The following is a 55416-nucleotide window of genomic DNA, read 5'->3' as shown; positions in this document are numbered from 1 at the left end:
GTCGTATTCATAGATCATCTCGGTCATGGGGAACCTCTCTCAGGCGAACAGGGACAGCTGTTCCATCTCCGGCTGGGGCAGGGAGGACCGCTCCGCGGCGATGAGTCCCCGCAGCAGACTGTCCGGCGTGAAGCGCAGGCCCTCAGCCATTTTGCCGGAGGCGGTGAGGAAGTACTGAGCCCGCTTCATCACCACGCCCAGCCGTTTCAGGTCCTCCACCCGCAGCCGCCGGACCCGCCGGGAGGCCAGGATCCGCTTGGCGGAGACCACGCCAACGCCGGGGATCCGCAGCAGCGTCTCATAGTCGGCGGTGTTGACCTCCACCGGGAAGAAGTCCAGATGGCTCAGGGCCCAGGAGCACTTGGGGTCCACCAGGGGGTTGAAATCCGGGTGGGCGTCGTCCAGCAGCTCCTCCGCCCGGAAGCCGTAAAACCGCAGCAGCCAGTCGGCCTGGTAGAGCCGGTGCTCCCGCAGCAGGGGCGGCTTGGTGTCCCTGGAGGGGAGGAGGGTGTGCTCCACCACCGGCACGTAGGCGGAGTAGAACACCCGTTTGAGCCGGTACCGGTCGTACAGCCCCTGGGTCAGCCGCAGGATGTGGAGGTCGGAGTCCGCCGTGGCGCCCACGATCAGCTGGGTGCTCTGGCCCGCCGGGGCGAAGCGGGGGGCGTGGCGGTATTTCACCAGCTCCTCCCGGCTCTGCTGGCCCCGGGTCCGGATCTGGTCCATGGGGGCCAGGATGGCCTGCTTGGTCTTGTCCGGAGCCAGGGCCCGGAGGCCCGCCTCCGAGGGCAGTTCGATGTTCACGCTGAGCCGGTCCGCCAGGAACCCCAGCTGCTCCACCAGCTCCGGCGATGTGCCGGGGATGGCCTTGGCGTGGATGTAGCCGTTGAAGCGGTATGTTTCCCGCAGCAGATGCAGGCAGCGGATCATCAGCTCCGTGGTGTAGTCGGGGCTGCGCAGCACACCGGAGGAGAGGAAGAGCCCCTCGATGTAGTTCCGGCGGTAGAACTGGATGGTCAGGTCTGCCAGCTCCTCCGGGGTGAAGGCGGCCCGGCGGGTATCGTTGCTGCGGCGGTTGACGCAGTACTTGCAGTCATACACACAGCAGTTGGTCATCAGGACCTTCAAAAGGCTCACGCACCGCCCGTCGGCGGAGAAGGAGTGGCAGCAGCCCGCCACGGAGGCGGAGGTATTGCCGATATAGCCCTTCCGGGAGCCCCGGTCCCCGCCGCTGGAGGTGCAGGCGGCGTCGTACTTGGCGGCGTCCGTCAGGATCTCCAGCTTGTCCAGGACATCCATGTCACCGGACGGCGGCCCGGCGGTGAGAGTGCCGGGCAGGGCGCTCGATGGCGTCGATGACGCGGAAGAGCTGGGCAGTCAGATAGGTCACGCCCACCAGAATGAAAAACAACGTCCAACCGGTCATGGATGACTCCTCCTTTTAGTAGAACTCTTGTTCGAGCATCAGTATAACTCGAACAGACGTTCTTGTCAAGGAGAAATCGAACAAAAATTCGATTGTAGAAAAAACAGCCGCCGCCCTGTGTGGGCGGCGGCCTTCGGTTACGTTTCCAGATCTTCCGCGTACTGTGGCTCCAGGGGATAGGTGCTGTAGCTCTGGCTCTCCAGATCGTTCAGGATACCCACGATGGGCTGCTCCGGCAGCGGCGCGTAGGGGTACAGGTTCCGCAGCGCCTGGGTCTGGTAGAAGAGGATGGTGACGCCATAGATCCAATCGCCGGGGAAGACAGCGGAATAGACGTACCAGCCCTGGCGTTCCGTGGTGAAAAGAGGGTAGCTGAACAGCGCCGTATCGATCTCTTTATCCCCGAAGAAAGACGTGCGGACACTCTTTTCCAGAGGAAGCTCCGCCGCAAAGGCAGTTCCGTCTTTCTCCCAGAGGATCTGTCCCGCCGCATCTGAAACGTGGGCGTAGCTGCTGTGAGACAGGGAGATTTGGTTCTGAAGCACAGACCGCGGGGTATCCACCGTGAAAAAGTGGTAGCAGCGGAAGGTGCGCCAGCCCGTCTGCACCTGAATGTCCGTATAGCGGACGCCGTTGTCGGTGGAATCCCCCCAGGCGTCCGGGTTCACATAGCAGCCTGACGCGCCGGAGAGCTTGGCGATCTCATTCTCCGGCAGCAGATCCAGCCACTCCTCCGGGAAGCCCAGGGCAGTGAGATCGGCCCGGATGGCGGCGGTCTCAGCGGATTCGAAAGTTTGTTCGACCGGGCGTGCCTCCACCGGCAGGTGATTGGAGGCCAGGCTGAGGACCGCCGTCAGGACCGCCAGGGACAGCAGGTACGCCGCCGCCAGCTTTCCGCCGCCGATCTTCACCGGCGCGGCCCGGACGGCGTAGCCCCAGCCGTCCAGGGCGGCGGAGAGCCGCAGCAGGGAATGGACGATGCAGACAAAGGCGGCAAGCATGGCCAGACCCACTGCCCAGCCGGGCTGGGGCCATAGGACGCCCAGCAGAGCCACCACCGCATACCATCCAAGGGCCCACAGGGCCGGAGCGGCCGCCCGCCGGGGCTGCCCCACCTCGTCGGCGGCCCGGACCAGACCACGCCAGAGACACAGGAACAGCACCGCCGCCTTAGCCAGGAACGCCAGACCTCGGAGCCACAGGGGGAGCCAGTCCGGATCCAGGCTGAAGGGCGTAGCTGCCAGGGCAGTATTGCCGTAAAGGTAAATCACTTGATAGATGCTGATAAACCAGCAGAATCGGAACCAGATGTTGTTGCGGCGCAGGCTGCGCAAGCCCAGGACCAGCAACATGGTGCCCAGAGCCGGCAGCAGGTAGGAAAGATACCAGAAATTCAGCGTAACGGAAGTCAGGCACAGGCCCCACACCACCCTGCCCATGGCGGCGCGGAAGGGGGTCACGGCCCGGACGGTCTCCTCCGGCGGCGGCAGCGCCGACAGGGAGGTAGCCAGGGCACAGTCGAAGTCGTCCCAGCGGTCGGTCACGGCGCGTCACCTCCCAACTCCCGGCGCAGACGCAGTCGCAGGCGGTAGAGCCTGCCCTCTGCGGCGCGCTCCGTCATACCCATCTCCGCAGCGATCTGGGCTACGGGCTGCAAATAGTAGTAGCGGCGGTAGAAGAGTTTCCGGTCTGTCTCGCTGAGGCGGGCGATGGCCCCCTGCAGCCGCTCCGCCTGCTCTTGGCGGAGCAATGCGTCCTCGGGGGTGTCGCCGTGGACCGTCTCCGCCTCCGGCTCCGCCAGATGCCGCTGGCGGCGGAGCTTGGCCTTCAGGTGGTTCAGCGCGGTGTTCCGGGCCAGGGCGGTGAGCCAGGCGGTGAGGCTGCCCCGGGCCGGGTCGTAGTCTCCCAGGCGCCGCCAGAGGAGCTCCGTCACGGCGGAACAGCAGTCCTCGGCGTCCTGGGGATCCCGGAGGACGCCGCCCACCACGTACCGCAGCAGGGGACCGTAGCGGACAAGCAGGGCCTCCATGGCGGCATTCGGGTCCCGGTCCAGCAGGTCCAGCAGCGCGCGGTCGTCCATGGGCAGCCCTCCTCTCCGTAAAATCGCTTCTATGATACCATACAACGGGACAGGGGGAAAACCCACGAAAAAATCCCGGAGGAGCGGAAAAAAGCCGCTCCTCCGGGAAGCCGGTCCGGCAGAGGACCGGTCAGTTCTCGCTCAGGATCTCGCCCAGGTCCGCCAGCAGCTGCTCCACCGCCTCCGGGGGCGTGGCCCAGCTGGTGACGAAGCGGACGCAGGTGTGCTCCTCATCCACGGCGTGGTCCACCTCGAATCCGTAGCCTTTGGCCTCCAGGGCCGCCACGGCGCCGTTGGGCAGCACCGGGAACTGCTGGTTGGAGGGGGAGGGCACCGGGAAGGGAACCCCCAGAGCCGCCATGCCGTCCCGCAGGCGGACGGCCAGGGCGTTGGCATGCCGGCCCAGGTCGAAGTAGAGGCCGTCTTTGAGCAGCGCCTCGAACTGGATGCCCAGCAGCCGCCCCTTAGCCAGGACCGCGCCCCGCTGCTTCATGTGCCAGCGGAAGTGGTCGTGGGGCCGGGCGAGGATCAGGGCCTCGCCGAAGAGGGCGCCGTTCTTGGTGCCGCCGATGGTGAAGGCGTCGGTCAGGGCCGCCAGATCCGGCAGCGTCAGGTCATTGCCCTCCGCCGTCAGCGCCGAGCCCAGCCGGGCGCCGTCCAGATAGAGGAAGAGGCCGTGGTCGTCGCAGCAGCGGCGCAGGGCCGCCAGCTCCGCCCTGGTGTAGATGGTGCCGATCTCCGTGGTGTCGGAGATGTAGACCAGCTTGGGCGCGACCATGTGCTCCGTGCCGTTGTGCTGCGCCAGAACGGACTCCACCAGTTCCGGCGTCAGCTTGCCGTCGGGGGCGTAGGCGGTGCAGACCTTGTGGCCGGTGGCCTCGATGGCGCCGGTCTCGTGGACGTTGACGTGGCCGGTGTGGGCGGCGATCACCGCCTCGTAGGGCGCAAGATGCGCGGCGATGGTGATGAGGTTCACCTGGGTGCCGCCCACCAGGAAGTGGACGTCGGCCTCCGGCGCGGCGGTGAGGCGGCGGATGGTGTCCGCCGCAGCGGCGCAGTGGGGGTCCAGACCGTAGCCCACGGTCTGGGTCAGGTTGGTTTCGGTCAGGGCTTCCAGGATGGCGGGATGGGCCCCCTCGCTGTAATCGTTGCGAAAGCTGTGCATGTTTCGTTCCTCGCTCTCCGGGGCGGAGGCCCCGCGTGTGTGGGCGGCCCGGCGGGCCGCCTCGTCTATCGTACCGCCGGGCGGAGGCAAAAGCAAGAGCGGAGGCGGCTGAAAAACCGTTAAAAGAAAAAATTTTGGAAATACTGTTGGGAAGAGGGGAACCTTTTAGGGCGCCCCTGCGTCTGCATATCCGGAAAACAACAAGAGCGCCTGACGGCGCGGAAGGAGATCAAGATGATGAAAAGAATGACCCTGTTCCTGCTGTCCCTGTCCATGACGGTGGGCCTGCTGGCCGCCTGCGGCAGCAAGACCGACGAGTCCGGCGCCGCCGGCACCGACGTGGACCTGGAGGCCCTTTACAATGGCTGGGCCGAGACGTACAATTGGACTGAGGACGCCCAGAGCGGCGGGGAGAACACTCTGCTGCTGATGAACGTGGAGGGGGATTCCCTGGAGGGCTTCTATCCCGGCCTGTCCGAGCTGGCCACAAAGCAGCTGGTGGCCAAGGCGCCCATGATCAGCACCGTGGTCAATGAGATCGTGCTGGTCCAGTGCGAGACCGAGGCCGACGCCGCCAAGGCCGCCGCCATCCTCCAGGAGCGATCTGACGCCCAGGCCGAGGGCGGCGCCTTCTACCCCGAGTCCCTGGAGGCCTGGGGCCGGGCCACCGTGCTTCAGCAGGGCACCTATGTGGCCCTGATCGCCTCCTCCGAGCACCAGGAGGACCTGGAGACCTCCTTCAACGAGCAGTTCGCCTGATCCCATCACAACGACACGACTCCGCCGGGGGCCGCGGCCTGCGCCGCGGCCCCTGTGACGGAGCGGAAGGAGGACCGGAATGGTTTTCAGCAGTCTGACCTTTTTATTCGCCTACCTGCCGCTGACGCTGCTGGTGTACTTCGCGGCGCCGCTGCGGTGGCGCAACCTGGTGCTGCTGGTGGTCAGCCTGATCTTCTACGGCTGGGGAGAGCCGGTGTACATCACCATCATGGTCCTCTCCATCCTCATCGACTACTCCCACGGCCTGCTGGTGGAGAAGTACCGCCACAACGACAAAAAAGCCCGGTGGTTCGTGGCCCAGTCGGTGATCTTCAACCTGTTGCTGCTGGGCTTTTTCAAGTACGGGACCTTCCTGGCGGAGAACCTGTACCTGCTCACCGGCATCCAGATCCCCCAGAGCGTCACCTTGGCGGGGCTGACGGTCCCGCTTCTCGGCATCCCGCTGCCCATCGGCATCTCCTTTTACACCTTCCAGACCATGAGCTACACCATCGACGTCTACCGCCGCGACGCCCCGGTGCAGCGGAACATGGTGGATTTCGGTGCCTTCGTCACCATGTTCCCCCAGCTGATCGCAGGCCCCATCGTCCGCTACAAGACCGTGGCGGCGGAGCTCAACCGCAGGACCCACGCCTCGGAGCAGTTCGCCCTGGGGGCCAGGCGCTTTTGCGTGGGCCTTGCCAAGAAGGTGCTGCTGGCCAACGCCGTGGGCAAGCTCTGGGACGAGTGCCTGGCGGCCCAGGGGGCCGGGACGCTGACCGCGGCGGCGGGCTGGCTGGGCCTCGTGGCCTTCGGCTTTCAGATCTACTTCGACTTCTCCGGCTACTCCGACATGGCCATCGGCCTGGGGCGGATGTTCGGCTTCACCTTCTGCGAGAACTTCGACCACCCCTACTGCGCTGCCTCCGTGACGGAGTTCTGGCGGCGGTGGCACATGTCCCTGACCACCTGGTTCCGGGAGTATCTGTATATCCCCCTGGGGGGCAACCGGTGCGGCACGGCCAGGACGCTGCGGAACATCCTGATCGTGTGGCTTTGCACCGGCTTCTGGCACGGGGCCAGCTGGAACTTCGTGCTGTGGGGCCTGTACTTTGCCGCCTGGCTGATTTTGGAGAAATACGTGTTCCGCTCCCTGCTGGAGCGGACCCCGGCGGCGGTGCGGCATCTCTACACGCTGCTGGTGGTGCTGGTGGGCTGGGGCCTCTTCGCCATGGAGGACCTGAGCGTCTGCGGCGGATACCTTGCCGCCTGCTTCGGCGCCGGGGACCTCTGGAGCGCCGCCGACGGCTTCCGCCTGCGGAGCTACGGCCTGACCTTGTTCGTCCTGGCCCTGGCGTCCACGCCCCTGGGCGGGCGCCTGTGGGCCAGGCTGCCGGAAAAGGCCGACCGGGTGCTGACGCCGGTATTGATGCTGGCGGCCCTGGTGCTCTCCACCGCGTATCTGGTGGACGGCAGCTACAATCCCTTCCTGTATTTCCGGTTCTAAAGAGGAGGCAGAGACCATGACAAAAGCATACAGCCGCGCCGTCACGGCGCTGTTCTGCCTCTTTCTGGGGGGGCTTCTGGTGTGGCACGTGCTGCTGCCGGACCGGGACCGCTCCGAGGTGGAGAACCGGACCCTGGCCCAAAAGCCGGAGTTTTCCTGGGCGGCGCTGAAGGACGGCAGCTACACCGCCGCCGTGGAGGCGTACTTCGCCGACCAGTTCCCCCTGCGGGACGAGTGGACAGGCCTGAAGGCCCGGGCGGAGCAGCTGATCGGAAAGCACCTGTTCAACGGCGTCTACCTCTGCGGCGACACCCTGATCTCCAAGGTGGAGGCCCCCTCCGACGGCCTGGACGAGAAGAACCTGGGGTATGTGGCCCAGCTGGCGGACAAGACCGAGGCCCCGGTGTACCTGGGCCTCATCCCCTCTGCGGCGGAAGTCTGGTCCGATTTACTGCCGGAGGGCGCTGAGAACTTCGACCAGGCGGCGTACCTGGACCGGGCGGCGGAGCTGGGCCTTCCCATGGTGGACTTCCTGGGCGCTCTGGAGACCCACGCCGGTGAGCCCGTTTTCTACCGCACCGACCACCACTGGACCACCCTGGGGGCCTTCTACGGCGCCAACGCCCTTTTGGAGGCGATGGGGAAGGAGCCCCTCTCCCAAGGGGACTTCGCCCCGGAGACCGTGACGGAGGACTTCAACGGCACCCTTTACTCCACCTCCGGCGTCCACTGGCTGACGCCGGACACCATGGAGTTCTGGGTGGAGGACGCGGGTCTGGAGATCACCTCCTGGCGCACCGGCGCGCCGGAGCCCGGCGTCCTCTACGACCGCAGCTACCTGGAGCAGAAGGACAAGTACTCCGCCTTTCTGGGGGGCAACCAGCCCCTGTGCGTCATCCGCAACGAGGCGGCGGCAGGGCAGGGGAAGCTCCTGCTGATCCGGGACTCCTACTCCGACGCCCTGGCGCCCTTCCTGGTCCAGCGGTTCGAGGAGGTCCACCTGCTGGACGCCCGGTACTACCGGGCCCCGGCCTCGGCGTACGCCGCCGACAACGGCATCGACGCCGTGGCGGTGGTGTACAGCGTCCCCAACTTCATCACCGACCGGAATCTGGTCCTGCTGGGCCAGTGACCGCAATGACAACGCCGCTCGCGCTTTTGGCGCGGGCGGCGTTTGCTGTGTGTGCGGCGCGGACAAAGCCTGTCCGTTGGGGCGTCCTCAGTCGGTGACGGTCTCCCCGTCCCAGGCCAGGATGCCGCCGGCAAGGTCCGTGATGTCCTCGTAGCCCAGCTCCGAGAGGATCTGGGCTGCCTCGGCGCTGCGGTGGCCGGTGCGGCAGTAGACCACCAGCGGCGCGTGCTTGTCCGGCAGCAGGACGGTCAGGTCCCCGTCCGTCAGGGTCTCCACCGGCAGGCACACGGCCCCGGCCAGATGGCCCTGGTCGAACTCCTCCTGGGTCCGCACGTCCAGGATCACGGCGTTTTCCGCCGCCAGCAGGGGAGCGGCCTCCTGGATGGGGACGGTGCGCCAGGGCTCCCGGTTTTTCGCCGGGGCGGCGTCCCGGTGCTCGGCGGTGCGGAAGCGGTTTCCGGCAAATTTCAAAACGGCCGCGCCGAAGCAGATCACGGCGGCCAGCAGCAACAGCTGTTCCATAAAAAAACCTCCTGTTTCGGGTATGTCTGACAGTATACCCGAAACAGGAGGAAAAGGGAAGTCCCTTTCAAATGTTCAGCTCTCCAGCACCGTCAGGGAGACGGTCCGGGCGGCCAGGTCCACCTCATAGCAGTAGGTGCCCGCCAGGTGGAGCAGGGTCTGGCCCTCGTTGGTCACCGCCAGGTCGGAGAAGGTGACGGTGTAGACGAAGGTCCCGCCGGTGAACTCCATGGTGTCCGGCTTGGCAATGTTCACCTCGTTGGACCGGGGCAGGGGCAGATCCGCCATGGTCCCGTCGGGAAAGCGCAGGCACAGGCTGTACTGGTCCACGTGGGGCGTGCCCACCCACTGGCCCAGGGCGGCCAGGCAGTTCTGGCCCTCCAGATACCGCCCGGTGGAGACGAAGGCCGTGCCCTGGGGGATCCCGGTGTCCGCCGCCCAGGCCAGCCGCTCGTCGTAGGTCATCTCGTCGGCATAGGTCTCCAGGGCCTGCCCGGAAAACTCCACGTCCGAGGGCTGGAAGGCCGCGGCGGGCACGGAGCCGGTGAGGGCGGTGAAATGCTTCACGGCGTCTTGCCGGCACTGCTCCATCAGCTCGTCCGCGATGGCCGTCACGGTGTCGGCGTCCAGCTCCTGCTCGGCGGCCTCCGGGGGGAACTTCTCCCGCAGGTCCCGGCCATAGGACGCCCCGTCGCCGGGGGTCCAGTACTCCGTCAGCCGCCAGGCCCCACCGTCCCAGGTGAAGGTCAGGGCGGTGGGGATGCGGTCGCCGCCGGACATGTCATACCGGCCGTCGGTCAAGGTAAAGGTGGCGCGCCAGGCCGTGAGATACACGGTGCAGGTCTCGCTGCTCTCCTCCCGGGCCAGGACCCGGTGGGCCTCGGTCTGGTAGACCAGAGAGTCCTCCGTCTCCTGGGCCGGATTGACCCGGGCGTAGTCCGCCAGCAGCGCCGCGCGGATGGCGCCGTCCGTCAGCTCCTCCGCGGGAGCGGCGGGATCCGCCTCCTCCACGGGCTTCTCCGGGGTGACGATCAGGGCGCCGGTGTAGCGGTAGCAGCCGTCGGCGTCAGGGCAGAGGGGATTGGGGGCGATGTCATTGCGGACCAGGAAGTCCTCCAGCACCTGCTGGGACTGGGCTTTCAGCGTGGCGTAGGACACGCAGCTGTTCAGATCCTCCTCCAGGAACTGCACGTCCGTGGGGGTGGAGAGCAGGTACAGATACGCCTCGTCGGAACCGATGAGATAGCTGGAGGCCCCCAGGACCCCGGAGCCGTCGGCACCGGGCCAGTTGTATTCAAAGGACTCCCGGGTAAAGGCCGACAGGTTCCACACCAGCCCCATGCCCGGGCTCTGCCCGTGGGCCGTCCGCTCATAGAGGGAGAACACCTGGACCGGCGTATCGGAGGAACCGCCGGAGTAGACCTCCGCCAGCTCCTCCCAGCCGGCGGGCGCCTGAAGGGAGAGGCCCAGCCGGGAGTTGGTCAGGATACTGCCGCCGGACGCCATCCAGCTGTCCACAGCAGTGCAGAGAGCCGCCCACGCTCTTTGCGCCTGTGCCGACAGCGTCTCCGCCTCCATCTCCGAGGCGCAGGTCTCAAACTGTTCCCGGGCCGACGCGGCGGCCTGTGCCAGGGCGGCGATGGCCTGAGCCTGTTCCCACACGGCATGCTGGCCCAGCCGCTCCAGGAAGGCGGCGCGCTGGACCTCCAGCATCTCCAGCAGGGTCTGACCCGGCAGATACGCCAGGGACAAAATGCCCAGATCCGAGAGGGTGTTGATGAGGTCGGAGCGGAACAGCTCCGTGCCGGGGGTCCCCACCGGCCGGGACTCGTGGAACAGATAGGTCAATCCGCCGTGCTCCTCCACCCCGAAGTAGAAGTAGTCGCTGTCGGGATACCCGGCGCTGACCCAGCCGTCCTCGGTCATGTAGCGGCTGCCCGCCAGCACCACCGCGTCCGGCGTGGTGGTGTGGAGCTGGCAGTTCAGCCGCCAGATCTCCACCAGCAGCCCCGCCGTCTCCTCATAGTAAGGGCCGTCCACGGACAGGATGCGCCAGTCGTCGTACACCACCGGCGCGGGTTCGAACTCGCCGTCCACCAGCAAAAAGCCCTCCTCCGGCGTCTCGTAGAGGCCCCTGACATAGATTTTGCACCGCTCCAGCACCTCCGCCGGAATGTCCACGTCCTCGGCCACATGGTCCGTATAGGTCCGCTCGTCCCGGTAGACCAGGAAGCGGTCCCCGTCAAAGAACAGCCAGCGGAAGGCAGTGCCGCTGCGGCTGTCCGCGCCGGGAATGGGTACGTCGGCCCAAAGGGGCAGGAACCGCCCGGCGGCATCCCAGCTGTCAAAGGCCAGCTGCTCCGCCTCGGGCCAGGCCTCGCCCAGCAGGGCCGTCAGATCCGCCTGATACAGCCTGCCGCCGCGGCGGAAGAACACCTGGGCCGTGGAGCCGGAGGAGGCGCACAGCTCCATCTGGCCGTCGCCGTCCAGATCGATGTAGGAGGCGGTGCCGTAGACCCGCGCCAGCAGAGCGGGCCCACCGCCGGAGAAGAGGCCGTCGTCAAAGATATAGTAATCGCTGACGGTGACGGCCTCGCTGCTCCCCGGCAGCTGGTCGGGGTAGGAGATCACCACGCCGTCGTAGCCCAGCACGTCCCGGAAACCGCCCAGGGTGATGCCCTCCTCACCCGGGAAGGTGAAGAAGCAGCGCTTTTCCCCGTCGTACACCGCGTCCAGCAGGGAGGAGACGGGGGCATAGGAAGCGAGGACGCTGCCGTCGGTGGCGCGGTAGATCTCCACCGTCACCTGGTCCCACAGGTAGAAGTCCAGCCCCTCGTCCAGGTCCCCGGTGCGTACGCTCACTGCGGCCGCCTGGGGCTCATAGGCCGTGAGGTCCGACACCGGCAGTGTCAGCGCCGGGTCCCAGGCCGGGTAGGCCGTGGGGATGGCGGGCATATCGCACAGCCGGTGGGAGACGAAGTGATAGCTGCCGTCGGCCTGCTCCTCCAGGGTGACGCAGGCCCAGCTGTCCACCAGCTGATCGCCCAGGAAGGACCCGTAGGCGTCGTAGTAGAGGCGGACGGTGTCGCCCCGCCGCTCTCCGGCGGAGAAGGTCACCGTCAGGGCGTTGGTGTCGCCGTGAAAATCGTAGTAGGCGTCGGTGCTCTCCAGATAGGCAAACTGGTCCAGCCCCACCTCCCGGGTCCGGGAGAGGGTCAGCCCGGCGTACTGCTCCAGCACCGCGTCGGCCCCGTCTGCGGAGACCTTGATGAGGTCCGTGCCGAGATCACCGCCGGCGGCCTCCGCCGCCATCTGCCGCTCCGCCTCGTCCACACCCTCGGTCTCGCCGGTGCCGTTGTAGAACAGCTGGTAGAGGTCGATCTCCTCCGGGGCGTCGTACAGGGAAGTGAGGAATTGATTGGGAAGGCAAAGGGCCTCGTCCTGATTGAACCACTCCTGGTTAAACCAGTCCAGCTCCTGGCTGGTCAGGGACCGGAACCCCGCGCTGCTGTCGGCGCCGGTGAAGGTCACGGCGCAGATGCCCGCCGCCAGGGCCAGCACAGCCAGCACGGCCGCCGAGCGGGTCTGGCGGTCCTCCGCGATCCGGGCCACCCGGTCCCGCAGCTGCCGCTTTCCCGCCGTCATGGTGGTGGCGGAGAGCAGCGGTGCGCCGGGCCCCCGGCGCACCGGGATCAATGCCAGCAGGGTCTGACCGTAGGACACCCGCTCCCCGGGGCCCAGAGCCGCCAGGGCCGCCTCGTCGCAGGCCAGCTCCCCGTCGGTCTTGGAGACCGCCGCCGCCAGCCACACCAGCGGGTCGAACCAGTACACGCTCAGGCACACTCCCCGCAGAAGGGCCCACAGGGGGTCCAGATGCCGGGCGTGGGCGCTCTCGTGGGCGATCACGTGGCGCAGCCGCTCCGGCGCGGCCGCGGCGGGGGTGAGATAGATGGCCGGCCGCAGCAGGCCGAACAGGCAAGGGGAAGCCAGGCCCGTCTCCACCAGGTACACGGGGTATTTACAGCCCTCAACACTGTAAGGCGTTCTTGCTTTACGAAGTTTGCGGCTGAAGCGCAGGTTGACAGCCAACAGCCAAACCGCCATGACCGCCATGCCGCCGTACCACACCCAGCGCAGCAAGTCGGCAAGGTCCACCTGCCGCGCGTATTCCACCTCGTGGATGACGTCGCTGCCGTCTGTGAACACATGGGTGTTGTCCGGGGAGGACTGACCGACAGCCAGAGGGGCGTTGGGCGCGGGGGTGCTGTTCAGGATCTCGCCCCCCTCGGGCCCGATCACGGTCTCCCGAACAGGGGAGAGATAAAGCGCGCGCTCCACCTCCAACTGCTGCACCACCGGCTCCGCCGCGGCCAGCAGGGAGAACTCCGCCTCCGGCAGGCTGGCGGGGATCAACAGCCGCGCCAGCACCAGCAGCCACAGGGCGTACTGGACCCGGCGGGAGATCCGGTTCCGGAAGAGCAGCCGCAGCACCAGCAGCGCCAGGATCAGCGCAGAGGAGGCCAGCAAAATCTCCTTCATCTTCCGTCACCTCCCGCACGCTCCAAAATGGCGGCCAGCTCCGCGATGTCCGCCGCAGTCAGGGCCCTCGTCTCCACCAGGTTGGACACCATCAGTCCCAGGGATCCGCCGTAGACCTTGGAGAGGAAGCTCTCCGTCTCCGCCCGGGCGGCGGCGCCGCGGTCCACGGCGGGAAAATACTGCCGGGCCCGGCCGCCCTCCTGGTGGCGGACGGCTCCCTTGGCCTCCAGCCGGCCCAGCATGGTGATGACGGTATTCTTGCTCCAGCCGGTCTCGTCCTTCACCGCCGCGGTCAGCTCCGTGATGGTCCGGGGCGCGGACTGCCACAGCCGGTTCATCAGCTTCCACTCGCTGTCCGAGAGATTGACGGACATGCGATCGCCTCCTTCTTGGTATACGATTGTCTACCTTATACTCCCACCATACCAGAGAGGTAGACATTTGTCAACCGCAAAATGGTTACAAAAAAGAGACGATGGCGGCCCTGCGGCATCGTCTCACGGCGAAAAAAACGCTCCCCCCGGACCGGAGCGGGCCGGGGGGAGCGCGGGCGATCACTGGGCGTCCAGATAGGCCCGGCGCAGGTTGCGGAGGGTGTGCTTTCCGATCTCCACATAGTCCCGGCCCTGGAAGCCTTTGAAGAAGTAGAATGTCTCGGCGAAGATCCAGCCCTGAAAGCCGATGTCGTGGATGGCGTCCACGGCCTCGGCGAAGTGGGAGTCGCCCTCGCCCAGCACCGTCACCAGCTCCTCCTTCCGGGTGAGGACGCCGAACTCGTTGGCCCGGCTCTCCTTCATGTGGAAGTGGTCGATGCGGTCCCTTCCAAGGGCGCGGATCATGTCGGGGGAGTACCCCGTGCCGTAGAAGATGGGGTTGTTGGTGTCGAAGCAGGCCTTGAGACCGTGACCCACCTCGTCCAGGAAGGGGATCAGCTGCTCCACGGTCATGTCGTTTTCGATGGTGAGGCGGACGCCGTGCTGGGCGCAGATCTTCACGTACTCCTTGAAGTTCTCCTTGATGTTGTTGCGCTCGTTGGCGTCGCGGATCACCGTGGTGCCGATCATGATGCGGGGGATGCCCATGGCCTCGCAGGCCTCGGCGGCCCTGCGGACGGCGGTGCGGCCCTTTTCAGCCTCCCGGCTGTCGGGGTCGAAGTGGTCGTAGCGGCCGCGCAGGTTGCTCATGCTGAACAGCTGAAAGACTTCCAGGGAGACGTTGTACTTTCTGGACGCCTCCAGATACTGCTGCTGAATACACTTCTGGTTCAGCGGATAATTTTTCTCGCACCCGTAGAGATCGCCGATGCAGATCCCGTCAAACCCCGCCTCGCCGGCCAGCCGGATGGCCGGCGGGCCGGGGAAGGGGTAGCAGAAATCGAAGGTGCCAAACTTGTACTGCAATTTACTCATATCGGTCGTGCTCCTCTTTGGGGAAGTTCCGGGGCCGGATAGTCCAGCGGCCCGCGGCGGCGCCGTGCCCTTCACCGCCGCGGCGAAGGCAGGGGACTGCCTCCGGAGAACGGTCAGCTGAGATAGGCCCTGCGCAGCGCGGCCACGTCGCTCTTGCCCAGGGCGATGTAGTCCTGTCCCGCGAAGCCGTCCAGATACACCACGCTCTTGGCGAAGATCCAGCCGTCGTAGCCGATGTCCCGAACGGCCCGGGCGGCCTCCTCCAGCCTGGAGTCCCCCTGGCCCAGAGGTGCGGCCAGGTCGCTCCGGGCGGTGATGTAGCCGTAGCGGTTCATGCGGCTGTCCTTCATCTGGATCAGGCCGATCCGCTCCCGGCCCAGGGAGGTGATGACCTGGGCCGGATCACCGGTGCCGTAGCGCAGGATGTCGCTGGTGTCCACGCAGGCCCTGAGGCCGTGGCCCACGCTGTCGAGAAAATCGCACAGCCGCGTCAGGGTCATATCCGTCTCGATCAGCAGCCGGACTCCGGCCTCCTCACAGATGCGGGCGTAGGCCTTGTAGTTTTCCAGGACGTTGCGCTTGTCGTCGCCGTCGAACATCCCCGTGGTCTCGATCTTGACGAAGGGGATCCTCATGGCCGCGCAGATCTCCGCGGCCCTGGAAACGCTCAGCCGGCCCAGCTCGCCCTCCGGGGAGCCGGGGCTGAAATGCTCATAGCGCTGCTTGGGGTGGTTCATCTGGAGCAGCTGGTAGCCCTGGATCGTCACGCCGTACTGCTGGGCCGCCTCCAGGTACATCTCCTGGATCCGCTTTTGCAGAAGGGGGAAGTTGCGCTTGGCGCCGCCCAGGTCGCAGATGCAGACGCCGTCGTATCCGGCGGCGCCGGCCAGCTCAAAGGCGGCCGGTCCGATCACCGGATAGCAAAAATCGTATGTGCCGAATTTATATCCGCTCATTTCCGCTTCCTTTCTCGGTTCGTATCAGGCTGTGTGCCGGAAGGGGCGTTCAGTCCTCGCCGAAGGCGGCTTTCAGCGTCTCCACGTCCCGCTTGGCGGAGGAGACGTAGTCCATGCCGTTTTCGTTCATGTTGCGGCGGTTGTAGAAGGTCTCGGAGATGATCCAGCCCTCGTAGCCGATGTCCTTGATGGCCTGGACGGACTCCTTGAAGAACGTCCCGCCCTGGCCCAGCAGCACGATGGGAGCCGTCTCCTTGGTGACGAAGCCCTCGGCGTCGGGCTGGGACTCCTTCATGTGGAAGTGGTCGATGCGGTCCTTGCCCAGGGCCCGGATCATGTCGGGGGGATAGCCGGTGCCGTACATGACGGGGTTGTGGGTGTCGAAGCACAGCTTCAGCTTCCCGTCGAACTGATCCAGGAACTTGAAGTGGTTTTCCAGGGTGACGTCCGTCTCCATGGCGATCTGGACGCCGTAGTCCCCGGCCACCTTCACGGCGTACTTGTACATATCCAGCACGTGCTGGTGCTGGGCGGCGCCGTACATGCGCATGCCCTCGATCATGACGGTGGGAATGTGCATCTCGGAGGCGGCGATGATGCCGTTTTTGATGCTCTCCATGCACTCCTGCCCCTCCGGGGAGCTCTGGCTGTACCGGATGAAGTTCTGGCGGACCAGGGTGTAGAGGTGGATGGACTGGAGCTGGATGCCATATTTGGCGGAGGCCTCCAGATAGCAGTCCTGGACCCGCTTGTTGTTCAGGGGATAGGCGTTGGTGGAGCCGCCGGCGTCCGCCAGCTGCATCCCCGTATAGCCCGCCTCGTGGGCCATCTGCAAGGCCAGGGGACCCCAGCAGGGGAAGCTGAACTCACAGACGCCGAATTGAAATCTGCCCATGGTATTTCCTCCTTGTCAAATCAGCGCTCACAATTCCGGCGTGACCACCGCGCGGATGACCTTGCGGTCGGCCACCATCTGCATGCCCTCCTCCAGCTGGTCCAGGGTGTAGGTGCCGGTGGAGAACTCGTCGAAGGGGTACTTGTGCTGGAACTTGTCCAGGAACAGCAGGGACTTATGCAGATACTCCGGCAGATATCGGGCCACGCCGGTGACCGTCAGGCTCTTGCGGGTGATATAGCCGGGGGAGAGGGTGGCCTTGGCGGAGAAGACGTTGGTGCCGATGATGACGTACCGGCCCATGGGGGCCAGGTGGTGGAAGCCCTCCTCCACGGCGGCGGCCACGCCGGTGACCTCCACGGCCACGTCCGCGCCGCGGCCGCCGGTCAGCTCCCGCACGGCTCTCTCCCGGTCGGCCAGCTCCGGCAGGTCCGTCATGTTGATGACGTGGTCCGCGCCGAAGCGCTTGGCCATCTCCAGCCGGTCGGCCACGCTGTCGATGACGATGGTGGTGGCGCCAGCCTCCCTGGCGATGGCGGCGGCGTAAAGGCCCATGCTGCCGGCGCCCTGGATCAGCAGCGTCTCTCCGGCGGCCAGACCCACGTGCTCCAGACCGTAGTAGATCTGGGAGAACCGGCAGTTGGCGCCGGCGGCCAGGGAGTCGGGCAGGGTGTCGGGCACCTTGTAGAAGTGCTGCTTGGGATGGATGTAGTAGTGGGTGGCGAAGGTGCCGGAGAAGTAGGGGAAGTCCTCCGGGGACTGGCCCAGGTGGATGTAGGCGTTCTCACACTGGTCATACCGGCCCATCTTGCAGGCCCGGCACTCGCCGCAGGTGATGTAGTAGGCCGCCACGATCCGGTCGCCCACCTGGATGGGCTGTCCGGCGTAGTCGGTGGTCACGCCCTCGCCCAGCCGCTCGATGCGGCCCACGAACTCATGGCCCTGGCAGGTCTTTTCCCCGCCCACACCCAGGGACACGCCGCTTTTCCAGTTCTTCACATCGGAGCCGCAGATGTTGCTGCTCAGCACCCGGGCCAAAAGAGCGCCGGGACCCGGCTCAGGGAGCTCGTGGCTCACGAAGCCCACCTTGCCGTCTTTTCCGAAATACGCGATCTTTCCAGTCATATTTTCGCTCCTCCCGTGGTCATTTGCGCTGCATGGAGGCCGTCTGGGCCGCCTGCATGGCGCGGGTGCCGCTGTATCCGCCGTCCACGGAGAGTACCTGAGCGGTGATCTGGCTGGCGCCGTCGGACACCAGGAACAGACAGGCGTTGGCGATGTCCTGGGCCACGGTGATGCGCTGGGTGGGGGTGATGGCCAGGAAGTTCTCGTCGATGGAGGCGGGGACGTGGCCGTTGTTGTTGGTGCGGGTGAAGCCCGGAGCCACGCAGTTGACGTTGATGCCGTAGGGCCCCATCTCCAGGGCCAGGGCCCGGGTGAAGGCCATGATGCCGGCCTTGGTGGCGGAGTAGATGGTGGAGTTGCGCTCACCCTGGAGAGCGGCGGTGGAGGAGATGTTGACGATGCGTCCGCCGGCGCCCTGGGCCACCATCTGGGCTGCCACGGCCTGGGTCATGAAATAGGTGCCCTTCAGGTTGAGGTTGATGGAGCGGTCAAAGCCCTCCATGGTGGTCTCCAGGAAGGACGTCTTGCAGCCCCAGCCGGCGTTGTTGATGAGAATGTCCACCTTGGAATAGGCGTTCAGCGTCTCCCGCAGGACCGCCGTCCGGCCCTCCTCCGTGGTCAGATCCGCCGCCACCGGCAAAACGGTGCCGCCCTGGGCGGCGATCTCCGCCGCGGCCTTCTCGGCCGCGGTGCGGTCCGTGCCCACCATCACCACGCGGGCGCCCTGGGCGGCCAGCGTGCTGGAGATGGCGTATCCGATGCCCTTGGTGCCGCCGGAGACGATGGCGACCTTGCCTTCAAGTTGTTTCATGGTATCCTCCTTCTGTATCCTGCGGCGGTCAACGCCGCCGTCTTGTTTGTCGGACGGGGACCGGCGCTCAGACGGGCTTTCCGCCCCGGTCCCTGTAATAGGCCTCCGCCATAGGGCCCACCACCATCTCGCCGACCTCCGCGATGAAGCCGAACTGGCTGCGCAGGTCATAGAACGAGTAGCCCTTGTCCCGCATCTTGGCGCTGTGGAGCACCGGGACGCCCAGCTGCTCCATGTTCTCCACCAGACGCTCCCGGTTTTCAAACTTCACGTTGATGTGGTGGATGCCCTCGCCGTGCTCCAGCAGCCAGTCGGAGAAGGGGTCCCCGCCGGCCTGATTGAGGGGCTCGATGTACTCGAAGTCGATCCCGCCGAAGCTCAGGCGGATGGTCTTGATGTAGAACTCCGCGGGCTTGCCCAGGTACTGGTTGTCGTGGAAGATCCCCTGCTCCGTCATGGTGCGGGTGTCCTTGGCCACGATGCTGTCCTCGTCGAAGTCAAACCACTGTTTCAGGGCCCGGACCTTCTCCTCCGCGTCCCGGACCACCATACCTACCTGAAAGACCACTTCCGGTTTTGCTTTTTCCATGATCTCCGTCCTTTCCGTCTGTTCAAGCGCCCTGCGGGCGCCGCATTTTCTTACTTGGAATTATAGCCCCAACCGTGGGAATTTGTATAATAGCTCTCGCTTTGCCGCCGCCATTCCCGCCGGTTATACCTCCGGCCCGGCGGCGGAGAAAAGGACCGGGCCCGGCGCCGATGGGGCGTCAGACCCGGTCTTTTGGAAGGGAACGTCCTGATGGACCGGACCTCAGTTGAACAGGCTGGGCATCCAGGTGGACAGCCCGGGGATGAAGCACATCAGCAGCAGCACGATGATGCAGCAGAAGAGATACGGCCAGATGTAGTGGATCACGTCCACGAACTTGACGTTTTTCAGCTTGGTGGTCACGAACACGTTGATGCAGAACGGGGGAGAGATGGCACCCACGCACAGGTTCACCAGGATGATGCCGGCCAGCTGCACCTGGTCGATGCCGTAGGCATCGGCGATGGGGGTCAGCAGCGGGACGAACAGCAAAATGGCGGCGTTGCTGTCGATGAACATGCCGCAGATCAGGAAGATCACGTTCACGATCAGCATGAACACGATGGGGGACTCGATGTGGGTGGTCATCCAGGTGACCAGCTCCTGGGACACGCCGGAGAAGGCGATGGCCTTGCAGGCGATGTTGGCGGTGGTCATGATGAAGAGGATGATGCCCGTGAGGCTGATGGTGAACTTCATCATGTCCTTGACGTTGCCGCTGACGGCCTCGGGCCGGACCCGCTTGCGGATCACATAGTACACAAGGCCGTACAGCGCGGAGATGGCGCCGGCCTCGGTGGCGGTGAATACGCCGCTGTAAATGCCGCCGAAGATGACGACCGGCATCATCAGCGCCCAGAAGGCGTTCTTGGTGCTCACGCCGATGTTTTTGACGTAGGCGCCGGCGTGGAAGGGCTCGGTGACCTTCGGCTCCACCTTGCGGCGGTGGAAGAAGTTCACCACAGAGTACATAATGGCGATGAGGATGCCCGGCAGCAGGGTGGACATCCAGGCGTCGGCGATGCTGATGTTGGAGGCGGTGGCATAGACGATGCCCGTCATGCTGGGGGGGATCAGCACGCCCAGGAACCCGGCGGAGGCCATCAGCGCGGCCTGGTAGGCGGGCTCATAGCCCCGCTTGTCCATCTCCGGGAACACGATCTTGCTGATGGAGGCGATGGTGGCCTGGGTGGAGCCGGTCAGGGCGCCGAAGGCGGCGCAGGCGAACACGGCCACGGTGCCGGTGCTGGCCCGGAAGCGGCCCACAAAGGAGTCCACGAAGGCGAAAATGCTCCGGGAGATGCCGGAGTACTCCATCACCGCGCCGGCGAACAGGAAGAAGGGGATGGCCAGCAGGGAGAAGTTGTTGGTGCCGTAGAAGGCGGACTGGGCCATGGAGGTGGTGGAGAAGCCGTAGATCAGGAAGGCGCCCACGCCGCCCAGGCCGATGGAAAAGCCCACGGGCATCCGGAACAGGAGGGAGGTGCCAAGGAAAATCACCAGAAATACAAGCAAGACTTCCATTAGTTCTCCTCCTTTTTAGCGGTGTCCTCCTGCTGCTGCCCCTCCCAGTACTTCTTGGGCAGGATGGCATAGCAGAGGCTGTGGACCAAGATCAGGACGCCGCCGATCAGCACCAGGCTCATGGGGACCCACATGTCGCAGGGCAGGGTGGAAGAGGGCGTGCCCGTCTCATACATTTTAATGACAAAAATGGTGTAGAAATACAGAAATACCAGCAAAAACGCCAGGGACAAAATCTGGGAGATCCGGTCGGCCACCGCCAGGATCTTCTCCGGATTTTTGGACCGCTTCTGGACCACGGTGCTGATGATATCGATGTTGAGGTGATCGTTGTGGGAGGAGGCAAAGGCTGCGCCCATCCAGCCCAGCAGGATCAGAAAATACCGCGCCAGCTCATCGGCCCAGGGGGTGGGGATGTGGAAGATGAAGCGTGCGGAGATGAACACGACGCACACAATGATCAGCAGCCACAGGGTGATGATGGAGAGGATCTCCTCGATCTTTCCGAACACCCGGTTGAGTTTATAGACAAACTCATACAGCTTGTTGTCAAATTTCATTTGATTCACAGGGAACCTGCCTTTCTCTCAAGGGGGGGTGCTGACGGAAAGCGGCTCCATCAGCACCCCGGTCAGATTGCTCAGTCCGCAGGATAGAACTCCTCGAAGATCCGCTCCATAGCCACGGGATCGAACTTGTCGCGGTACTCCTCCCAGATCTGATAGCCGATCTCCTGCATCTCGGCCTTCATCTCATCGCTGATGTCGATGACCTCGATGTCGGGATTGTTTCTGCACTCCTCGACCCAGGTGTCGTTGACCTCGCGGTAGGTGTCGCGGATGTACTGGGCGGCCTCCTCGGCGGCGGTGTAGATGATCTCACGCTGGGCGTCGGACAGGGAGGCGGTGAAATCGCCGTTGGCGACCCAGAAGTTGTTGCCGTACATATCCCAGGTCAGGGTGATCCAGTCGATGACCTCCTCCAGCTTGAACAGCTCGGAGGCGGGGATGTTGTTCTGGACGGCGTCCATGGTGCCCTGCTGCAGGCCGGTGTACATGTCGATGCCGCTGACGGGCATGGCGCCCAGGGCCTCGATGTAGTCGTGGTGGAACTGCACGTCGGGGATCCGGATGATCTTGCCCGCGAAGTCGTCCATGGTGCGGATGGGTTCGCCGGTGCCCATGTAGACCTTCAGGCCGAACTCACCCGGGCAGATCAGGTCCACACCGTGCTCGGCGGCGACTTCCTTGTGGCGCTCGAACATCCAGCCGTTGTTGTAGTACTCGTCCACTTCCTCATAGGAGGTCAGAAGACCCGGCAGGCAGATCCAGGACATGCCCACGTCGGGGACCAGCCAGTCCAGACCGTCGATGGAGAACACGCCCATGTCGATGTCGCCCATCAGCAGCAGCTGGGTGGCCTCGCGCTCGGCGCCCAGGGTGCCGGCGGGAGTGATGTTGCAGGTGATCTTGCCGCCGGACAGCTCGGACACCTTGTCGGCAAAGATGGTGTAGGAGGTGTCGGTGACCTCGCCGGCCACGGGGTTATAGAGGTTGATGGTCAGTTCTTCCACCTCGGCGGCAGCGCCGTCGTCCGTGGTCTCGGCGGCGGCGCCGTCGTCGGTCTGCTCGGTTTCGCCGCTGTCGGAAGATCCGCAGGCAGCCAGGGACAGTGCCATTGCAAGGGCCAGGATCAACGCATACAATCTTTTCATAAGTTCCTCCTAAAATCGCATATTTTGCACATTTGCATTGTGTTCCAGACGTCTTGGCATAGTCAAATTGTAGCAAATATTCGCGTAATTTCAAATTTCAAAAAGTTATTGCGGCACATTCCAAAAAATCATGTATTTTTCCATCAACATTATCGAGGCATTTAGAGACACACATCTGGTTCAGTGAACTTTCGACAAAAAATTAACAGAGTTAACAGCTTCTTGACGCCGCCCTTTCAGCAGATCCGATCCGCTTTCACAGCGCAGGCGGCGGCGCTGCCGGCGGCTTATGCTTTTCTGGAATACAGCGGTATAAAAGCTGTGTATTTGAAAAAACCAAAAACTTGGCATACCATGAAATCCAAAGGGACGCACAGGGTCTCTCCGCATTTGTGCGGCCCTGTGTGCTTGATGCGTGCGTCTGCGGCGGGAACGACCCCGCAGGCGGAACGGAGAAGGAGGTATGGATGCCGATGGAAGAATTCGGCACAGCGCTGCAGCTGAAATTTTATGAGAATATGTACAAAAGCCGCCGCTTCGACGAGCGGCTGTGGGATGCGTACACCAGCGGAAAACCCCTGGGCATGACGCATCTGGGCATCGGGGAGGAGGCCTGCGGCACGGGGTCCATGATGGCCTTCCGGCCGGGGGACATCGTCTGTCCCCACCATCGGTCCCACGCCCATCAGATCTCCCGGGGCTGCGATCTCAAGACGCTTTTGTCTGAGACTCTGCTCAAATCCACCGGCACCTGCAAGGGCAAGGCCGGCGAGCCCCACTTTGTCGATGTGTCCAAGAATCTCTACGTGCTGGGCGGCACCCTGGGCCCCTGCTACACCGTGCCCGTGGGCTTTGCCTATCACCTCAAGCACGAGGGCAAGGGCAACATCGCCGTGGCCTATACCGGCGACGGCTCCGCCTGCGAGGGCGCCTTCCACGAGGGACTGAACATGGCGGCGGCCTTCAAGCTGCCCATGCTGGTCATCATCCAGAACAACTTCTTCGCCATCTCCGAGGACTTCCGGAAGATGACGGGCCTGGACCATCTCAGCACCCGGGCCAAGGGCTACGGCATCCCCGGCGTCACCGTGGAAAACGGCAACGACGTGGAGGCGGTCTATTCCGCCACCATGGAGGCGGCGGAATACGTCCGCAGCGGGAAGGGACCCATGATCCTGGAGCTGATGACCTGGCGCCAGATGGGCCACGCCCCCAACGAATCCGGCGTGAAGTACAAGGACCCGGCGGAGCAGGCCTTCTGGATGGCCCGGGATCCCCTGAAGGTCTATCCGGAGAAGCTCCGGACGGAATACGGGATCCGGGACGAACAGCTCAAAGAGATCCAGGACGCCGTGGAGCGGGAGCTGGACGAGGCCTGGGCCTTCGCGGAAGCGGCGCCTTACTCCGAACCCGAGGTCGCCCTTCAGGGAATCTACGCGGGCTGCTGAAGTGGAGGAGAGCAAGATGGAACAGACCAAGAAAATGACGTATATGCAGGCCATCCGCCTGGCGCTGGACGAGGAGATGGCCCGGGACGAGAAAGTGGTCATGATGGGCCAGGACATCGGCATCCTGGGCGGCGCCTACGGTGTGACCGGCGACCTCTATAAGAAGTACGGTCCCGACCGGGTGATCGACGCGCCGCTGTCGGAGAACGCCATCGTGGGCTGGGGCCTGGGCGCCGCCATGTACGGCTGGCGGCCCATCATGGACATCATGAAGATGGACTTCAGCATGGTGGCCCTGGACATCATCTGCAACCACCTGGCCAAGTACCGGTACATGTCCGGCGGCCAGATCAAGCAGATCCCCGGCGTGGTGCGCACCGCCATCGGCGGCGGCACCCGCAGCGGCCCCCATCACAGCCAGTCCATCTACCACCTGTTCGCCGGCTTCCCGGGACTGAAGGTGGTCTGCGCCTCCTGTCCGGAGGACGCCAAGGGCCTTCTCAAGGCGGCCATCCGGGACAACGACCCCGTGTTTTTCTGTGAGGAGACCGCCGCTTACCGCCTCAAGGGCGAGGTCCCTCTGGACCCCGACTACCTGGTGCCCATCGGCAAGAGCCGCAAGGTCTGCGAGGGCGACGCCATCACGGTGGTGGGCTTCGGCACCGCCATTTTGAAGGCCACCAGGGCCGCCGAGCTGCTGCGGGAAGAGGGGATCCACATCGATCTGATCGACCTGCGGTCCCTGCGGCCCCTGGATCTGGACCCGGTGGTGGAGTCCGTGAAGCGGACCGGCCGGCTGCTGATCGTGGACGAGTTCACGGAGACCTTCGGCATCACCGGCGAGATCGCCTTCCAGGTCACCCAGAAGGCCTTCTCCTATCTGAAGGAGCCCGCCCAGCGCTACACGCTGCCGGACACCATCATCCCCGCCGCCCCCACCATGGAGGACTTCGTCATGCTCTCTCCCGAGAAGATCGCGGAGCGGGTAAAGGCGTGCATCCACGCCTGAGCGGCGCGGCGGAGGCCCCTGATACATCTGACAATTCACAAAACAAAAAGAAAAGGAGATTTTCATTATGGCAAGAGTCGTTGTAATGCCCAAGATGGGCGAGGCTATGGAAGAGGGTCAGGTGACCCAGTGGCTGTTCAAGGAGGGCGACAAGGTGGAGAAGAACCAGCCCCTGTTTGAGCTGATGACCGACAAGACCACCATGGAGTTCCCCTGCCCGGAGGACGGCACGCTGCTGAAGATCCTGGTGGAGTGCGACGAGGACTATCCCTGCGGCACCCCCATCGCCATCATCGGCCAGCCCGGCGAGGACATCTCCGGCCTGGTCTGAGGCGGGAGGCTGAGCGATGCTGCAAGTATCTGAGGAGATCGCCTACAAGGGCGTGCGCAAGATGATCGGCAAGCGGATGGAGATCAGCGGCGCGTATCCCATGACCTATCAGGGCATGTACGTGGACGTGACGGATCTGCTGGCCTTCCGCAAGCAGCTCAACGCAGAAAAGGGCTGCGGCCTGACGGTGAACGACTTCATCATCAAGGCCGTCAGCATCGCCCTTCAGCGCACCCCCATCATGAACTCGGCCTTCAACGAGGACATGACCAAGATCAACGTTTACAGCTCCTGCAATATCAGCGTCATGACCGCCTCCGACCACGGTCTGGTGGCCCCGGTCATCAAGGACGCCCAGTCCAAGGACCTCTACCAGATCTCCGCGGAGATGAAGCAGATGGTGGAGAAGGCCAACGCCGGCAAGCTGATGCCCGACGACTACTCCGAGGGCACCTTCGGCATCACCAACCTGGGCAAGCTGAACTCCTTTGACTCCGTGCCCCTGCCGCAGCCGCCCCAGCCCGCCATCATGGCCGCCTGCACCGCCAAGAAGATGCCGGTGGTCATCGAGCGGGACGGGGAGGACGTGATCGCCGTGCGGATGATGATGAAGCTGGTCATCGGCGGCGACCACCGGATCCTGGACGGCGTGCCCCTGGCCGCCTTCCTCAACGACATGAAGCTGCTGCTGGAAGATCCGAAAGCGCTGGCCTGAACAGGCCCAAGGTCCCCGGAAACTGTGGTTTTCGGGGACCTTTTGAAACCACGAAAGGGGGAGAACCCATGAAGCTCTATGTGCTGGACCTGGGGAAAATTGTCATGAAGGGGGCCAATCCCGTTCTGGATGAGCCGGACGCGGAGGCCGCCATCCCCATCCACTCCTTTTTGCTGGATACGCCGGAGGGCTGTATCCTCTTTGACGCCGGCTGCCACCCCAAGGCCATGGAGGGCGCCTGGCCGCCGGAGCTGTGTGGCAACCCGTATGTGACCGGCCCCGGCGAGAACCTGCCGGACCAGCTGGCCCGGATCGGAGTGGACCCCGGCCGGATAACCAAGGTTGTGCTTTCCCACCTGCATCTGGACCACGCCGGCGGCGTCCACCTGTTCCCCCAGGCCGACGTTTACGTCCACCAGCGGGAGCTGGAGCAGGTGATGTCCGACGCCGCGGCGGGCACGCTGGACCTGTTCCACGTCCAGTGCGACGTGGACAGCTGGAAGGCCGCCGGGACCCGCTGGGTGCCGGTGTCCGCGGACGCGGGGGAGACGCCCCTGTGTCCCGGCGTGACCATTCTGAACCTGGGCCCGGGCCATTCCTTCGGAATGCTGGGATTGTCCGTGGAACTGGACTGCGGCACCTTTTTGCTGGTGGCCGACGCCGCCTACTGCCGGGAACACTTCGGCCCGCCGGCAAAGCTCTCCGGCGCGGTGGTGGACCAGGAGGGCTACTTTGCCGCCATGGAGTACCTGCGCCGGTACGCCGCAGAACACCATGCCCAGATCCTCTTCGGCCACGACATGGAGCAGTTCCGCACGCTGAAAAAGCCGCCGGAATATTACGCCTGATCCAGCGTAAAATCAAGTTTCCCGCTGGAAATACTTGACTTTGGCGGCAGAAAAATGAGAGCCGGCGTCGGCCGGCTCTCATTGCGTTACCGGGGGGAGTCACACGGTAAAGGGGTGATCGCCCATCTGCTCCATAACAAAGCTGATGAAGCAGTTGACGCTGCGGGAGATGTAGCTGTCGTGCTTGGTGACGAGGCCCAGCTCCGTGGAGCTCATGGGATCCTTCACCTCCAGCAGGCGGATGTCCGGGAAGGAGAACCGCCGGAACACGGACAGCGGAAGGAAGGCGATGCCGAAATTCCGCCGCACCATCTGGACCACGAAGTCCCACTGGGAGGACAGCAGCACGATGTTGGGCTCAAAGCCCGCCTGATGGCAGGCGGAGATGATGTCGTGATGGGTGGCGAAGTCCCGGCCCAGCAGGACGAAGGACTCGTCCTTCAGCTCCGCCAGGGAGACGATCTTCCGGTCGGCCAGGGGGTGGTTCTCGCTGACCGCCAGGCAGGAGGTGTCCCGGATGAAGGGCACATAGTCGAAATTCTGGGTCTGGACCGGTCCCACCACGCAGCCCACATCCAGCGTTCCGGCCTCCACGCCCGCCAGGATCCGGTTGGCGCCCCGCTCCTCGATGTGGAGCTTGATGCCGGGGTATTCCTTGGCAAATTTGGCGATCAGATCGCAGAAATAGCACGTCCCGGCCACCGGGGGGAAGCCGAAGAACACCTGTCCCTTGTAGATGGCCTTGCCCGGAGGCGCGGTCTCCATCAGGCCCTCGTACTCGCTGACCACCCGGACGGCCTTTTCATAAAAGGCCATGCCCAGATCCGTCAGATTCTGGCGCTTTTGGAAGGTGTAGAAAAACTCGAAGCCCATCTCCTCCTCCAGCTTGTGGATGACCTTGCTGAGGGCGGGCTGGGAGATATACAGTTTTCTGGCGGCCACGGAGTAATTTCCGTCCTTTGCCACCTGGATGAAATATTTCAGCTCCCGAATATCCATTGTCTCTCTGCTCCCTGAAATCCCTGCTTCTGACAAGCGGCGTCACGCCGCTGTTTCTATTATCATCAACCCCGCGGAGATTGTCAAGCAAAAAACAAACTTTTTGCCGCATTGCCGGAACTTGCAAAAAACTGGAAAATCCTTGGAAATTCGCAAGGTTTTATGAGAATTCTACGCGCAAAAAAACAGGAAAAACAAAACGGAGGACCCCCCCCCCCGGGGCCCTCCGTTTTCTGCTTCTGCGCGCTTGCCAAACCTGCTGCGCCAGTCTCACACCGCCCGCCACAGCAGGCGGTTGTCATCAAATTCCGCCGCCGCGGCGCCCCGGTCCAGCAGGTAGGCCAGGTACGAGCGCACGGTGCTGCCCACCAGCACGTACTGGTTGAAGTCCATGGTCAGCTGATAGCGGGCGAACACGCCCTGCAAGATCTCCTCGAACATCTTCGGCTCCCGGCACAGCTCCAGGATCACCCCGGCGATCTCCAGCACCTTGGCCCGGTTCAGCTCCGCCAGGGGGCGGATGTCCTCCGCCGCCTCGGCGTGGGCGGGGACGAAGAGGCGGCCCTCCAGCTGGCACACCCTGTCCAGGGTCTCCAGATACGCCGCCACGTCGTAGATGAAGTTCACGTGGTACTTTTCCACGATGTTGGCCCCGGAGAGGCAGTCCGCCAGAAACCACACCCCGTCCGCCGTGCCGAAGCCGCACATGTCGAAGAAGTGGCCCGGCAGGGCCAGCTGTGTCAATCCCTGGGGGAGGTTCTCCGCCGTCAGTGGTTCGCACCGGCTGGGCTGGGAGAGGAGGAACTTGTTGCGCAGGGGCTTGGGGGGATAGCCGCCGTAGAGGAAGGCGGGCTCCAGGATGGGATACGTGGTGACGGCGGCGTCGATGCCCGGGGCGTAGGCCGGGGCATGGAGGCGCTGCTGGAGCAGGGCGTTGCCGCCGTTGTGGTCGGCGTTGGCGTGGGTGTTGAGGATGCAGGAGAGGGTCCAGCCCTGGGCCTCCAGGGTCTTTTGCACCTTGCGGCCCGCGTCCTTGTCGCCGCCGCTGTCGATCAGCACCGCCGACTTCCCGTCCGGCACCCACAGGCCCATCTTGGCGGGACACTGGATGTAATAGGTGTGTTCCGCCGCCTGGATCAGTTCGTACATAAGCGCGCCTCCCATCATTTTTTCCCAGCGTAGCACAGCCGCCGCCAAATTACAACGGCCCGGGGCGAAAAATCCCAGGCATAAGCGGGGACAACCTCTCATACAGTGGACTAACCAAAGAAAGGGGGGTCACCCTTGCAGAAGGACAAGAACATTCTGCGCTATGAAGAGGCGGCCCAGTTCCTGCCGGCCCGGCTGCGCAAGGCCGCCCTGGCGCTGCCGGAGCAGCGCAGGGCCGAGGCGGAGGAGTTCCGGCTCCGGGCCGGGCGGCCCATGTCGGTGCTGCTGCCGGCGGGGGAGCTGGCGCTGGACGAGGCCGTGGAGCCGGAGGATCTGGAGACGCTGTGCGACCTGGCAACAGAGTTTTCCCGCTACGCCGCGGCGGAGACCATCCGGGACGGCTACCTGCCCGTCCGGGGCGGGTTCCGGGTGGGCCTTTGCGGCACGGCGGTGATAAAGGGCGGCGTGAACACGAACCTGCGGGAGCTCTCATCGGCGGTGATCCGCATTGCCCGGGAGAAGCGGGGCATTGCAGAGCCCCTGGCCCCCCGGCTGTTCCGGGAGGGCGTGTTTTGCAGCACGCTGCTGCTCTCGCCTCCGGGCGGGGGCAAGACCACCTTGCTGCGGGATCTGGTGCGGTGCCTCTCCGCCGGGGTCGGGGGCGTGCCGCCCCAGCGGGTGTCATTGATCGACGAGCGGGGCGAGGTGGGCGTCTGCTGGCGGGGCGCGCCCCAGATGGACCTGGGCCCCCGGACCGACGTGCTGGACGCGTGCCCCAAGGCCGTGGGCATCCCCATGGTGCTGCGGGCCATGAACCCCCAGGTCATCGCCCTGGACGAGATCACGGTCCGGGCGGACCTGGAGGCGGCGGCCATGGCCGCCGGGTGCGGCGTGGGGCTGCTGGCCACCATCCACGCCGGGAGTATGGAGGAGCTGCGGGAAAAGCCCCTGTACGCCCGGCTCCTGGCGGACCGGGTGTTCCGCCTGGCGGTGTGGATCCGCCGGGAGGGGGCCGTCCGGCGCTACGAGGTGGAGGAGCTGCCATGGTGAGGATACTGGGCGGGCTGCTGGTGGCCGGGGCCGCCCTGGGAGGCTGGCTGCGGCAGCGGGCGGAGCGCCGCCGGAGGATGGACACGCTGTGGGCGCTCTCGTCGGGCCTTTCCCGCATGGCGGAGGCCGTCCGCCTGGAGCGGACGCCTCTGCCCCGCCTTTTGGAGCGGCTGGGCCGGGAGAGCGATTTTTTCCGCCGTCTGGGGCGGGCCCTGGCGGCGGGGGAGGGGGCGGAGGCGGCCTGGCGGCGTCTTGCGCAGGACCTGCCCCTGCCGCCGGAGGACCGGGAGGCCCTGGCGGAGGCCGCCTCCGGCCTCTCCGGTGACGAGGCGCAGGTCTGCCGGACCCTGACGGCGGCGGCGGAGCGGCTGGAGCGGAGCCTGGAGGCGGAGCGGGCGGCCAGCATGGAGCGGGAGAAGCGGTCGGCTGCGCTGTGGCTCTCCGCCGGGGCGCTGCTGGTGATCTTACTGATTTGAGGGCTGAGAACATGGATGTGGATTTGATTTTCAAGATCGCCGCCATCGGGATCCTGGTGGCGGTGCTCAACCAGCTGCTGATCCGCTCCGGGCGGGAGGAACAGGGGCTGATGGTGGTGCTGGCGGGTCTGGTGGTGGTGCTGATGATGATGGTCCGGGAGATCAGCGACCTGTTCGACCTCATCAAGACCCTGTTCGACTTTTAGCCATGGAGACGGCGGTGCAGGCGGCGGGGCTGTGCGTGATCGGGGCGGTGCTGGCCCTGGTGGTCCGCCGGGGCAGTCCGGAGACGGCGCTGCTGCTGGCCCTGGCGGCCACGGCGGCGGTGATCGCCCTGGTGGTGCCGGCCCTGGGGGAGCTGTGGGCGTTCCTGCGGCAGCTGGAGGCGTACAGCGGGGTGTCCACGGAGCTGTTCGCCCCGCTGTACAAGACGGCGGCCATCGCCCTGGTGGTCCGGGCGGGGGGCGGCCTCTGCCGGGACGCCGGGGAGTCGGCCCTGGCGGCGGTGCTGGAGACGGCGGGCACCGTGTGCGCGCTGCTGGCGGCGCTGCCGCTGATGAGAGCGGTGCTGGATTTGTTGGTGGAGCTGATGCGATGAAAACCGTACTGATGTGTCTGGCGGCGGTGGTGGTGCTGACGGTGTCCGCCCGGGCCGCGGAGGTGCCGGAGGACCTGGTCCGCTCCGCCCCGGAGGCGGCGGAGGAGCTGCTCTCGGACGCGGACCTGACCGCGGGCGGCCTCACCGGCGCCCTGGCCTCGCTGGTCCAGTCCCTGGGAGACCAGGCGGGGGCCGTGGTGCGCCAGCGCCTGCGGGGCGCGGCGGCCATTTTGCTGGTGGTGGTGCTGTGCGGCGCGGCGGAGGGGTTCTTCCTGGGCAGCGGCATGAAGGCACCCCTCTTTCTTCCCATGGCGGGGGCGCTGTCTGTGACAGTGGCGGCGGCGGGAAGCCTGGATACCCTCATGGGCCTGGGGGCGGCCACCATCGACGACCTCTCGGCCTTCTCCCAGACCCTGCTGCCCACCCTGGCCGCCGCGGCCGCCGCCAGCGGCGCCGTCACCACCGCCACGGTCCAGCAGGTGGCCACGGTGTTCTTCGTGGACCTGCTGATCCGGCTGATCGACCGGGTGTGCCTGCCGCTGGTGTATCTCTACATCGGCGTGGTGACGGCAGCGGCCTGCCTGCCGGAAAACCGGCTGGGGGCCCTGGCGGAGGGGGTGAAGAAGGTGGTGACGTGGCTGCTGACCGGAGCGGTCCTGGCCTTCACGGCGTATCTGTCCGTGGTCCGGGTCATCACCGGCTCCGCCGACGCGGTGACGGTGAAGATGGCCAAGGCCGCCATCTCCGGCGTGGTGCCGGTGGTGGGCGGCATCATCTCCGACGCCTCGGAGACGGTGCTGGCCGGGGCGGGGATGCTGAAAAACACCATCGGCATCTTCGGCACCCTGGCGATCCTGGCCGCCTGCGCCTATCCCTTTTTGCAGCTGGGGGTCCAGTACCTCCTCTACAAGCTCACGGCCTTTCTGGCCGGGGCGGTGGGCGCCCCGGGCCTTTGCAAGCTGATCGACGGCCTGGGCGGCGCCTTCGGACTGATTTTGGGCATGACCGGCAGCTGCGCCCTTTTGCTGCTGGTGTCGGTCCTGGCCACGGTGGGGGCGGTGACGCCATGATGGAGGCACTGGGACGGTGGCTGCTGGCGGTGTCCGCCGCGGCGCTGCTGGTGTCGGTGGTGCAGGCCCTGATCCCGGAGGGAGGACTGCGGCGGACGGCCACCTTCATCGGGGGGCTGCTGCTCCTGGCGGTGCTGCTGCGGCCGGCGGCGGAACTGGACCTGAGCGGCCTCTCCGCCGGCCTTTCGGACTGGACGGAGCAGGTGGAGCAGCGTCAATCGGAGCTGGAGGCCGCCCAGTCCGACGCCCTGGCGGCGGGCATAGCGGAGCGGACCGCGGCATATATATCGGACAAAGGGGCCGCCCTGGGGCTGGCGGTGACGGCGCGGGTAGAGACGGAGAACAGCCCGGACGGCATCCCCGTCCCCTCCGCCGTGGAACTGACGGGCCCCCGGTCGGCGGAGCTCTCGGCGTACATCGCGGAGGAACTGGGTATCCCGCCGGAGCGGCAGATTTGGAAGGAACAGGACGATGAAACTTGAAGGAGCGAAAAAACTATGGGACAAGTACAAATTCGTGGCGCTGGTGGCCCTGGCGGGGGCGGTGCTGCTGCTGTGGCCGGAGGGCGGCGGCTCCTCCGCCGGGGCGGAAAGCGCCTCCGGCCAGCCGTGCCTGGAGACCCGGGACCTGGAGGGGGAGATGGAGGACATCCTCTCCAAGATCAGCGGCGTGGGCCGGGTGCAGGTGCTGCTGACGGCGGAGAGCGACGGCGGGCGGCTTCTGGCGGAGGACGTGGAGGAGTCCTGGCAGGACTCCGCGCTCACCTCCCGTTCCGGCGAGACGGTGGTGGTGGACGACGGCCAGGGCCAGACGCCGATCGTGAAGCAGACCTGGTATCCCACCTACCGGGGCGCCCTGGTGGTGTGCCAGGGCGGGGACCAGGCGGCGGTGCGCCTGGCGGTGACGGAGGCGGTGACGGCGCTGACGGGTCTTTCCGCGGACCGCGTCACCGTGGCAAAATGGCAGTGATCATCTGGAGGAGGAGAGGACCCATGAGAGGAAACTGGAAACGAAACGCAGTGCTTTTGACCATGGCGGTGCTGGTGTGCGCCGCCGCGGCGCTGAACTGGAAGTATTCCGCCCAGGAGGGGGCCGACGCGGCGGAGAGCGCCGAGGCCGGCACCAAGATCCTGGGGGAGGCGGCGCTGGTCTCCGGCGGCGAGGGGGCCGAGGGGACCGGGGACGAGACGGCGGTCTACACCGGCGGGGACTACTTCGCCTCCGCCCGGCTCACCCGCCAGCAGGCCCGGGACAACGCCATCTCCCTTTTGCAGGAGGCGGCGGCCCAGGAGGGGGCCGCTGAGACCGCGGCCACCGAGGCCTCCGAGGGCATCCAGGTCCTGGCCTCCTACACCCTGACCGAGGCCCAGATCGAAAACCTGGTCACCGCCAAGGGCTACGCCGACTGCGTTGCCTTCATGGGGGAGGACGGCATCAGCGTGGTGGTGTCCACGGACACCGGGGAGCTGACCGAGGCGGACGTTGCCAAGGTGGTGGACATCGCCGTCAGTGAGAGCGGCTATCCCGCCAGCGCCGTGAAAGTCATGGCAGCAAATTAGCAGTTGTAATTTTGCCGGAGGCATGGTAGAATATTGATTCGGAAAACATCCCTCTTACAAAGGATACCAAAGGGTAAGGAGAATCATACGATGGGCGAGAGCAGAGAGTATATGACGCTGCCGGAGGAGAACGGGAGCATCAACATTTCCGAGGAGGTCATCGCCGCCATCGCCGTGGGCGCCGTCCGGGACGTGGAGGGCGTGTCCGGCATGATGACCAATCTGGGCGGCAGCGTCACCGACCTGGTGAACAACAAGCGCAACGCCCAGAAGGGCGCCAAGGGCGTGAAGATCGACATGACCGGCACGGCCCTGACGCTGGACGTGTACCTCACCGTCCAGTACGGCCATCCCATTCCCGAGGTGGCGGAGAACGCCCAGAAGGCCGTCATCAACGCCGTGGAGGCCATGACCGGCTGCTCCGTGGGCGCCGTCAACGTCCATGTGGGCGCCGTGACCCTGGCCTGAGAGCCCCCTTTTCACCAAACGACACAGAGAAACGAGAGTAAGATTTATGGTACGGAACACCGCGCGGGAGATCGCCGTTCATCTTTCCTATGAGCTCAGCTTCACCGACAAGACGGTGGAGGATCTGCTGGACCAGCGCCTGACGGCAGAGGCCTTCGAGACCCTCTCCGCCGAGGACGCCCTCTACCAGGAGATGCCCAACGCCAAGCAGGCGGACTATATCCGCCGCCTGGTCCGGGGCGTGGCGGAGCACGGGCCGGAGCTGGACGGCTATATCGCCAAATACGCCAAGGGCTGGAACTTCGCCCGGATCCCCCTGGTGGCCTCCGCCATCATGCGGGTGGCCATGTACGAGATCCTCTACATGCCGGAGATCCCCAACGGCGCCGCCATCAACGAGGCCGTGGAGATCGCCAAGAAGTACGAGACGCCGGAGACGGTGAAGTTCATCAACGGCATCCTGGGCACCTTCGTGCGGCAGGAGATCACGGAATAACACCATGCACGGCAGAGCGGGAGCGGTAGCAGCCGCCGCCCGCTCTGCGCTTTTTTTCAGTGCGGAAGGAGGGAAGCGGTGGAACAGCACGTATTTTCCGTCTCGGAGCTCAACCATCTGGTCAAGGGCCTGCTGGACGCGGCGCCGCCCCTGCGGGAGGTGTTCGTCCGGGGGGAGCTGTCCAACTACAAGATCTATCCCTCCGGCCACCACTACTTCACGCTGAAGGACCCGGAGGGGGCCCTGCGGTGCGTCATGTTCAAGGGGTCCGCCCTGCGATTGCGGTTCCGGCCGGAGAACGGCATGCAGGTCATCGCCCGGGGCCGGGTCAGCGTGTTCCCCCGGGACGGGGCCTACCAGCTCTACTGCGACGCCCTGACGGCCGAGGGAGCCGGGGACCTGGCGGTGGCCTTCGAGCAGCTCAAGGCCCGGCTCTACGCCGAGGGCCTGTTCGACCCCGCCCACAAAAAGCCCCTGCCGCCCTATCCGGAGCGCATCGCCGTCGTCACCTCCGCCGCCGGCGCGGCGGTCCACGACATGATCCGCATTCTGCGGCGGCGGTATCCCATCGCCAAGGTCATCCTGCTGCCGGTCCGGGTCCAGGGGGCCGAGGCCCCGCCGGAGATCGCCGGGGCCATCCGGTACGCCGATAAGTGGAAGATCGGCGACGTCATCATCACCGGCCGTGGCGGCGGGTCCATGGAGGACCTGTGGGCCTTCAACGACGAGCGGGTGGCCCGGGCCATCTACGCCTGCGAGACCCCGGTCATCTCCGCCGTGGGCCACGAGCCGGACGTGACCATCGCCGACTTCGTGGCGGACGCCCGGGCCTCCACCCCCTCCAACGCGGCGGAGATCGCCGTGCCGGACCAGGGGGAGCTGCTGCGGTGGCTCCGGGGCGCCGGGGACCGCATGGCCCAGGCGGAGGGCGCCCGGCTGACGGCGGCGCGCCGGCATCTGGAGGACCTGGCATCCAAGCGGGTCCTCCGGGACCAGAGCGCCTACGTCCAGGACAAGCGCATGGAGCTCCTCCACCTCCAGCAGCGGCTGGGGGACCTGGCGTCGGCGCAGATCGCCCGCAAGCGCCAGCGCTTCGCCGCCCTGGCGGCGGCCCTGGACGCCATGAGCCCCCTGGCGGTGCTGGGCCGGGGCTACGCCGTGGCCCGGGGCGCCGAGGGAACGATCCTGCGCTCCTGCCGGGACGTGTCGGCGGGGGACCGGGTGGACATCACACTGGGAGAGGGCGGCTTCACCGCCGTGGTGGACAGGCCCTATGAGAAGGAGGAACGGCCATGAGCGCCAAGAAGCAGACCTTTGAGCAGCAGATCGCCCGGCTGGAGGAGATCGTGGCTGCCCTGGAGAAGGGGGACGCCCAGCTGGCGGACTCCCTGGCCCTCTTTGCCGAGGGCACGAAACTGATCGCCGCCTGCACCCAGGAGCTGGACAAGGCGGAGCAGCAGGTGGTCAAGCTCATGAAGGGCGCCGACGGCGCCCCCGTGGAGCTGCCCTTTGAAGAGGAGGCGTAACGATGATGGACAAGCAGGCATTTCAGGCGCAGTTCGACGAATACCGCCGGGAGGTGGAGGGCGCGCTCAAGGCCCTCTTTACGGACAAGGACCCCTGGGGGGACCTCTATGAGTCCATGCGGTACAGCCTCCTGGCCGGGGGCAAGCGCATCCGGCCGGTGATGGTGCTGGCCTTCGCCCGGGCGGCGGGGCTGGCGGACTGGCGCAGGGCCCTGCCCGCCGCCTGCGCCGTGGAGCTGGTCCACACCTACTCCCTGATCCACGACGACCTGCCCTGCATGGACGACGACGACCTGCGCCGGGGCAAGCCCACCAACCACAAGGTCTACGGCGGGACCCTGGCCGTCCTGGCGGGAGATGCCCTCCAGCCGGAGGCCTTCCGCCTGCTGCTGACCGCCCCGGACCTGGACGCGGAGCGCCGCTGCGCCTGCGCCCTGTCCCTGGCCCAGGCTGCCGGCGCCGCCGGCATGGTGGCCGGGCAGGTGCTGGACACTCTCCATGCTCCCCGGACCCGGGAGGAGATCACCCAGGTCCACAACCTCAAGACCGGCGCCATGATCGCCGGGGCCTGCCGCATCGGCGTCCAGGCTGCCGGGGGAGACGGGGACCTGCTGGCCGCGGCGGAGGTCTACGGACGGGAGCTGGGCCTGGCCTTCCAGATCCGGGACGATCTGCTGGACGTGGTGGGCAACGAGATGGACTTCGGCAAGCCCATTGGCTCTGACGCCGAGGAGGGCAAGGTCACCTTCGCCAACCTTCTGACGCCGAAAGGCTGCCAGAAGGAGGTGGCTGCCTGCACGGAGCGGGCGGTGGCCGCCGTGGCGCCCTGGGACGGCGACGGGTTTTTGACTGCCCTGGCGGAGGCCCTGGCGGGGCGGGAGCGCTGACATCGGGGCCCGCCCCGGCGGGCGGAGGCGGGAGGTCCCGTGGGGATCCGCCCTCCGGGGGCGCGGGGGTCCTGCGGGGATCCGCCCCCCCCATTTTCTCTTTTTGCCAAAAAGAGAACCCTCCAGAGGGGCTTCTCTTGCCCCTTCGGGGCAATTCACCTTCCGGGCCGCGGCCGGTCCAAAAGAGAAAAACGCTATAACGAAAGGGCGGCCCATCCGGGTCGCCCTTTCGTGAGTGCGGGGTCGCGCGAAGCGGTCTGGCGGGCGTCGATGGCCCCGTCGTCCCTGCGCCGGACCGATCCCGCGAAGAGCCCGGTCTCCGCATAACGACTGCGGTGGGGAGACGGGGCGGGAAACGAATGGACCAGCGCCGCTTTCCGCTGCCGCTCACCTGGCGTTTGATGGAGGCTGGCAGCACGCTGCGGCAGGTCATGGGTTCCGCCTGCCGATACCGGTGCCTCGCAGCTGACCGCCCCATTTTGCCGTAGGGGCGGATTTCTATATCCGCCCGCCGCTCAGGCTCTCGCCTGACTCCAGGCCAGCGGCAGCGGGAAGAGGAGCAGACCAAGTCGGCAAGCACCCTCATCCCTCCGCCGCACGCTCCACACGGCAGCAAAAACCTTCGACCGTCAGGGAAAGAGCAAGGCCGGCGGGACCGCCGGGCCAGCGCGTAGCAAAGCGGAACGCGCGGAAAGAGGAGCAGAGGCAAGTGCGATTTTTCACCCCGTCCCTCCGCCGCAGTCGTTATGCGGGGACCAGGCTCTTCGCCCGCCAGGGTAAGGCGCAGGGTCGACGGGGCCATCGACGCCCGCCGGACCGCTTCGCACGACCCCCGTATTCCGACAAAACGCCCCAGCCGGGGCGTTTTGCCGCCCCGGCGGTTTTCTTTTGACTGGCGCAGCGTGAAGAAAACTTGCCGGGGGCAAGTTTTTAGCGCAGCCCCGGCCGAACTTATTTCGGCCGGGGGGAACCACGCTGGTGCTGTAAATGGGGGCGGGTCCTCTGCGGGTATCCCGCGGCCTCCCGCCGGGCAATGGCAGCGCTCACGATACGCCACCGCCCCCGGCCCCCTCATCCACCCCAGCGTGCGCGCCGTCCACCTTCCTCCAAGGGGAGGAAGGCTCTCCTGTGAGGGCCTAAAGAGACATTTCCGTCAGAGGAGAAGGCTGATCCCGGTCTGTCCGGCAGGGAGGGCCAAGAAGCAAGAGACCGCCCCCCGGCGGCACCGCAAAAAAATCGCTCTTCCGGAAAACAAATGCCGCCGCCCGCGGCTCTAATGGGTACAAAGAGCAAGAAAGGAGGATCGCCCATGGATCAGATGGAATTCGCCGCCCGGGTGGAGGCCCTGCGGCAGCGGCTTTACCGCACCGCCTATCTGTATCTGGGCGGCGAGGCCGACGCCCTGGAGGCCGTGGACGAGGCGGTGTACCAGGCTCTGCGGGCCCTGAAAAAGCTCCGGGAGCCGGAGCATTTCGACACCTGGCTCACCCGCATCCTCATCAACACCTGCCACCGGGAGCTGCGCCGCCGCACTCGCCTGGCCGGAGAGGAGGCCCTGCCGGACACCGCCGGGCCCGACGATTACGATGCACTGCCTCTGAAGGAGGCCGTGGGCCGTCTGCCGGAGCAGCTGCGGACCGTGGTGATCCTTCGCTACTTCAGCGGATACACACAGGCCGAGACGGCAGCCGCCCTGGGCATCCCTCAGGGGACCGTGGCCACCCGGCAGCGCCGGGCCCTGGCGCTGCTGCGGCTGGAACTGGGAGAGGAGGACAGACCATGAACCGAAACGCGGAGTACACGGCCCTGCTGGCGGAGCTGGAGCAGATCCCTCCAGCCCTGGAATATACGGTGCAGAGGGCACTGGCAAGGAATCAAACTTCACAGAGAAAGCGGCGGCTCCTGGGGATTCCGCTGGGCAGTCTGGCGGTCTGTTTCACAGCGTTTGTGCTGCTGGTCAATCTGTTCCCACCCTTTGCGGCCGCCTGCGGGCGCATCCCGCTGCTGCGGGACCTGGCCCAGGCGGTGTCCTGGTCGCCCAGTCTGTCTGCCGCTGTGGAGAACGAGTACGTCCAGCCCATCGGCCTCTCCCGGACCGAAAACGGCATCACCGCCACCGTTCAGCACGTCATCGTGGACCAGAAGCAGGTGAACATCTTCTTCACCCTGGAGGGAGAGGGATACGAGAGCCTCTCCGCCGAGATGCCTGAGTTCTTCCCTGTCCAGAAGTGCGGCATCCTGGGGTCCGACTTCCGCCGGGCGCCGGGGACGCTGCTGCGCTTCTCCCTGGACTACGTGGACGGGGATGTGCCGGATGGGTTCACCATAACCTTCGCCGTTACCGGCGAGCGGGCGGAAGGGGAGGAGACCCCCGCCGCACCGGACCGGGCCTACGAGGACGAGCTGCTCTCTCCGGCCCCGGAGGGGGAGGCGGAGATCCTGGCGGAATTCACCTTCGACCTGACTTTCGATCCCCAGTTCACCGCCAAGGGGGAGCGGATCCCCGTGGACCGGGCCTTTGAGCTGGACGGCCAGACCTTCACCCTGACGGAGGCGGAGGTATATCCCACCCACGTCCGGATCAACGTGGTGGGGGACGAGGCCAACACCGCCTGGCTCAAGGGGCTGGACTTCTACCTGGAAAACGAGGACGGGGAGCGGTTCGACGCGGTCTCCAGCGGCATCACCGCCAGCGGCGACACAGACAGCCCCGCCATGGTGTCCTACCGCCTGGAGAGCAGCTGGTTCAGCGGCAGCGACCACCTGACGGTCCATATCACCGGCGCCAGATGGCTGGACAAGGACCGCCAGCGGGTATACGTGGACCTGGCGCAGGGAACGGCGCTCTGGCTGCCGGAGGGGGTGGAGCTGACCTCTGCCCAGCTGCGGCCGGACGGCTGGCTGCTGGACTTCCGGCTGGACGGCGCCCTGATGAGCAGCCCCTTTGCCATGACCTTCTATGACGCGGAGGGAACGGCATGGGAGATGGGGCAGATGGGCATGACGGTCTCCGACGATGATCAGGACGGCTTTTTGACGCTGCCTCTGCCCGGCTACCGGGAAGATGAGGTCTGGCTGGAAGCCTATTACTCTCACGCCTCAGCGCTGGAGGCCCCGGTGAGCATCCTCATCAAGTGAGCCTGCATGCAAAGGAGCCGCCTCCCCATTGGGGAGGCGGCTCCTCTTTGCCTATGATAAAGTCATTCCAGCGGCTCATAAAAGCTGAAGCCGTCCTTTCCGGCGTTCTTGCTCCTGTACAGAGCAATATCCGCCTCCTTGATACAGCGGGTGTAGCGGAAGTTTTCCGACCGGACGAGGGTGATCCCCACGCTGCTGTACAGCGGCAGTTCCTTGTCGCTGCGCAGGGTCCTGAGCAGCAGCTCCACCCGGCGGGAGATGCTGTCATAGTCGCACAGGCCTTTGGCAAATACCAGAAACTCATCGCCGCCCAGACGGCCGATGATGTCTTCGTGACGGAAGGTGGCGGTGAGGATGCCTGCCATCCGCTGCAGGGCCTTGTCGCCCTCCAGATGTCCCAGCTGGTCGTTGGTCTGCTTGAAGTTGTCGATATCCAGCATCAGCAGCGCGCCGCAGGGGGAGGTGTCCGCAGACTGCACGTATTGGCACAGCTCCCGCTCAAAGGCAGCCCGGTTGTAAAGGCCGGTCAGAGGATCCCGGCTGGCGGCCATCTCCTGAGAGACTTCCTTTTCCTTTTCGCTGTTGATATCCCGCAGGTAGATCAGCGCGTAGACGTTCTGGGTCACATCCTCCCGGAAAATGTGGATCACCAGCTCTACCCAGCGCATCTGCTGGCCCACAGGGCGGCGGTAGGAGAAGGCGCGGCTGGATACCTGCTTTTCAAACAGCTCCTCGCAGTATCGCTTGTTCCGATAGAGGCGGAATTCCTCCATGTCCTTTTCAGTCAGATAGTGCGCAAGCCGCTGCTCCAGTACCGAGAAGAAATGCCGGGTATTGCGGCGGTAGTCCTGCTCGTAGCCGCTCCACAGGCCGCCGATGGATTTGAGCTGTCCGCTCTCCAGGTCCACCTCCGCATAGGCGATGGCCTCCGACAGCAGCACCTGATAGAACCGGCGGACCCGCATATTTTCCAGCTCCCGGACCCGCTCCATCCCGGTGGGTTCCACCACCGCCACCACGGTATCCCGGTCCTGCTGATCCTGTCCCAGATGCCGAAGCGTCAGACGGAACCACTCATAGGTACCGCTCTTGGATTTGAGCAGGACCTCCGGCAGCTCCGAGTCCGCTTTCAGCCGCACACGGGAAAAGGTGTTGCGGAAGGTCTCGACAAAGTGGGGGTGGACGAGCTCCTGGTCCAGCCAGCACTGGGGGAAGCCGGATTCATGAATATTTTCACCATACAGCAAGGACCGGTCCGTATGGAAGAAGATGGTCCGGTTCAGATCGTTGTACTCGAAGATCTCCCGGTTATGCACATCCGGCAGGAACTGGGTCTGCTGGATGCCGCTGAGAATGCGGTGATAACCCTCCAGACAGATCTTCCCGTTGCGGTCGGCGGTGCGGATGCCGGTGCAGCGGACCACCACCTCGCCCAGCTGGGGATGGTTCCAGGTGTATTCCAGCTGGACCACCCGGTGACTTTTGATCATGCTGTCCAGGGATTGGTTGACGTAGTGATAATAGCCGTCATTGATGCGGCTGTACCAGAACTGATAGCACTCCTCCGGTGAGAGGGGCTCCGTCTGGCCCAGGATCTGGCGCATGGTATCGTCCACCAGCATCTGTCCGGATTCGGTACCTTCCTCCAGCAGAAGGATCCACAGACCAACGCCGACGTTGCCCAGGATATTCCGGTAGTCCGAACGCAGCAGCATGCGCAGGCGGGTCTCGTTCCAGTCCTGACGGATACGGTTGACCAGGAAATAGGAGAGGACCCGGATCTGGGAGTCGTCATGAATGGAGTAGCGGGGGTTGTCCACCCCCAGAAAGCCGATGATCCGGTCATCCATGCGCAGGGGAACCGCGATCAGGCGGGTGATGTCCTGCTGGCTCAGATCGGACCACTCCTGGCGGTTGGACTCCCGCAGGGTGTCCAAATTGTAGATCCTGACAGAACGGTTCACGCGGAAGTGGTCCATCCAGCGGGCAAGAGACGTCGGCGGGACCATCTGGAGGTTCTGGGCCTGGGGCTCCACTCCTTCCCGGCACCACTCAAAGGTGTTGTTCCAGTACCCCTCGTTCTGCTTGTCCGGCTCGAAGAGATAGGCCCGGTCCGCCTGATAAAACTCACCCACGGAGGCCAGCACATGATTCACCGCCTGGCTGTAATCAGGATAGCGGGAAAGAATGGCGGTATAATCCACCACCTTTTCCGCAAAACGCAGCCGCTGGCGCAGATTCTCGCTGATGATCTCATGCTTGGTGACATCCAGCATCACCTCCAGCCGCATCTGCTTGCCGCGGAAGGTGAGGATCTTATCCTTGAGGATGAAGCGGCGTCCGCAGTATTCGTTCTCCTGCTCCCAGATGAAGAAGTCGTCGGGCTTCAAGACCTTGTTGGTGCAGAAGGGGCAGGGTTCGTCCCGCCCGTGGAGGACCTTGTAGCACTTTTTGCCCCGGTAGTCCCGGGTGCCGAAGAGCTTTTGCCCGGCGGGGTTGAGATAGTACAGTTCACAGGTCTCCAGGTCGCTGATGTAGAAGATGTCGTTCTCCGCGGCCAGGATGGACTTGACCAGCTCGTCCTCCTGGAATTCGTCGGCGCAGGTCTCCGCCACGGCCAGAGGCTGCCGCAGGGACTGCTCCCGGATCTGACGCTGACGGCAGGCGTCGCTGTCCGGCCGGAAATACAGCTCCTCGAACTGCTCCGGCGGCAGGGGGCGGGAGAACAAAAACCCCTGAAGCAGCCGGGGATGGAGCTCCTCCAGCGCCGCCAGTTCCTCCGGCGTCTCCACGCCCTCGCAGCACACCCGGATGGAGCTGGCGTCCGCCAGTTCGATCATGTTGCCCAGCAGACGGTAGTTGTACACGCTGCGCTGAATGCCGCTGACGAAGCTGCGGTCGATCTTGACCTCGTCCACATCCATGGCCTGGAGACGGCCCAGGCTGGAGTAGCCGGTGCCGAAATCGTCCACAGAGATCTGGATGCCGGAGAGCTTCCACAAGCGGAAGATCTCGTTGAGGGCAGGGTAGTCCAGAAGCTGCTTGTCCTCCGTGACCTCCACGATCAGGGCGCTGCCAGGCAGGCCGCTCTCCCGCAGGACCTCCAGCACGCGGTCGGCGATGTCCGCCTCGCATAGCTGGGTATAGGACATATTGACGCTGATGGAAAAATCCGGGACAATGCGGCGCCACTGCCGGCATTGCTCCAGAGCAGAGCGCAGCACCCAAAGCCCCACGGAGCAGATCAGGCGGCTGTCCTCCAGGATGGGGATGAACTCCACCGGAGACACGTCGCCCCGGCGGGGAGAGCGAAACCGAAGCAGTGCCTCTGCTCCGCAGAGCTGGTATGTGCCGGAGGCCACCTGCGGCTGATAGAACAGGGAGAAGCCGGCAAAATCCTGCTCGATGGCGTCCTCCAGCTCCTCGCGCAGCTCCAGAGCGGCCAGGTCCTTTTCATAGTCCTCGGCGGAAAAGAACCAGAGGGTGTTCTTCCCCTGGGCCTTGGCCCGGTCCAGGGCGTTTTCCGCGTACTGGTACAGCGTCCCGGCGTCAGGCACCAGATAGGTGCGGAAGGGAACGGCGCCGCCGGAGAGGGTGCATCGGCCGCTCAGGCGCCTGCGGATCTGGTCAAAGGCACCTTCCACATCCGCCTGCTCCCCGCCGGGGAACAGCACGGCAAAGCAGTCCCCGTTGGTCCGGTAGATCCGGCGTTCCCCGTCGGTGGCCTCCTCCATGGACTGGACCACCCGCTTGAGCAGCTGGTCGCCGCAGGAGCGGCCGTTTTTCAGGTTGATGGATTTCAGATCGTCCACCCCGGCCAGCAGCAGATAGCCGTCCGCACTGTCGGACAGCAGACTGTCCAGATCCTTCCGCAGCATGTCCAGATTGAATGCGCCGGTGAGCAGATCTGTCAGCTGGGCGGGCACAGCGTCGGAAATCCGGCCCACCATCCACAGCGGCACGCCGTTTTCGTTCCGATAGCAGCAGCCGCGGCAGTGGATCCAGACGGTCTCGCCGGAGCGGGTGCTCACCCGATAGTCCATCTCGTGGGTGTCCTTTTTGCCCTCCCGGATCTCCTTGAGATCCTTCAAAAGCGCGGACAGATCCCGGGGATAGACCAGGCTGCTCCACTCGGCAAAGGAGCAGAAGCTGCCCTTTTCCAAAAGTGCGTACTTGGACCGGACATTTTCTGAAAAATAGACCCGCTTGCTGGCGACGTCCCAGAGGAAGAAGTACTCCTCCGAGCTGGCGCTGAGCAGATTGAGTATATTGCGAAACAGGGCGATGGCCTGATCGCTTTTCTCCAATTCCATATTCATGCCGCATGGCTCCTTTGAAGATTTCCGCCTTTTGCCGGCCCCCGAAGGCCGCCCGGCAAAAGGCAGAAAATCCCTTGAATATTCCCTACGAATCATACCACTTTTGACCTCTTTCGTCAATGAAATCGGGGTACACAAATGGTGGATGTGATTTACCGCTTTCCGGTTGCGAAACCCCGGGGGATTTGCTATACTACTATTTTGGAAACACAGCGGCGGAAGGAGGGACCCTATGCGCATCCTGGGCATCGACCCCGGCATCGCCACCATCGGCTTCGGCCTGGTGGAGGCGGAGCGGGGGCAGGCGCGGATGGTCACCTACGGCGCCGTCACCACGCCCGCGGGGCTGCCCCTCTCCCGGCGCCTCTACCAGATCGACCGGGACATGGAGGAGCTGATCGGGAAGCTCCGGCCCGACGTGATGGCCATTGAGGAGCTGTTCTTCAACACCAACCTCACAACCGGCATCGCCGTGGCCCACGGCCGGGGGGTCATCCTCTGCGCCGCGGAGCGGTGCGGCGTGCCCCTGTACGAGTACACGCCGGGCCAGGTGAAGCTGGCGGTGACCGGCTACGGCAAGGCGGAAAAGCGCCAGGTCATGGATATGACGAAGCGGCTGCTGCACCTGCGGGCCGTGCCCCGGCCGGACGACGCCGCCGACGCCCTTGCCCTGGCCCTGTGCCACGCAAGGACTTTCACTTCACGGCTCCCGAAAAACGGGGATGTGAAGGAGACCATTTAGGAGGACACCATGTTTTACTATCTGGACGGCACCGTGGCGGAGATCGCGCCCTATCTGGCGGTGATCGACTGCGGCGGCGTGGGCTATGCCTGCAAGACCACCAACTACACCCTCTCCCGGCTGAAAAAGGGCCAGCGGGGAAAGCTGTACACCTATCTGAATGTGGGAGAGGGCATCTTCGAGCTGTACGGCTTCGCCACCCAGGCGGAGCTGGGCAGCTTCCGGCTGCTGATCGGCGTCTCCGGCGTGGGGCCCAAGGCGGCCCTGGCCATCCTCTCCACCGGCACGCCGGACGCCCTGGCCATGGCCATCATCACCGGGGACGAAAAGACCCTGACCGCGGCGCCGGGCATCGGCAAGAAGATCGCCCAGCGGATCATCCTGGAGCTGAAGGACAAGCTGGCCAAGGAGTCCGCCGCCACGGGCCTGGACTTCTCCGGCGGCGGAAATACTGTGAATGTATCTGCCTTTACATCAAAGGCCACAGAGGCCGCCCAGGCCCTGGCGGTCCTGGGCTACTCCAGCGCGGAGGTGAGCCTGGCCCTCAAGGGCGTGGACGTGGAGAACCTGCCTCTGGAGGAGATCATCCGCCAGAGTTTGAAGAAGATGGTGAAATAAACGTGTTTGGATATTTCACTCTGATGGCCTTCATACTCGGTTTTGGCATTCCTGCGATTTTCAAAGGAATGCGCTGGGCAGAGCTGAAGCAGCAGGAACGGCTTGTGGACCTGTCGGCCAGGGAACAGCAGGAGGCACATGACTGCTTCCGGGCCTTTGCCGGGCTTTTTACCGGCGAGCTGATCTGCGTGATCCTGCTGATCTATTGCCTCTTTACGCTGTAAAAATGCAGTTTTCGATCCCTCACAAAAGGAAGTGACGATTTGAGCATCGATTTCGGCAATGACATCTATGAAGAGCCCATCGTGGCCAAGACCTTTCTGCAGGAGGACGCCCAGGAGGGCTCCCTGCGGCCCAAGACCTTAAAGGAGTACATCGGCCAGGAGAAGGCCAAGGAGAACCTGTCCGTGTTCATCGCCGCCGCCCGCCAGCGGGAGGAGGCGCTGGACCACGTGCTGCTCCACGGCCCTCCGGGCCTGGGCAAGACCACCCTGGCCGGCATCATCGCCCAGGAGATGGGGGTGGGCATCCGCATCACCTCCGGCCCCGCCATCGAAAAGCCCGGGGACCTGGCGGCGCTCCTCACCAACCTGGGGGAGGGCGACATCCTCTTCGTGGATGAGATCCACCGGCTCAACCGCTCCGTGGAGGAGATTTTGTACCCCGCCATGGAGGATTACGCCCTGGACATCATCGTGGGCAAGGGCCCCAGCGCCAACTCCATCCGGCTGGATCTGCCGAAATTCACCCTGATCGGCGCCACCACCCGGGCCGGGCAGCTGTCCGCGCCCCTGCGGGACCGGTTCGGCGTGACGCTGCGGCTGGAGCTGTACACGCCGGAGGAGCTCTCCCGGATCGTCACCCGGTCCGCGGGGATCTTGAACGTGGACATCGAGCCGGAGGGGGCCTATGAGATCGCCCGGCGCAGCCGGGGCACGCCCCGCATCGCCAACCGGATGCTGCGGCGGGTGCGGGACTTCGCCCAGGTGAAGGCCGGCGGCGTCATCACCAAGGAGGTGGCGGACCAGGCCCTGTGCGCCCTGGAGATCGACCACCTGGGCCTGGACCCCATCGACCGGCGGATGCTGAGCGCCATCATCGAAAACTACGGCGGCGGCCCCGTGGGCCTGGAGACCCTGGCCGCCACCATCGGCGAGGAGTCCGTGACGCTGGAGGACGTGTACGAGCCGTACCTGATGCAGCTGGGCTTCCTGACCCGGACGCCCCGGGGCCGCTGCGTCACCCAGAAGGCCTACCGGCACCTGCACCTGCCGGTGCCCGGCGGCGCGGCGGCGGAGCCCATGGACCAGCTGACGCTGTAAAGGCGCCGTTTCCGCGCCGAATTTTGAAAAATCTGAACGTAACGAGGTAATTTGGATATGGGCAAGTTATTTGGAACCGACGGCATCCGCGGCGTGGTGGGAGAGAACCTGACCGCCGATCTGGCCTTCCGCACCGGGCAGGCCATCGCCTCCGTGCTGGAGGAGGAGACGGGCCGGCGGCCCCTGGTGGTCATCGGCAAGGACACCCGCATCTCCTCCGACATGCTGGAGTCCGCCCTGATGGCAGGCATCTGCGACCTGGGCGGCGACGTGATGCCGGTGGGCACCATCCCCACCCCGGCGGTGGCGTATCTGACCATGCAGGAGAAGGCCGACGCGGGCATCGTCATCTCCGCCAGCCACAACCCCTATGAGCACAACGGCATCAAGGTGTTCAGCGGCCAGGGCTACAAGCTCTCCGACGCCCTGGAGGCCCGGATCGAGGCCAAGATCCTCTCCGATGCGCCCATGAAGCACCGGACCCGGGAGCGCATCGGCCGCCGCCACCACGGCATGCGCCAGATGAAGCGGGACTACATCGACTTCGTGGCCTCCACCATCGAGTCGGACCTCTCGGGTCTGAAGATCCTGTGCGACTGCGCCAACGGCGCCGCCAGCGCCACGGCGCCGGAGCTGTTCGGCCGGTTCAAGGCCCATACGGACTTCATCTACACCCAGCCCGACGGCGTCAACATCAACAGCCGCTGCGGCTCCACCCACCTGGAGGACCTGTCCGCCCAGGTGGTCTCCGGCGGCTACGACATCGGCGTGGCCTTCGACGGCGACGCCGACCGGTGCCTGCTGGTGGACGAGAGGGGCGGCGTCATCGACGGCGACAAGGTCCTGGCGGTGTGCGCTCTGGACATGAAGCGCCGGGGAAAGCTCCGGGGCAACACCCTGGTGGCCACGGTCATGAGCAACCTGGGGCTCCACGAGTTCTGCCGAAACAGCGGCATCGACCTCATCTGCACCGACGTGGGCGACCGGAACGTGCTGGAGAAGATGCTGGAGAAGGACTTCCGCATCGGCGGCGAGCAGTCCGGCCACACCATCTTCACCGACGTGGAGACCACCGGCGACGGCGAGGTGACGGCCCTCCAGTTCCTCCAGGTCCTCGCCCGGTCCGGCAAGAGCGCCAGCGAGCTGGCGTCGGTCTGCGCCGTGTACCCCCAGGTGCTGGTGAACGTGGCGGTGCCCCACAGCGGCGGCGTCAAGGAGAAGATCATGGCCTCCGCGGAGCTGGCCGCGGCGGTGAAGCGGGAAGAGGAGGCCCTGGGCGAGACCGGCCGGGTGCTGGTGCGTCCCTCCGGAACCGAGGCGCTGATCCGGGTCATGGTGGAGGCCAAGTCCACAAACACCGCCCAGGAAGTGGCAGACCGCTTGGCAGATTTCATAAAATCACAGGACCTGTGAGAAAAAGTCCCCGGCAATTTTAATAATTCGCTTGACATTTCGAGAGATTGATGCGTATAATGGCATATGCGTAACTCACAAGAGCAAACCCATCTGCCTCTGGACCGGCACAGCGATGAAGCCCTGTGCGCTCTGGTAGCCTCTGGAAATCGGGAGGCTGAGGAGGTCCTGGTGGCCCGGTATAACCGGCTGGTCCGCACCTGCGCCCGCCCCTTCTTTCTGATTGGCGGAGACAGCGAGGACCTGACCCAGGAGGGGATGGTGGGTCTCATCAAAGCCGTCCGGGAATACGACGCCGCCAAAGAGGCCTCGTTCCGGACGTTCGCGGAAATCTGCATACGCAACCGGCTGTATTCCGTACTCCGCGCCGCGGCGCGGGATAAGCATTCACCGCTCAATCAGTCGGTTCCCCTGGATACACCCTTCCTTGACAGCAACTCCTACACCTCTGGTACCAGTCATTTGGCGCAGCGCAATCCCGAGGATTTCCTGATCGACAGGGAGCACACAGCAGCCCTCTTAGCCGGTGTCCGGAAACAGTTGTCCGAGTTTGAAGCAGAGATTTTGGGGTACTATTTGGACGGTCTTTCATGCAGGGAAATTGCCGAGACGGTAGGCAAGCCCCCAAAGTCCGTGGACAACGCCGTGCAGCGTATTCGACGCAAGGTGGCGCGGCAGCTTCAATCCGGCGATCTCAGCGGAAGCTGAGCGCATATATATTTTTCTTTTCAAAGAGAGGGTAAAAACATGTACGAAGACAAGACTTTAGTGTGCAAAGAGTGCGGCCAGGAGTTCGTGTTCACCGCCGGTGAGCAGGAGTTCTACGCTGAGCGCGGCTTCCAGAACGAGCCCCAGCGCTGCAAGGCCTGCCGGGATGCCCGCAAGAACGCTGCCCGCGGTCCCCGGGAGTACTTCACCGCTGTTTGCGCTGCCTGCGGCGGCGAGGCCAAGGTTCCCTTTGAGCCGAAGTCTGACCGTCCGGTCTACTGCAGCGAGTGCTTCGCCAAGATGAGAGAGCAGCAGAGATAAGGACCATTCGGTTTTTATAAATGATGCTACAAGACGCCGCCCGCATCATGCGGGCGGCGTCTTTCTGCGCTTTTCAGCTCCGGTGTCCCGGGACCGCTGCTGCCCCTGTGACCCCGCCGCACCGGCACGGCATAGCGGTGGCTCCGCAGGGGCCGGATGCGGGACCGCTGACTGCCGCGCCTTTTCGGAGACCGCCCCGCCGGGCGGCGGGGGAAAGGGGAGGGGGCCGTGAAAGGGGAGACCGGCCGGGAGGCGTCCCTCCGGGCCGGTCACGTCTGATTTCCCTTGCGCTTGACTTTTGAGAGGGGATTGGCCTTCGCCGCCACCCGCAGGGCGTCGCTGTCGATGTGGGTGTAGATCTCCGTGGTGTTGAGATGGTCGTGGCCCAGGACCTCCTGGACCGCCCGGACGTCCACGCCGTTTTGCAGCATCAGCGTGGCGGCGGTGTGGCGCAGCTTGTGGGACGAGTACTCCGAGGCGTCGATGCCTGCCTCGGCCAGGCGCTTTTTCACCATGGCGTGGACCGTGGACCGGCTGACCCGCTCGTTCTGGGACGAGAGAAACAGCGCGTCGGCGTCCCGGCCGGTGATGGGCCGCCGCACCGCCAGATACCGCCGCAGGGCCTCCTGGCAGGCGTCGTTGAGGTAGAGGATGCGGACCTTGTTGCCCTTGCCCAGGACCCGCAGGGTGTCGCCCTGGATGTCCCGGCGGTTGAGGCCCACCAGCTCGCTGATCCGCAGGCCGCAGTTGAGGAACAGCGTCAGGATACAGTAGTCCCGTTCCTGATTTTTGCCATCCACAGAACTCAAAAGCTGGATGCTTTCGTCCAAAGTCAGGTATTTCGGCAATGTTTTCTTCAATTTCGGAGAGTCGATATCTTTGACAGGATTTTCACGAAGTAGGTGCATCTTGTTGGTCAGGTAGTTGTAAAACGACCGGATCGTGGCGATCTTCCGGGCCCGGGACGCGGCGTTCAGACCGTAGTCAGACCGGGCGCTGTTTGGATGCAGGACCCGGTCCCGGCTGAGATAAGCCATGTAGCCGTAGATGTCCGTCAACGTCACGGCGGCCACAAAGTCCAGATCCACGTCCATAATGTCGATCTCGTCCAGCGCCAGGCCCGCCAGGGACGGATCGCGCTGCTGCTTGAGATAGCGGAAGAAATTCCGCAGGTCCAGGAAGTATTCGTCCACGGTGCGCCTGGAGTGGGCTTTGATGGTCTCGTGATACGCCAGAAAATCCCGCAGGATCTGCGGCGCCTGGGTGCGGTAGTCGATCATATCTCTGTATGCGGAGATGCGCCGGACAGTGCGGCGGCCTGTGCCGGCCGGCGCCGGGCCCGGAAGGGGCCGATGGGTCCCGGAGGCCCCAAAGGGGCTCCATAGCCGTTTTGCCCTCCCCTAAATTGAACAAAATTTTTATTTTGTTCAATTTATAATATCCCCGCAAAACCTCCTCTCTCAGCGTCTCCCCGGACGGAGCGCGGCTGTGAGCGGCATTCGTCCGGGGGTTTACACATTTTGTGTTTGCTTTTCCTCGTGGAGATCTGCCGGTGCGCCGCCGGGCGGCCTGCGCTGTCCGGCGTTTTTGCGCGCTGCGGTCCGCTGTGACGCCCGGCGTTGTCCGGATGCGCCCTTGCAGCTTTCCGCAGCGGCGGACATAAAACCGCCGCTGCCCGGCCAAGCTATGGATAATCTCTTTCAGAACGGATGATGCTCATGAGCCTGATCCCCTGTACCAGCCAGTGCGTGTACCAGCAGGACGGCGTGTGCACCCTGGACAGCGCCGCCGCCGCGGGCGTGCCGTCCCTGGGCGGCGCCTGCGTCCACTTCATCCCCGCGCGCCCAGCGCCGCTCGGATCGCCTCACCGATATTCCCGGCCGGAATCAGATCCAGACCCGGCGGCGCCGTCAGGGCCCCGGTCCGGCGGCGCGGGACCACACACCGGCGGAAGCCCAGCCGGTGGATCTCGCTGATCCGCTGCTCCAGGTGGCTGACGCTGCGCAGCTCGCCGGTCAGGCCCACCTCCCCCACGGCCACCAGGTCGCCGGGCACGGGCCGGTCCAGATAGCTGGAGGCCAGGGCGATCACCGCCGCCAGGTCCGCGGCGGGCTCGTCCAGCCACAATCCGCCGATGATGTTGAGATAGGCGTCGCAGGCGGAGACCTTCAGTCCCCCCCGCTTGTCCAGCACCGCCAGCAGCATGGCGAAGCGGTTGTAGTCGAAGCCGTTGCTGGTGCGGCGGGGATTGGAGCCTGCGGTGCTGACCACCAGGGCCTGGATCTCCGCCAGCACCGGCCGGGCCCCCTCCATGACACAGGTGACGCAGGTGCCCGGCGCGTCCTCCGGACGGCCCGAGAGCAGCAGCTCCGAGGGGTTTTCCACCTCCACCAGGCCGCTGTCCCGCATCTCAAAGACGCCGATCTCGTTGGTGGCGCCGAAGCGGTTCTTGGCGGCCCGGAGGATCCGGTGGGCGGCGTGCTGGTCGCCCTCGAAGTACAGCACGCAGTCCACCATGTGCTCCAGCACCTTGGGGCCCGCGATGGAGCCCTCCTTGTTGACGTGGCCGATGACGAACACCGTGATGCCCCGGCCCTTGGCCACCTGCATCAGCGCCATGGCGCAGTCCTTTACCTGGCTGACGCTGCCCGCCGGAGAGTCCAGGGCCTCGTTCCAGAGGGTCTGGATGGAGTCCACGATCAGCACCTCCGGCGCCTCCGCCGTCACCGCCTCCAGGACCTCCCCCAGGCTGGTCTCCGACAGCACCAGAAGGTTGGGGCTGTCCACATGTAATCGTTTAGCACGCAATTTCAGCTGGTGCTCGGACTCCTCCCCGGATACATACAGCACCCGGGAGGACTTGCACAGCTGGTCGCAGATCTGGAGCATCAGCGTGGATTTGCCGATGCCCGGGGCGCCGCCCACCAGCACCAGCGAGCCCTTGACGGCGCCGCCGCCCAGGACCCGGTCCAGCTCCCCCATGCCCGTGGGAAAGCGGATCTCCTCGTCGGTGCGCAGCTCCGTCACCGGGCAGGCCCGGCGCTTCGGTCCGCCTGCGGAGCGGGAGGGCGGGATCTTCCCCGCCGTCCGGGGCTGCTCCGGCTGCTCCACGATGGTGTTCCAGGCCCCGCAGGCCGGGCACTTCCCCGCCCACTTGGCGGTCTCATTGCCGCAGGACGTGCAGTAAAAGAGCGTTTTTTGCTTCATAATACCTCCCAAAAAGAGCGGAGCGCCTGGCGGGCCTGTCCCCGGGCGGCCGCCGGGCCTTTGAAAACCTTCCCCCAAGGGGGAAGGCGGCCCCGAAGGTGCCGGATGGGGGGCCTGCTTCGGACCAGACCTCCGTACGCCGCCCCCCTCATCAGCCGCGCTGCGCGCCGGCTTCCCCCGGGGGAAAGCCTTGGGTGTTGGCCGCTGCGCACGCCGGTCCTTTACTCCGTGCCCAGCAGCCCCGCCGCGATGGCGGCGGCCAGGCGCAGCTGGTGCTCCGGCGTTTTCAGCTTTGCCGCCTCGGCCTCGTTGGTGAGAAAGCCGCACTCCACCAGCACGCCGGGGGCTGTGATGTTCTTCATCAGGTACACCGACGCGCCGATGGCCGCCGGGCTCTTGGCCTTCCCCTCATTGACCGCCTGGTTCAGCGCCTCCTGGACGCCGGACGCCAGGGGCGCCGCGCCCTCGGCGCCGTTGAAGAACACCTGGGCCCCGTGGGTCGACGGCGAGGACGGCAGGCTGTTCTGGTGGATGCTCAGCAGCACGGCGTTTTCCGTGGCTTCCACCAGCGCCGCCCGGTTGCGAAGGTCCGACACCTTTTTCTCCCGCAGCGTGGAACAGCCGGGATCGTAGATGGCGTCCTCTCCGGCGCGGGTCATGACGGTGTCCACCCCGGTGAAGGCCAGCAGGTCCCGGACCCGCAGGGCGACAGCCAGGTTCAGCCCCGCCTCCACCGTGCCGTCGGCGGCCACGGCGCCGCCATCCTCCCCGCCGTGTCCGGCGTCTACCACCACCGTGGGCCGCTGCGCCGCGGTGCCGGCGGCAAAGGCCGCCGTATAGGCGCCGCTGCCCTGCCACAGCACCGCACCCAGCGCGGCTAGAAAGCAGAGGCACAGCCCCGCCAGGTACAGATGGCGCTTATGCAGTACGATCATCATCGTCCCCACCCCCGGTGGGAGCCTATGAGGACCTGCTTATCCCATATACCGCATTATAGCCGCCGCCGGGTCCAAAATCAAGGGCAGTCGCCCTTCCCTCCCCTGCTGCATAGGATGGAGTGGGCGCGGGGACGCTCCCCGCGTCATGTGAACGTAAGGAGGAATCCCAAGGATGGAAAAACCCAACAAGCCCGATCTGCCCGCTCCGCAGCCCTGCGGCCCCGGCCAGGGGCAGCTGCCCGGCTGCTGCGGCGCGCTGGCATTTCCCTATATCCCCATGCAGGAGGAAAACCCCGTCCGGTACAGCCGGATGGAGGCCCTCCAGACCGGGACGCTGTTCCCGGGGCTGGACCTGCCCTTCAAGGCGGCCATCCAGGCCAAGACGAAGCTCGCCAACACCGCTCTGGTGGAGCTGATGGCCCTGGACTTTGCCATTGACGAGCTGGGGCTCTACCTCACCACCCACGCGGAGGACCAGGAGGCCCTGAACCTCTACTGGTCCTATATCAAGCTGGCCAAAGAGGGCCGGGAAAAGTACCAGCAGATGTACGGACCCCTGCTGCAGACGGATCTGACGCCGGAGGCGGGCTACGCCTGGCTGAAAGACCCGTGGCCCTGGGAGGAAGGAGGCAATGCCTGATGTTCGTCTATGAGAAGAAATTGCAGTACCCGGTGAAGATCAAGAACACCAACCCCAAGCTGGCGGCCCTCATCATCAGCCAGTACGGCGGGCCCGACGGGGAGCTGGGCGCTTCCCTGCGGTATCTGAGCCAGCGCTACTCCATGCCCTACCCGGAGCTCAAGGGCCTCCTGACCGACATCGGTACCGAGGAGCTGGGCCACCTGGAGATGATCGGCACCATCGTCCACCAGCTGACAAGGGACCTCACCGAGGACCAGATCAAGGCTGCCGGCTTTGCCCCCTACTTCATCGACCACACCGCCGGGGTCTACCCCACCGCCGCCTCCGGCTCCCCCTGGAACGCCGCCGGCATGGCCGTCAAGGGCGACACCATCGCGGACCTGACCGAGGATCTGGCCGCCGAGCAGAAGGCCCGGGTAACCTATGACAACATCCTGCGCATGAGCGACGACCCGGACGTCAGCGACGCCATCAAGTTCCTGCGGGCCCGGGAGATCGTCCACTTCCAGCGCTTCGGCGAGGGACTGCGCCTGGCCAAGGACAGACTGGACGAGAAGAACGTCTACTATATGAACCCCTCCTTCGACCGCTGAGCGGCCCCCGGAGCGCGCAAAAACGCCCGCCGTTCCTTTTCGGAACGGCGGGCGTCTGTCGTCTCGCGGTCCGCCGCCTCCCCAAAGGGACGGCGGGCGATCCTCTTCACGCGCTGCCGCCCCACCGGGGGCGGCTTGCGGAGTTGGCGCTTTGGGGGATCAGGACACGGCGGGAATGGTACCGCTGGACAGATCCGCCACCAGGTGCATCAGACGGGCCCGGTCCTCCCGGCGGGAGGCGAACAGCTCCAGGCTGTCGCCCTCCTCCTGGATCAGACGGCCCACCGCGATGTAGCGGGAGAGAGAAGATTTCAAATTAAAAATGTCTCCCTCCGGGCTCTTCAGATACACGTCGCCTTCGCAGGACTCCACGGTGTCCAGGAACTCCTGGATGTCAGCCTCAGAATGCAATCTCACGGGAAACACACATCCTTTCTGGAATTGATTTGGCAGCCGTTTCCGGCTACGGTTATGGTATATCATGAAGGAGCCGTCCGTGTCTATGGAGGATGTCAATAAGATTTCCCACCACCCCCCTCGGGAATTTTGGAGGTCCGTACAAATTTGCGTAATTATTTTGTAACAAATCAAAATACGTAATCGATTTTTCAAGAAAAAATCAATATAAAACAGTCCCGACTGCCGATCAGCTGTCCGGCAGTCGGGACCGTG

57 protein-coding genes (1 of these 57 running past the window's edge) are annotated in these 55416 nt (G+C 65.0%); 32 read left to right on the top strand and 25 right to left on the bottom strand.

From position 1 onward, the window contains the following. The 6 genes from ACVDHE_RS13395 to ACVDHE_RS13370 all read right to left on the bottom strand — a co-directional run. On the bottom strand, positions 1-27 hold the beginning of the coding sequence (locus ACVDHE_RS13395; RefSeq protein WP_458884841.1) for a TIGR03915 family putative DNA repair protein. The gene continues 831 nt to the left of window position 1, outside the view; 27 of the gene's 858 nt are visible here — the first part of the coding sequence; it begins with the start codon at positions 25-27; its stop codon lies off the left edge, out of view. Between the two features lie 12 nt (positions 28-39). Further along, positions 40-1299 (bottom strand): putative DNA modification/repair radical SAM protein, encoded by a 1260-nt coding sequence (locus tag ACVDHE_RS13390; protein WP_458884840.1) that lies wholly within the window; start codon positions 1297-1299, stop codon positions 40-42. A 1-nt stretch (position 1300) separates the two neighbouring features. After that, entirely contained in the window at positions 1301-1426 is a 126-nt protein-coding gene (locus tag ACVDHE_RS13385) for a hypothetical protein (protein ID WP_325227666.1), read from the bottom strand. A 137-nt stretch (positions 1427-1563) separates the two neighbouring features. Further along, complete coding sequence (locus ACVDHE_RS13380) at positions 1564-2970, bottom strand: hypothetical protein (protein ID WP_458884839.1); 1407 nt, start codon at positions 2968-2970, stop codon at positions 1564-1566. After that, positions 2967-3506 carry an RNA polymerase sigma factor gene (locus tag ACVDHE_RS13375; protein ID WP_458884838.1) on the bottom strand — a complete coding sequence of 180 codons (540 nt, stop codon included), beginning with the start codon at positions 3504-3506 and terminating at the stop codon, positions 2967-2969. Before ACVDHE_RS13375 ends, ACVDHE_RS13380 begins: the two co-directional genes overlap by 4 nt. 130 nt (positions 3507-3636) lie before the next feature. Beyond that, positions 3637-4671 carry a threonine aldolase family protein gene (locus tag ACVDHE_RS13370; protein WP_458886184.1) on the bottom strand — a complete coding sequence of 345 codons (1035 nt, stop codon included), beginning with the start codon at positions 4669-4671 and terminating at the stop codon, positions 3637-3639. Positions 4672-4908: 237 nt separating this feature from the next. Between ACVDHE_RS13370 and ACVDHE_RS13365 the strand changes: the two genes are divergently transcribed. The 3 genes from ACVDHE_RS13365 (at position 4909) to ACVDHE_RS13355 (ending at position 8069) form a co-directional block, all read left to right on the top strand. Then, a complete protein-coding gene (locus ACVDHE_RS13365) occupies positions 4909-5430 on the top strand; it encodes a DUF4358 domain-containing protein (RefSeq protein ID WP_458884837.1) in 522 nt (173 codons plus the stop codon). Positions 5431-5509: 79 nt separating this feature from the next. After that, positions 5510-6937: an MBOAT family O-acyltransferase gene (locus ACVDHE_RS13360; RefSeq protein WP_458884836.1), complete on the top strand. Its 1428-nt coding sequence runs from the start codon at positions 5510-5512 to the stop codon at positions 6935-6937. A 16-nt stretch (positions 6938-6953) separates the two neighbouring features. Then, entirely contained in the window at positions 6954-8069 is a 1116-nt protein-coding gene (locus tag ACVDHE_RS13355) for a DHHW family protein (RefSeq protein ID WP_458884835.1), read from the top strand. An 87-nt stretch (positions 8070-8156) separates the two neighbouring features. On the opposite strand, the gene ACVDHE_RS13350 is transcribed toward ACVDHE_RS13355, so the two are convergent. The 12 genes from ACVDHE_RS13350 to ACVDHE_RS13295 all read right to left on the bottom strand — a co-directional run bounded on the left by ACVDHE_RS13350 (position 8157) and on the right by ACVDHE_RS13295 (position 22153). Further along, positions 8157-8591 (bottom strand): rhodanese-like domain-containing protein, encoded by a 435-nt coding sequence (locus ACVDHE_RS13350; RefSeq protein ID WP_213038489.1) that lies wholly within the window; start codon positions 8589-8591, stop codon positions 8157-8159. 75 nt (positions 8592-8666) lie between these two features. After that, positions 8667-13130: a M56 family metallopeptidase gene (locus ACVDHE_RS13345; protein WP_458884834.1), complete on the bottom strand. Its 4464-nt coding sequence runs from the start codon at positions 13128-13130 to the stop codon at positions 8667-8669. After that, a complete protein-coding gene (locus ACVDHE_RS13340; protein WP_325227687.1) occupies positions 13127-13504 on the bottom strand; it encodes a BlaI/MecI/CopY family transcriptional regulator in 378 nt (125 codons plus the stop codon). Before ACVDHE_RS13340 ends, ACVDHE_RS13345 begins: the two co-directional genes overlap by 4 nt. Positions 13505-13684: 180 nt before the next feature. Beyond that, positions 13685-14539, bottom strand: coding sequence for a sugar phosphate isomerase/epimerase family protein (locus ACVDHE_RS13335; RefSeq protein ID WP_213038486.1), 855 nt, complete (start codon positions 14537-14539; stop codon positions 13685-13687). Positions 14540-14652: 113 nt separating this feature from the next. After that, on the bottom strand, positions 14653-15495 hold the full coding sequence (locus tag ACVDHE_RS13330; RefSeq protein ID WP_458884833.1) for a sugar phosphate isomerase/epimerase family protein: 843 nt from the start codon (positions 15493-15495) through the stop codon (positions 14653-14655). Between the two features lie 49 nt (positions 15496-15544). Further along, on the bottom strand, positions 15545-16390 hold the full coding sequence (locus tag ACVDHE_RS13325; RefSeq protein WP_418725737.1) for a sugar phosphate isomerase/epimerase family protein: 846 nt from the start codon (positions 16388-16390) through the stop codon (positions 15545-15547). 27 nt (positions 16391-16417) lie between these two features. Next, entirely contained in the window at positions 16418-17515 is a 1098-nt protein-coding gene (locus ACVDHE_RS13320) for a zinc-binding dehydrogenase (protein WP_418725736.1), read from the bottom strand. Positions 17516-17534: 19 nt separating this feature from the next. Then, positions 17535-18326: an SDR family NAD(P)-dependent oxidoreductase gene (locus tag ACVDHE_RS13315; protein WP_325227693.1), complete on the bottom strand. Its 792-nt coding sequence runs from the start codon at positions 18324-18326 to the stop codon at positions 17535-17537. Between the two features lie 67 nt (positions 18327-18393). Continuing rightward, the gene (locus ACVDHE_RS13310; protein WP_418725735.1) at positions 18394-18915 is read right to left on the bottom strand and encodes a VOC family protein; all 522 of its coding nucleotides are present in this window, start codon (positions 18913-18915) and stop codon (positions 18394-18396) included. A 222-nt stretch (positions 18916-19137) separates the two neighbouring features. Next, positions 19138-20439 carry a TRAP transporter large permease gene (locus tag ACVDHE_RS13305; RefSeq protein WP_418725734.1) on the bottom strand — a complete coding sequence of 434 codons (1302 nt, stop codon included), beginning with the start codon at positions 20437-20439 and terminating at the stop codon, positions 19138-19140. Continuing rightward, positions 20439-20999: a TRAP transporter small permease gene (locus ACVDHE_RS13300; RefSeq protein WP_458886183.1), complete on the bottom strand. Its 561-nt coding sequence runs from the start codon at positions 20997-20999 to the stop codon at positions 20439-20441. Before ACVDHE_RS13300 ends, ACVDHE_RS13305 begins: the two co-directional genes overlap by 1 nt. 80 nt (positions 21000-21079) lie before the next feature. Further along, positions 21080-22153 (bottom strand): TRAP transporter substrate-binding protein, encoded by a 1074-nt coding sequence (locus ACVDHE_RS13295; RefSeq protein WP_458884832.1) that lies wholly within the window; start codon positions 22151-22153, stop codon positions 21080-21082. A gap of 467 nt (positions 22154-22620) precedes the next feature. Between ACVDHE_RS13295 and ACVDHE_RS13290 the strand changes: the two genes are divergently transcribed. The 5 genes from ACVDHE_RS13290 to ACVDHE_RS13270 all read left to right on the top strand — a co-directional run bounded on the left by ACVDHE_RS13290 (position 22621) and on the right by ACVDHE_RS13270 (position 26504). Continuing rightward, a complete protein-coding gene (locus tag ACVDHE_RS13290) occupies positions 22621-23601 on the top strand; it encodes a thiamine pyrophosphate-dependent dehydrogenase E1 component subunit alpha (RefSeq protein WP_213038477.1) in 981 nt (326 codons plus the stop codon). A gap of 16 nt (positions 23602-23617) precedes the next feature. Beyond that, positions 23618-24610, top strand: a complete 993-nt coding sequence (locus ACVDHE_RS13285; RefSeq protein WP_213038476.1) for an alpha-ketoacid dehydrogenase subunit beta — start codon at positions 23618-23620, stop codon at positions 24608-24610. Positions 24611-24677: 67 nt separating this feature from the next. After that, positions 24678-24941 carry a biotin/lipoyl-containing protein gene (locus ACVDHE_RS13280; RefSeq protein WP_213038475.1) on the top strand — a complete coding sequence of 88 codons (264 nt, stop codon included), beginning with the start codon at positions 24678-24680 and terminating at the stop codon, positions 24939-24941. A gap of 16 nt (positions 24942-24957) precedes the next feature. Further along, positions 24958-25656, top strand: coding sequence for a 2-oxo acid dehydrogenase subunit E2 (locus ACVDHE_RS13275; protein ID WP_418725730.1), 699 nt, complete (start codon positions 24958-24960; stop codon positions 25654-25656). Between the two features lie 68 nt (positions 25657-25724). Further along, the gene (locus ACVDHE_RS13270; protein WP_458884831.1) at positions 25725-26504 is read left to right on the top strand and encodes an N-acyl homoserine lactonase family protein; all 780 of its coding nucleotides are present in this window, start codon (positions 25725-25727) and stop codon (positions 26502-26504) included. A gap of 99 nt (positions 26505-26603) precedes the next feature. Here the strand turns inward: ACVDHE_RS13270 and ACVDHE_RS13265 are convergent, their stop codons facing one another. Continuing rightward, complete coding sequence (locus ACVDHE_RS13265; RefSeq protein WP_418725729.1) at positions 26604-27503, bottom strand: LysR family transcriptional regulator; 900 nt, start codon at positions 27501-27503, stop codon at positions 26604-26606. Positions 27504-27773: 270 nt separating this feature from the next. Continuing rightward, a complete protein-coding gene (locus ACVDHE_RS13260) occupies positions 27774-28652 on the bottom strand; it encodes an MBL fold metallo-hydrolase (protein WP_458884830.1) in 879 nt (292 codons plus the stop codon). Positions 28653-28787: 135 nt separating this feature from the next. Here ACVDHE_RS13260 and ACVDHE_RS13255 point away from each other — a divergent pair, with 135 nt between their 5' ends. The 15 genes from ACVDHE_RS13255 to ACVDHE_RS13185 all read left to right on the top strand — a co-directional run bounded on the left by ACVDHE_RS13255 (position 28788) and on the right by ACVDHE_RS13185 (position 39920). Further along, a complete protein-coding gene (locus ACVDHE_RS13255) occupies positions 28788-29702 on the top strand; it encodes a stage III sporulation protein AA (protein WP_325227709.1) in 915 nt (304 codons plus the stop codon). Next, on the top strand, positions 29696-30178 hold the full coding sequence (locus ACVDHE_RS13250; RefSeq protein WP_458884829.1) for a stage III sporulation protein AB: 483 nt from the start codon (positions 29696-29698) through the stop codon (positions 30176-30178). Before ACVDHE_RS13255 ends, ACVDHE_RS13250 begins: the two co-directional genes overlap by 7 nt. An 11-nt stretch (positions 30179-30189) precedes the next feature. Then, a complete protein-coding gene (gene spoIIIAC / locus ACVDHE_RS13245) occupies positions 30190-30384 on the top strand; it encodes a stage III sporulation protein AC (RefSeq protein WP_213038468.1) in 195 nt (64 codons plus the stop codon). Positions 30385-30386: 2 nt separating this feature from the next. Beyond that, positions 30387-30776: a SpoIIIAC/SpoIIIAD family protein gene (locus ACVDHE_RS13240; protein ID WP_325227713.1), complete on the top strand. Its 390-nt coding sequence runs from the start codon at positions 30387-30389 to the stop codon at positions 30774-30776. After that, positions 30773-31846 (top strand): stage III sporulation protein AE, encoded by a 1074-nt coding sequence (locus ACVDHE_RS13235; protein ID WP_213038466.1) that lies wholly within the window; start codon positions 30773-30775, stop codon positions 31844-31846. Before ACVDHE_RS13240 ends, ACVDHE_RS13235 begins: the two co-directional genes overlap by 4 nt. Continuing rightward, positions 31843-32328 (top strand): stage III sporulation protein AF, encoded by a 486-nt coding sequence (locus tag ACVDHE_RS13230; RefSeq protein ID WP_325227716.1) that lies wholly within the window; start codon positions 31843-31845, stop codon positions 32326-32328. The genes ACVDHE_RS13235 and ACVDHE_RS13230 overlap by 4 nt, the downstream gene beginning before the upstream one ends. Continuing rightward, entirely contained in the window at positions 32318-32815 is a 498-nt protein-coding gene (locus ACVDHE_RS13225) for a stage III sporulation protein AG (RefSeq protein WP_458884828.1), read from the top strand. The genes ACVDHE_RS13230 and ACVDHE_RS13225 overlap by 11 nt, the downstream gene beginning before the upstream one ends. Positions 32816-32838: 23 nt before the next feature. Continuing rightward, positions 32839-33405 carry a SpoIIIAH-like family protein gene (locus ACVDHE_RS13220; RefSeq protein ID WP_213038463.1) on the top strand — a complete coding sequence of 189 codons (567 nt, stop codon included), beginning with the start codon at positions 32839-32841 and terminating at the stop codon, positions 33403-33405. A gap of 90 nt (positions 33406-33495) precedes the next feature. Continuing rightward, positions 33496-33873 carry an Asp23/Gls24 family envelope stress response protein gene (locus tag ACVDHE_RS13215; protein WP_213038462.1) on the top strand — a complete coding sequence of 126 codons (378 nt, stop codon included), beginning with the start codon at positions 33496-33498 and terminating at the stop codon, positions 33871-33873. 46 nt (positions 33874-33919) lie between these two features. Continuing rightward, positions 33920-34369 carry a transcription antitermination factor NusB gene (gene nusB / locus ACVDHE_RS13210; protein ID WP_458884827.1) on the top strand — a complete coding sequence of 150 codons (450 nt, stop codon included), beginning with the start codon at positions 33920-33922 and terminating at the stop codon, positions 34367-34369. Between the two features lie 78 nt (positions 34370-34447). Continuing rightward, complete coding sequence (gene xseA / locus ACVDHE_RS13205) at positions 34448-35665, top strand: exodeoxyribonuclease VII large subunit (RefSeq protein ID WP_458884826.1); 1218 nt, start codon at positions 34448-34450, stop codon at positions 35663-35665. After that, positions 35662-35895, top strand: a complete 234-nt coding sequence (xseB, locus tag ACVDHE_RS13200; protein ID WP_458884825.1) for an exodeoxyribonuclease VII small subunit — start codon at positions 35662-35664, stop codon at positions 35893-35895. The genes xseA and xseB overlap by 4 nt, the downstream gene beginning before the upstream one ends. A gap of 2 nt (positions 35896-35897) precedes the next feature. Further along, entirely contained in the window at positions 35898-36782 is an 885-nt protein-coding gene (locus ACVDHE_RS13195; protein ID WP_458884824.1) for a polyprenyl synthetase family protein, read from the top strand. A gap of 1309 nt (positions 36783-38091) precedes the next feature. Further along, entirely contained in the window at positions 38092-38565 is a 474-nt protein-coding gene (locus ACVDHE_RS13190) for a sigma-70 family RNA polymerase sigma factor (RefSeq protein WP_213038458.1), read from the top strand. Beyond that, positions 38562-39920 carry a DUF4179 domain-containing protein gene (locus ACVDHE_RS13185; RefSeq protein ID WP_458884823.1) on the top strand — a complete coding sequence of 453 codons (1359 nt, stop codon included), beginning with the start codon at positions 38562-38564 and terminating at the stop codon, positions 39918-39920. Before ACVDHE_RS13190 ends, ACVDHE_RS13185 begins: the two co-directional genes overlap by 4 nt. 62 nt (positions 39921-39982) lie before the next feature. On the opposite strand, the gene ACVDHE_RS13180 is transcribed toward ACVDHE_RS13185, so the two are convergent. Further along, complete coding sequence (locus ACVDHE_RS13180; protein ID WP_458884822.1) at positions 39983-44239, bottom strand: EAL domain-containing protein; 4257 nt, start codon at positions 44237-44239, stop codon at positions 39983-39985. A 232-nt stretch (positions 44240-44471) separates the two neighbouring features. On the opposite strand from ACVDHE_RS13180, the gene ruvC reads away from it, so the two are divergent. From ruvC to ACVDHE_RS13145, 7 genes are all read left to right on the top strand, one after another. After that, on the top strand, positions 44472-44981 hold the full coding sequence (gene ruvC / locus ACVDHE_RS13175) for a crossover junction endodeoxyribonuclease RuvC (protein ID WP_458884821.1): 510 nt from the start codon (positions 44472-44474) through the stop codon (positions 44979-44981). Positions 44982-44990: 9 nt separating this feature from the next. After that, a complete protein-coding gene (gene ruvA / locus ACVDHE_RS13170) occupies positions 44991-45599 on the top strand; it encodes a Holliday junction branch migration protein RuvA (protein WP_458884820.1) in 609 nt (202 codons plus the stop codon). A gap of 68 nt (positions 45600-45667) precedes the next feature. Then, positions 45668-45823, top strand: a complete 156-nt coding sequence (locus ACVDHE_RS13165) for a hypothetical protein (RefSeq protein WP_418725321.1) — start codon at positions 45668-45670, stop codon at positions 45821-45823. A gap of 39 nt (positions 45824-45862) precedes the next feature. Further along, a complete protein-coding gene (ruvB, locus tag ACVDHE_RS13160; protein WP_213038452.1) occupies positions 45863-46921 on the top strand; it encodes a Holliday junction branch migration DNA helicase RuvB in 1059 nt (352 codons plus the stop codon). A gap of 57 nt (positions 46922-46978) precedes the next feature. Then, entirely contained in the window at positions 46979-48334 is a 1356-nt protein-coding gene (glmM, locus tag ACVDHE_RS13155; RefSeq protein ID WP_458884819.1) for a phosphoglucosamine mutase, read from the top strand. 66 nt (positions 48335-48400) lie between these two features. Continuing rightward, positions 48401-49042: a sigma-70 family RNA polymerase sigma factor gene (locus tag ACVDHE_RS13150; protein ID WP_458884818.1), complete on the top strand. Its 642-nt coding sequence runs from the start codon at positions 48401-48403 to the stop codon at positions 49040-49042. 39 nt (positions 49043-49081) lie between these two features. After that, positions 49082-49363: a zinc-ribbon domain containing protein gene (locus tag ACVDHE_RS13145; protein WP_213038449.1), complete on the top strand. Its 282-nt coding sequence runs from the start codon at positions 49082-49084 to the stop codon at positions 49361-49363. Positions 49364-49632: 269 nt separating this feature from the next. Here ACVDHE_RS13145 and ACVDHE_RS13140 read toward each other — a convergent pair whose 3' ends face one another. The 3 genes from ACVDHE_RS13140 to ACVDHE_RS13130 all read right to left on the bottom strand — a co-directional run bounded on the left by ACVDHE_RS13140 (position 49633) and on the right by ACVDHE_RS13130 (position 53508). Continuing rightward, positions 49633-50643, bottom strand: a complete 1011-nt coding sequence (locus ACVDHE_RS13140) for a tyrosine recombinase XerC (RefSeq protein WP_213038448.1) — start codon at positions 50641-50643, stop codon at positions 49633-49635. 550 nt (positions 50644-51193) lie between these two features. Further along, a complete protein-coding gene (gene radA / locus ACVDHE_RS13135) occupies positions 51194-52570 on the bottom strand; it encodes a DNA repair protein RadA (protein WP_458884817.1) in 1377 nt (458 codons plus the stop codon). 221 nt (positions 52571-52791) lie between these two features. Continuing rightward, positions 52792-53508 carry an N-acetylmuramoyl-L-alanine amidase gene (locus ACVDHE_RS13130; RefSeq protein WP_458884816.1) on the bottom strand — a complete coding sequence of 239 codons (717 nt, stop codon included), beginning with the start codon at positions 53506-53508 and terminating at the stop codon, positions 52792-52794. Between the two features lie 172 nt (positions 53509-53680). On the opposite strand from ACVDHE_RS13130, the gene ACVDHE_RS13125 reads away from it, so the two are divergent. Both ACVDHE_RS13125 and ACVDHE_RS13120 read left to right on the top strand, forming a co-directional pair. Beyond that, complete coding sequence (locus ACVDHE_RS13125) at positions 53681-54148, top strand: spore coat protein CotJB (RefSeq protein ID WP_213038445.1); 468 nt, start codon at positions 53681-53683, stop codon at positions 54146-54148. Continuing rightward, complete coding sequence (locus ACVDHE_RS13120; RefSeq protein WP_213038444.1) at positions 54148-54744, top strand: manganese catalase family protein; 597 nt, start codon at positions 54148-54150, stop codon at positions 54742-54744. The genes ACVDHE_RS13125 and ACVDHE_RS13120 overlap by 1 nt, the downstream gene beginning before the upstream one ends. 159 nt (positions 54745-54903) lie before the next feature. Here the strand turns inward: ACVDHE_RS13120 and ACVDHE_RS13115 are convergent, their stop codons facing one another. Next, positions 54904-55161, bottom strand: coding sequence for a hypothetical protein (locus tag ACVDHE_RS13115; protein WP_213038443.1), 258 nt, complete (start codon positions 55159-55161; stop codon positions 54904-54906). Between the last annotated feature and the right edge of the window lie 255 nt (positions 55162-55416).

The organism is Dysosmobacter sp. Phy, from assembly GCF_054476235.1.
Note: the sequence above shows the minus strand (reverse complement) of the source record. Positions and strands in the feature narration are given on the sequence as shown.

Coding starts and splice junctions, on each gene's coding strand:
- ACVDHE_RS13390 (WP_458884840.1), bottom strand. CDS start 1,299: ATGGATGTCCTGGACAAGCTGGAGATCCTGACGGACGCCGCCAAGTAC.
- ACVDHE_RS13385 (WP_325227666.1), bottom strand. CDS start 1,426: ATGACCGGTTGGACGTTGTTTTTCATTCTGGTGGGCGTGACCTATCTG.
- ACVDHE_RS13375 (WP_458884838.1), bottom strand. CDS start 3,506: ATGGACGACCGCGCGCTGCTGGACCTGCTGGACCGGGACCCGAATGCC.
- ACVDHE_RS13370 (WP_458886184.1), bottom strand. CDS start 4,671: ATGCACAGCTTTCGCAACGATTACAGCGAGGGGGCCCATCCCGCCATC.
- ACVDHE_RS13365 (WP_458884837.1), top strand. CDS start 4,909: ATGAAAAGAATGACCCTGTTCCTGCTGTCCCTGTCCATGACGGTGGGC.
- ACVDHE_RS13360 (WP_458884836.1), top strand. CDS start 5,510: ATGGTTTTCAGCAGTCTGACCTTTTTATTCGCCTACCTGCCGCTGACG.
- ACVDHE_RS13355 (WP_458884835.1), top strand. CDS start 6,954: ATGACAAAAGCATACAGCCGCGCCGTCACGGCGCTGTTCTGCCTCTTT.
- ACVDHE_RS13350 (WP_213038489.1), bottom strand. CDS start 8,591: ATGGAACAGCTGTTGCTGCTGGCCGCCGTGATCTGCTTCGGCGCGGCC.
- ACVDHE_RS13345 (WP_458884834.1), bottom strand. CDS start 13,130: ATGAAGGAGATTTTGCTGGCCTCCTCTGCGCTGATCCTGGCGCTGCTG.
- ACVDHE_RS13340 (WP_325227687.1), bottom strand. CDS start 13,504: ATGTCCGTCAATCTCTCGGACAGCGAGTGGAAGCTGATGAACCGGCTG.
- ACVDHE_RS13335 (WP_213038486.1), bottom strand. CDS start 14,539: ATGAGTAAATTGCAGTACAAGTTTGGCACCTTCGATTTCTGCTACCCC.
- ACVDHE_RS13330 (WP_458884833.1), bottom strand. CDS start 15,495: ATGAGCGGATATAAATTCGGCACATACGATTTTTGCTATCCGGTGATC.
- ACVDHE_RS13325 (WP_418725737.1), bottom strand. CDS start 16,390: ATGGGCAGATTTCAATTCGGCGTCTGTGAGTTCAGCTTCCCCTGCTGG.
- ACVDHE_RS13320 (WP_418725736.1), bottom strand. CDS start 17,515: ATGACTGGAAAGATCGCGTATTTCGGAAAAGACGGCAAGGTGGGCTTC.
- ACVDHE_RS13315 (WP_325227693.1), bottom strand. CDS start 18,326: ATGAAACAACTTGAAGGCAAGGTCGCCATCGTCTCCGGCGGCACCAAG.
- ACVDHE_RS13310 (WP_418725735.1), bottom strand. CDS start 18,915: ATGGAAAAAGCAAAACCGGAAGTGGTCTTTCAGGTAGGTATGGTGGTC.
- ACVDHE_RS13305 (WP_418725734.1), bottom strand. CDS start 20,439: ATGGAAGTCTTGCTTGTATTTCTGGTGATTTTCCTTGGCACCTCCCTC.
- ACVDHE_RS13300 (WP_458886183.1), bottom strand. CDS start 20,999: ATGAAATTTGACAACAAGCTGTATGAGTTTGTCTATAAACTCAACCGG.
- ACVDHE_RS13295 (WP_458884832.1), bottom strand. CDS start 22,153: ATGAAAAGATTGTATGCGTTGATCCTGGCCCTTGCAATGGCACTGTCC.
- ACVDHE_RS13290 (WP_213038477.1), top strand. CDS start 22,621: ATGCCGATGGAAGAATTCGGCACAGCGCTGCAGCTGAAATTTTATGAG.
- ACVDHE_RS13285 (WP_213038476.1), top strand. CDS start 23,618: ATGGAACAGACCAAGAAAATGACGTATATGCAGGCCATCCGCCTGGCG.
- ACVDHE_RS13280 (WP_213038475.1), top strand. CDS start 24,678: ATGGCAAGAGTCGTTGTAATGCCCAAGATGGGCGAGGCTATGGAAGAG.
- ACVDHE_RS13275 (WP_418725730.1), top strand. CDS start 24,958: ATGCTGCAAGTATCTGAGGAGATCGCCTACAAGGGCGTGCGCAAGATG.
- ACVDHE_RS13270 (WP_458884831.1), top strand. CDS start 25,725: ATGAAGCTCTATGTGCTGGACCTGGGGAAAATTGTCATGAAGGGGGCC.
- ACVDHE_RS13265 (WP_418725729.1), bottom strand. CDS start 27,503: ATGGATATTCGGGAGCTGAAATATTTCATCCAGGTGGCAAAGGACGGA.
- ACVDHE_RS13260 (WP_458884830.1), bottom strand. CDS start 28,652: ATGTACGAACTGATCCAGGCGGCGGAACACACCTATTACATCCAGTGT.
- ACVDHE_RS13250 (WP_458884829.1), top strand. CDS start 29,696: ATGGTGAGGATACTGGGCGGGCTGCTGGTGGCCGGGGCCGCCCTGGGA.
- spoIIIAC (WP_213038468.1), top strand. CDS start 30,190: ATGGATGTGGATTTGATTTTCAAGATCGCCGCCATCGGGATCCTGGTG.
- ACVDHE_RS13240 (WP_325227713.1), top strand. CDS start 30,387: ATGGAGACGGCGGTGCAGGCGGCGGGGCTGTGCGTGATCGGGGCGGTG.
- ACVDHE_RS13235 (WP_213038466.1), top strand. CDS start 30,773: ATGAAAACCGTACTGATGTGTCTGGCGGCGGTGGTGGTGCTGACGGTG.
- ACVDHE_RS13230 (WP_325227716.1), top strand. CDS start 31,843: ATGATGGAGGCACTGGGACGGTGGCTGCTGGCGGTGTCCGCCGCGGCG.
- ACVDHE_RS13225 (WP_458884828.1), top strand. CDS start 32,318: ATGAAACTTGAAGGAGCGAAAAAACTATGGGACAAGTACAAATTCGTG.
- ACVDHE_RS13220 (WP_213038463.1), top strand. CDS start 32,839: ATGAGAGGAAACTGGAAACGAAACGCAGTGCTTTTGACCATGGCGGTG.
- ACVDHE_RS13215 (WP_213038462.1), top strand. CDS start 33,496: ATGGGCGAGAGCAGAGAGTATATGACGCTGCCGGAGGAGAACGGGAGC.
- nusB (WP_458884827.1), top strand. CDS start 33,920: ATGGTACGGAACACCGCGCGGGAGATCGCCGTTCATCTTTCCTATGAG.
- xseB (WP_458884825.1), top strand. CDS start 35,662: ATGAGCGCCAAGAAGCAGACCTTTGAGCAGCAGATCGCCCGGCTGGAG.
- ACVDHE_RS13195 (WP_458884824.1), top strand. CDS start 35,898: ATGATGGACAAGCAGGCATTTCAGGCGCAGTTCGACGAATACCGCCGG.
- ACVDHE_RS13190 (WP_213038458.1), top strand. CDS start 38,092: ATGGATCAGATGGAATTCGCCGCCCGGGTGGAGGCCCTGCGGCAGCGG.
- ACVDHE_RS13185 (WP_458884823.1), top strand. CDS start 38,562: ATGAACCGAAACGCGGAGTACACGGCCCTGCTGGCGGAGCTGGAGCAG.
- ACVDHE_RS13180 (WP_458884822.1), bottom strand. CDS start 44,239: ATGAATATGGAATTGGAGAAAAGCGATCAGGCCATCGCCCTGTTTCGC.
- ruvC (WP_458884821.1), top strand. CDS start 44,472: ATGCGCATCCTGGGCATCGACCCCGGCATCGCCACCATCGGCTTCGGC.
- ruvA (WP_458884820.1), top strand. CDS start 44,991: ATGTTTTACTATCTGGACGGCACCGTGGCGGAGATCGCGCCCTATCTG.
- ACVDHE_RS13165 (WP_418725321.1), top strand. CDS start 45,668: ATGCGCTGGGCAGAGCTGAAGCAGCAGGAACGGCTTGTGGACCTGTCG.
- glmM (WP_458884819.1), top strand. CDS start 46,979: ATGGGCAAGTTATTTGGAACCGACGGCATCCGCGGCGTGGTGGGAGAG.
- ACVDHE_RS13150 (WP_458884818.1), top strand. CDS start 48,401: ATGCGTAACTCACAAGAGCAAACCCATCTGCCTCTGGACCGGCACAGC.
- ACVDHE_RS13145 (WP_213038449.1), top strand. CDS start 49,082: ATGTACGAAGACAAGACTTTAGTGTGCAAAGAGTGCGGCCAGGAGTTC.
- ACVDHE_RS13140 (WP_213038448.1), bottom strand. CDS start 50,643: ATGATCGACTACCGCACCCAGGCGCCGCAGATCCTGCGGGATTTTCTG.
- radA (WP_458884817.1), bottom strand. CDS start 52,570: ATGAAGCAAAAAACGCTCTTTTACTGCACGTCCTGCGGCAATGAGACC.
- ACVDHE_RS13130 (WP_458884816.1), bottom strand. CDS start 53,508: ATGATGATCGTACTGCATAAGCGCCATCTGTACCTGGCGGGGCTGTGC.
- ACVDHE_RS13125 (WP_213038445.1), top strand. CDS start 53,681: ATGGAAAAACCCAACAAGCCCGATCTGCCCGCTCCGCAGCCCTGCGGC.
- ACVDHE_RS13120 (WP_213038444.1), top strand. CDS start 54,148: ATGTTCGTCTATGAGAAGAAATTGCAGTACCCGGTGAAGATCAAGAAC.